The following is a 57,671-nucleotide window of genomic DNA, read 5'->3' as shown; positions in this document are numbered from 1 at the left end:
GACGCTAAATTACTTGATGCAACTGCAGAAAAATCTTTTAGCACAGAAACATATATCAATACACCGTCTCAAGCTTTTGGTGGTGATGAAGAAATTGTTTTGAAAGGTAAAGGTGGTCGTGCTAAAGCAACTACTAATAGAGAGGGTGAATCTTCTGAAGCAAAAAATGTTTATGCAACACGTTCTTCTGGTTTAATCCAGCCGGAATATAGACTACCAACGGAAGCTGAATGGGAATATGCTGCTGTTGCTAATGTTGGAAACAGAGAATACAACTTATACCAAGGTAAAAAGAAATACCCTTGGAATGGTAGCTACACACGTTCTGGAAAAAGAGTTGTAAAAGGCGACCAATTAGCCAACTTCAAACAAGGTAAAGGTGATTATGGTGGAATTGCAGGTTGGTCAGATGATGGTGCTGATATCACTCAAGTAGTTAAGTCATATCCGCCAAACGATTTTGGATTGTATGACATGGCAGGAAATGTGAACGAATGGGTTGCCGATGTTTACAGACCAAGAGTAGATGATGAAGCAAATGACTTTAACTACTATAGAGGGAATGTTTATATGAAAAACAAAATTGGTGAAGATGGTAAAGTTGAATTAATCACTTCAGAAAATATTGTTTATGATACATTAGCAAACGGAAAAATCATTGCCAGAAATCTTCCTGGTCAAATTGCACAAGTGCCTGTTGATGAGAAAGAAACGTACTTAAGACAAAATTTCGACAAAAGTGACAACAGAAATTACCGTGACGGTGATAAACAATCCATCCGTTTTTATAAATTCGGTTCAGAGGAAGAAGGAGACAATACAGTAAGTGAAAAAAACAGAATGTATGACTCGCCAAAGCATCAAGTAACTGTCGATAGTGCATCTTCTGAAATGGTAAGAAAATATGACAGATCTTCGAAAAGAACAACACTTATTGATGATAATGTAAGAGTTTACAAAGGAGGTTCTTGGAGAGACAGAGCTTATTGGTTGGATCCGGCTCAAAGAAGATTCTTCCCTCAAGATATTGCAACAGATGACATTGGTTTCCGTTGTGCAATGTCTAAGGTTGGACCAAAATCAAACAAAAAATCGGCAAGAGGAAAACCTAAATCAACTCGATAATTTTCTTTATGCAAACTATAAAAAAGCCCTTTCGTGGGGCTTTTTATTTTTAAACTATTTTTGTTTATGACTATTGCTCAAATTCATACTTGCTTTTTAGAATGTTCTTCTGTTTCCATTGATACCAGAAAAATAGAGAAAAACTCATTATTTGTTGCCCTAAAAGGAGCAAACTTTGATGCAAATGCTTTTGCTAATGAAGCATTAGCGAAAGGAGCCTCTTATGTATTAATTGATAATGATCAATACTATTTGAATGATCAAACAATTTTAGTTTCAGATTGTTTAGAAACATTGCAACAATTAGCTAGTTTTCATAGAAAATATTTAAATATACCTATTATTGCTCTCACAGGTAGTAACGGAAAAACAACAACCAAAGAGCTGTTTCAAGTTGTATTGTCACAAAAATATAGAACCAAATCAACCTTTGGTAATTTGAATAATCATATTGGTGTTCCGCTGACATTACTTTCCTTTACTAAAGAAACTGAAATTGGGATTGTGGAGATGGGTGCAAATCATCAACAGGAGATTGCATTTTTATGTAAAATTGCTCAACCTGATTATGGCTACATTACTAATTTTGGTAAAGCACATTTAGAAGGATTTGGTGGTGTAGAAGGGGTAATAAAAGGGAAGTCTGAAATGTATGATTATCTTTCTGAAAATAATAAAAAAGTAATTGTAAATCTTGATGATTCAATCCAATATTCGAAAACATTAGAGATGGATAAAATTACCTTTAGCTCATTGTACCCTAGTAGCTTTGTTTTTGTTAATGCAATTGAGGCAAATCCATTTGTGAAGATAAAGTATCATGATGTTGAAATTCAATCTAACCTAATCGGACTTTACAATGCTACCAACATCTTGGCAGCTATTACTGTTGGGATATATTTTAACGTTGATACTAATGCCATAAAACAAGGCTTGGAGAGCTACTATCCAAAAAATAATCGTTCACAAATAATTTTTAAAAACAAACACGAAATTATTCTCGATGCTTATAATGCCAATCCAAGTAGTATGGAGGTAGCAATACAAAATTTTATTCAATTGGATAGAAAGAATAAAATTGCTATTCTGGGGGATATGTTTGAATTGGGTGAAGATAGTTTTTCAGAGCATCAACAAATTGTCAATTTCCTTCAAAATAAAGTTGATTTTATTTGTTTTTTAATTGGAAAAGAATTTTATAAAGTAAAAAAAGAAAGCTCATTTTTACATTTTTTTGAAAATTTCACTGAATTTTCAGAATATGTTAAGCATTTTTCTTTTAACAATAACTTTATTTTAATCAAAGGTTCTCGGGGCATGGCCCTTGAAAGAACACTTGAATGTTTGTAAATTAAAAATGAAATAAAAAAGTGGGTCATATTGGATTCGAACCAATGACTTCCACGTTGTCGACGTGACACTCTGAACCAACTGAGTTAATGACCCCTTTAGAAATCAAAAACTCCCTAAGCTATTAGGGAGTTTTTTTGTGGGCGATGAGGGGTTCGAACCCCCGACCCCCTCGGTGTAAACGAGGTGCTCTGAACCAGCTGAGCTAATCGCCCGATTAGTGCTTGATTGCGAGTGCAAATATAGAACAGTTTTTGGTATCTGCAAATAAAAAAACAAAAAAAATTATAAAATTTCTGCCACTACAAAAGTACTACCCCCGATGTAAATTAAGTCTTTTGGCTTGGCCATTTCCTTTGCTTTTTGATAAGCCTCTGAAACAGAATTATATATTTTTCCATTTAATCCAAATTCTTTTGCTTTTTGTTTAAGAATTTCAGGATTTAAACCGCGTAAATTTTTAGGGCTACAGAAATAATACAATGCATTTTTCGGGAATAAAGATAAAATTTCAGCTAAATCTTTATCGTTTACAACTCCTAGAACAATATGAAGTTTTTCAAATTTTTGTTTTTTCAGTTGTTTGAGTACAATTGATAGTCCGTGTTTGTTATGAGCCGTATCACAAATTATTTTCGGCTTTTCTCCCATTTGATGCCATCTTCCTGTTAAGCCTGTGTTTTTTATTACGTTTAAAAATCCTTTTTTAGTGTTTTCTTCAGAAATAGTAAATTCTTTTTGTTGTTGAAGAACGCAAATAATTTGCATCACTGTTTTTCTATTCTGAATTTGATAATCACCTAATAATTCGGTGGGATATGTATCGTTAATTAATTCAGAGGCAAAATATATTTGTGAATTAGTTTCGGATGCTTTTTTTAGGAAAACGGGTTTAGTTTCAGTAGTAAATTCACCTATCACTACCGGAATATTGGGTTTGATAATGCCTGCTTTTTCAAAGGCGATAGCTTCCAATGTATTTCCCAGAAATTGAGTGTGGTCTAATCCAATGTTCGTAATGACAGAAATTAAGGGTGTGATGATGTTGGTGGAATCCAATCGTCCGCCCATGCCAACTTCAATGATTGCGATATCTACTTTTTCTTTCACAAAGTAATCAAACGCTAAACCAACGGTCATCTCAAAGAAACTTAATTGATGATTTTCAAAGAATGATTTGTGTTTTGAAACAAAATCGATAACAAAATCTTCTGAAATCTCTTTTCCATTAATTTTAATACGTTCTCGGTAATCTTTTAAATGGGGTGAAGTATATAAACCCACTTTATAACCTGCTTCTTGTAATACGGAAGCGAGTAGGGAAGAAGTTGAACCTTTTCCATTGGTTCCTGCAACATGAATGGTTTTTAATTTTTTCTCCGGATTGTTAAGGTAATTCGACAACAAAATTGTATTGTCAAGGTTCGGCTTGTAGGCCGATGTTCCTAAGTTTTGATACATTGGTAGCTGATTGAACAACCAGTTGACAGTTTCTTGATAATTCATGAGTAAAAATAAACCCCACAATTGTGAGGTTTTTAACAATAAAAATTATTTTTTATTCTCCATTACTAAAATTAAAAACTATAAATCCAATTTGAGTATCAGGGGCATTCTCATCATTATTCCATTTGTATTTGTAGGCCGATTTTATGGCAGCTTCTTTAAGGCAAGTACTAGTAGTATTTGATCCGCTTGGACTATATTTTGCGTTGGTCACCCCTCCGTTTTTGTTAACTTTTACTTCTACTACAATTGTTCCCTCGTCATTGCAATCCGCTTTGACGGCTCCCGGACTGGAAAGTCGTCTACCGTTTAATCCCCAAGATCCGTTGCCGGTTCCTGTTCCTTTACCGCTGCCGTAGTAACTGTTGGAATAAATGCTTCCATCAATTTTTCCTTGATTACCCGGCGAAGTGGAAGTGCCATCTCCTCCAGTAGTTTTTCCTTCTGATTTTTTTACGCCACCAATTAAGGCATCCAGTTTAGCTTTCTTCTCTGCTTCTTCTTGCTTTTTTTTCTGTTCAGCCGCCTTTGCCACTGCTTCAGCTTTTGCTTTAGCATCTGCAATCTCTTTTTGTTTTTTTAAGGCAATTGCCGCTTCATTATCAGCCGTGATTACGTTTTCTGATGCTTTGCTAGGTGATGTAGGTTCTGAGGTTGCTTCTTCAGTTGGTTGTTCGGGTGTTTCATTGGGTTCAGATTTCACAAGTTCTGTTGTATTGGTTTCTCCTGAACCGGCATCTGTGTTTCCAAAATTAATGGCTATTCCGTTTTCAGGTGGTGGATCCATGTAGGATAATCCGAGAAAAATAACTAATAAAAGCAACACTGCCATTATCGCTGTGGAAATAGCAAATGATTTTTTTTCGTATTCGGTTTCTAAATATTTCATGGTCTCTCTTTTTAGCCCTGATGGTAGTGGATAGCTTTTTTTGAAAGAAACGCTATTTTTTATTGCTGTTTCAAAGCGACTATAGAAGCTCTTGAAACGGCTTATAAAAAAAGGGTTTATTCAAAAAAACTAAGAACGGACAGCAGGATTTGCTTCTTATTATTTTGGACGGACCGCTAGTACCACTTTAATTTGGTTGCGGTTGGCGATGTCTAGCACATTGACTGCTTTTTCAATTGGAACACCTTCTTCTGCTCTTAGAATAATAGCTTTTTCATCTTTATTAGGAAACAAGGCTATTAATTTTGCTTCTAAATCAGTCTCTAGCACCTTTTCTTTGTCAATAAAAAATTCTAAATCTTTATTGATACTCACCGAAATATTTTTGTTACTGTCTGTTTTTCCTTTTGCTTTAGGTAGCACTAAATCCAATGCATTAGTGGTTACCATGGTGGAAGTTAACATGAAGAAAATCAACAACAAAAAAACAATATCTGTCATAGATGACATATTGAATTCTGGTGATACTTTATTTCTACCTCTGATATTCATATTATGACGGTTCGTTTAAAAGATCAAGGAAATCAGTTGCATTGGCTTCCATTTGGTGAACAACTTTGTCGGTTTTTACAACCAAGTGATTGTATCCGATGAAAGCTACAATACCCACTATTAACCCTGCAACTGTTGTTGTCATTGCTGTATAGATACCTTCTGCTAAAGCACCCACTTCAATTTGTCCGCCGCCACTTGCCATTTTGTGAAAGGCAAGAATCATACCAATTACAGTACCAAGAAAACCAATCATAGGGCCTGCACCAGAGATAGTTGCGAGCATACTAACATTTTTTTCCAATTTATAAATTTCTAATTTTCCGGCATTCTCAATAGCAGTATTAATATCTTCAAGAGGTTTACCAATTCTAGAAATACCTTTTTCAGTCAATCGGGCAACCGGAGAATTGGTTTGGGCACACAGCATTTTGGCAGCATCAATTTTACCGTTTAGGATATTCATTTTGATGTTGTTCATAAAATTAGTATCAATTTTAGAAGCTGAATTAATTGCCATTAGTCTTTCAAAATAGAGGTACAAAGCGAAAAATAATAATAACGCAAGGGTAATCATGATGAGTTGACCACCGATTCCGCCACTGGTAATTAAATCCCAAATGGATAATGTTTTTTCTACGGGTTGGTCTTCTAATAAAGCATTTTGTACTGTTGTTAAACTATCTGCTGGTTGCATATTAATTTTGTTTTTTGATTGGTTAAAAGATAACGCTAAAATACTATTTTAAATTGTTTATCGTGCAAAATGTTCAATAATCATAAATGTGAAAGCTCCGGCTAAGAATCCTACAAAGGCTAACCAAGTAATTCGTTTAAGATACCAAATGAAATCAATTTTTTCCATTCCCATTGCAGCAACACCTGCTGCTGAACCGATGATAAGCATACTTCCACCGGTACCTGCCGAATAAGCAATAAAATGCCAAATAGAATGATCAACTTCGTAGGTATACATACCCATTGAGGCAGCTACTAGAGGAACGTTGTCAATCACAGAGGATAGCATTCCTAAGAGAATAACTACAATATCCATATTAGGAACAGCGTTGGAAAGGGATTCTGCCGCATATCTGAGTGTTCCCGTGTCATTTCCATTGATTTGACCAAAAACCATACTTTCTAAAGCTGCTACACCCATTAATATCCCCAAGAAAAACAAGATACTTGAAAACTCAATTTTTGTCAACGCTTTGTGTCCGGAATATAAATGTTTATCGTTTTTATTAAAATTATCAAAGGGTGTAACGTATTCTGATGCTAACCACACAAAACCTAGACTAAACATCATTCCAACATATGGAGGAAGTCCGGTAATCATTTTAAAAACAGGTACAAAAACTATTGCACCTAGGCCAATGTAAAGCATTTTTTTACTACTCAACAATCGTTCCGATTCTTCATTAACTCCAAAAGCCTTTCTCTCGGTTGACCCTTTAAAAGGCTTTAATTTAGATGCTATGACAAAAGGAACAATAAAACATACGATAGATGGAATAATAACATATTCTGATAACCCCAAAGCAGTAACTTTGTTGGCAATCCACAACATCGTGGTTGTTACATCGCCAATAGGAGACCAAGCACCACCTGCATTTGCAGCAATGACAATGAGGGATGCATACCATATTCTGTATTCACGTTTAGGTATAAGTTTTCGCAATAACGTAATCAAAACAATAGTTGCTGTTAAGTTGTCTATAATTGCAGAAAGAATAAAAGCAACAATACCCATTGTCCATAATAAACGAACTTTGTTTGTTGTTTTTATTCTGTTTTTAATCACATCAAAACCTCTATGTAAATCGATTATTTCGACGATGGTCATCGCCCCAATCAAGAAAACTAAAATTTCGGCTGTTTTTCCAAAATGGTGCATCAAATTTTCTAAAAACCCTTCATGATTATGTTCTAAACTTCCTTCATTCATATTAAAAACATGTCCGTGAGCATCAATTACCGATAGCCAACCGTTGTTGAATCCAAACGATAAAAAAGCCCACATAACAGCAGCCATCAAAAGTGCGGGTACAGTTTTGTCTAATTTTAAGGGATGTTCTAATGTTATCGACATATATCCGATAACAAATAAGAGTATGATTAATAATGCCATTTTTAGTTAGATTTAAGTTAATTGTTTTAGGGCTATTTCAAATGCAGTTGCACTAATGTTAGATTTAGACGAATTTATAAGATGCGTTTTTTCTATTGCTTTTTTGATGGTTTCTGAAGTGTCAAAAAAAATGGCTTCATCTGTCATTTGTACTTTCTTTTCCATGAAATAAGCAAAAACGCGAGCCATTCCACAATTAGCAATAAAGTCAGGAATTAAACTTACTTTAGAGTCTGTTTCTTCCATAATAGGGCCAAAGAAAATTTCTTTATCTGCAAACGGCACGTTTGCTCCGCTTGAAATAACTTCTAAACCAGAAGCAATCATTTGATCAATTTGACTTTTTTGAACCAATCTGGAAGCCGCACAAGGGGCAAAAACCTCTGCCTGTATGGTCCATATTTGTTGATTTATTTTTTCAAACGGTATCATATTTTGAGCGACCAATTTATTACCGTCTTTGTTTAAAAATAACCGTTTGATTTCTTCAAATGAAAATCCTTCTTCATTAATAATTCCACCTTCCCGATCGATAATACCGACTATTTTAGCACCCATTTCGGACAAATAAAAAGCGGCAGAAGAACCTACATTTCCAAAACCTTGTACAACGGCTCTTTTGCCTATAACACTTCCACCATAAATATCATAGTAATGACGAACCGCTTCGGCAACACCAAACCCTGTAATCATATCAGCTACAGTGTATTTTCTATTTACATCAGGCGAAAATTTCGGGTTTTCAATTACCTTTATCACTCCTTGACGTAATTGACCAATACGATTGATTTTATCGGCCTCAGTGGGTTTAAAATGCCCATTAAAAACACCTTCTTGTGGATGCCAAACACCACACTCTTCCGTAATTGGAATCACCTCATGAATTTCATCTACATTTAAATCACCGCCGGTTCCATAATAACTCTTTAATAATGGAGAAACTGCTTTGTACCAACGTTGTAAAACTTCTTTTTTTCGAGGATCGTTAGGGTCAAAATTAATTCCTGATTTTGCTCCCCCAATAGCAGGTCCTGATACTGAAAATTTTACTTCCATGGTTTTAGCAAGTGAAAGTACTTCATTCATGTCAAGTCCTTTTCGCATTCTTGTTCCGCCACCGGCAGCTCCGCCTCTTAGTGAGTTTATGACTGTCCATCCCTCTGCGTCTGTTTCGGGGTCTTTCCAATTAAAAATTATTTCAGGTTCTTTTGTCTCAAATTTTTTGAGTAATTCTTTCATTTTAGTTTGTTTGTGATGCAAATTTAATCGAACAAATTCGATTAAATTTATTTTTTTTCTAAAGTTTTCAAGACATTTATCTACATTTTCAAGGTTCATAAATAAAACCGGAACTGTGATTTTTTTTGGCTCCGGTAACACTTTTCAAAACATTTATTTCATTTCTTAATTTTAGTACTCCCATCAACCCAAAAATCAGGGCTTCTTTGAATTCTAAAGTTTTAGAATCAGGAACAACGAGATAAATATCTGGTAAATAATTTTTCATTCGTTCAATAAGAAATAGATGATAAGCTCCTCCACCGGTAATCAGTAGTTTACCCTCTTTTACAGGTAATGCTAGTGCAATTTGGACGGCAACATGTTCAACAAATGTGTTTAATTTGTCTTCAATAGCGATAGAGTAGCTGTCGATTAGCGGAATTATTACACTTTTTACAAATTCAATCCCGAGTGATTTGGGATATTTTTTTTGATAAAAATCAAGGTTATTCAGTTCAGTCAATAGATATGGATTTACATTTCCAGAGCGAGCAATTTTGCCTTTATCATCAAAATTCATATCTAATTGATTGGCATAAAAATTTAAAACAGTATTCACGGGTGAAATATCAAATGCGATTCTTTCTCCATTTTCTTCAAAAGAAATGTTTGAGAATCCACCTAAATTCAAACAATAATCGAATTTCGAAAACAATAATTGATCGCCAATCGGAACGAGCGGAGCTCCTTGTCCTCCTAATTTCACATCTTGAACTCTAAAATCACAAACAACGGTTTGGTTTATGATTTCGGCAATTTCAGGTAAATTACCTATTTGCAACGTTAATCCGATATGAGGTTGATGCAAAATGGTGTGGCCATGACTGCAAACGGCATCTAGCTTTTCAAGTGAATTTTCGTGAATAAAATTGCGAATAGTTTTGCCTAGAAATTTTGTGTAATCTTTATTGAGATTTTGTAATTCTTCATTCGAATAATGTAGTGCGTTCTTCAATTTGTTTAACCAACCAGAAGAATAAGAAACAGTTTGACAATTTCCGATTTGGTAGCTCCAAAAGCCATTTTCAACCGAAAAATAAAGGTGAGCTAAATCTATACCGTCTAGGGAAGTCCCGCTCATGACACCCACAACCTGATAGGATTCTTTAAACATGGCTTAAAAATACGAAATCGTTTGAGAATTAGTGTTAATTGTACTATTTTTGCCTTCAAATTTATAAAAACAAACCTTCAATTTAACACATATGGATTTCAATCTTACCGAAGAACATTTGATGATTCAACAAGCAGCTCGTGATTTTGCTCAACAAGAATTACTACCCGGCGTAATTGAACGCGATGAACATTCTAAATTCCCAACTGAACAAGTAAAAATGATGGGTCAATTGGGATTCATGGGAATGATGGTTGATCCAAAATACGGTGGTGCCGGATTAGATAGCGTGTCATATGTTTTAGCAATGACTGAAATTGCTAAAGTAGACGCTTCGGCTGCTGTAATCATGTCGGTGAACAATTCGTTGGTTTGTGCCGGAATGGAAAAATATTGTTCTGAAGAACAAAAAATGAAATATTTGGTGCCTTTAGCCAAAGGTGAAGTAATAGGTGCTTTTTGTTTATCTGAACCGGAAGCCGGTAGTGATGCTACTTCGCAAAAGACTACAGCAGTTGATAAAGGTGATTACTATTTGCTAAACGGAACCAAAAACTGGATTACCAATGGAGGAACTGCATCTACTTATCTAGTTATCGCTCAAACGGATATAGAAAAAGGTCACAAAGGAATCAATGCGTTTATTGTAGAAAAAGGTTGGGCAGGTTTTGAAATTGGTCCCAAAGAAAAGAAAATGGGAATCCGCGGAAGTGATACCCATTCGTTGATGTTCACGGATGTGAAAGTACCTAAAGAAAACAGAATTGGAGCAGACGGATTTGGATTCAGTTTTGCCATGAATGTTTTGAACGGAGGAAGAATCGGAATAGCGTCTCAAGCATTAGGAATTGCTACCGGAGCTTATGAATTGGCTTTGAAATATTCGCAAGAGCGAAAAGCATTTGGAAAAGAAATTTTCAAACACCAAGCGATTGCTTTTAAATTAGCTGATATGTACGTGAAAATAACTGCTGCAAAATTATTGGTCATGAAAGCAGCTTGTGAAAAAGATGAGGGGAAAGATATTGCTCATTCCGGATCTATGGCAAAATTATATGCTTCTGAAACTGCTTTGGAAGTTGCTAATGAAGCTGTGCAAATTCACGGTGGTAATGGATACGTAGCCGAATACCATGTAGAACGAATGATGCGTGATTCAAAAATTACCCAAATTTATGAAGGAACTTCTGAGATTCAACGTATCGTGATTTCGAGAGGTCTGGTGTAGAAATTATTCACAAGTATAATATATTTTAAAACCCTTTGAGTGCTATCTTAAAGGGTTTTTGTATTTTTAGCACTTATAAAAAGTGTATGAAAAACATCATTATTACCGGAACATCTCGTGGCATTGGATTTGAACTGGCTTTGCAATTTGCGAATGAAGGCCATCAGGTTTTGGCTATTTCCCGAAAAACACCAAAAGAATTAATTGAACATTCGAATATAACTTGTCTTTCCGTTGATTTGTCAGAAGAATCCGGATTGAATGTAATTAAAGAATTCATTGCTCAAACTTGGAAAAATGTAGATGTATTAATTCACAACGCAGGAAGTTTGGTTTTAAAGCCATTCTTGCAATTATCACAAGCCGATTTTGAAAAAGTATATCAAGTCAATGTATTTGCTATGGCTAATTTAACCCAAGTTTGTTTGCCTTTTATGCAAAAAGGCAGTCATGTGGTTACGATTAGTTCGATGGGTGGTGTTCAAGGGAGTATGAAATTTTCCGGTTTGGCAGCCTATTCTTCCAGTAAAGGAGCGGTGATTACGTTATCGGAATTATTGGCAGAAGAATTCAAAGAACAAGGCATTTCCTTTAACGTTTTGGCATTGGGAGCCGTTCAAACTGAAATGTTACAAGAAGCTTTTCCAGGCTATCAAGCCCCACTTTCTGCTAAAGAAATGGCCGATTATATTTATGATTTTTCGTTAAACGGAAACAAATATTACAATGGGAAGGTGTTACAAGTAAGTTCTTCTACACCGTAATTTTTTACAATTGAATGAGCGAAGTCCTCTTAAAATATCTCCCCGAGCATGCGGTTGAACCCATTTTTGAGTTAATCAAAACCAATTCTGTTCACCTAAAAATTGTAAATGAAAGGGTGACGCGTCACGGCGATTATAGAAGGCATCCATCGGGAAAACATCAAATTACGGTGAATGCCAATTTGAATAAATACCGTTTTTTGATTACGCTGGTGCATGAAATTGCTCATTTGGCCGCTTTTGAAAAATACGGACGTATGATAAAACCGCACGGCAACGAATGGAAAATCACCTTTCAACGGTTGATGATTCCGTTTATTCGGCCGGAAATTTTTCCGAATTCGGTTTTGCCTTTGGTAGCCAATCATTTTAGAAATCCAACGGCCAGTAGCGATACCGATGCTCGATTAGCGTTTGCTTTAAAACAATTTGACGAACGAAAACCGGATATTCATTTTATGCACGAAGTGCCTTCCGGAAGTTTTTTCAGACTCAAAAACGGAAGAGTTTTTCAAAAAAAAGGACTTCGGGTTAAACGGTATGAATGTTTGGAGGTGCAAACCGGAAAGTTATATTTATTTAATGCCAACGCTGAGGTAGAGATTATTCCGGGTTGATTAACGATTTAAGAATAACGATTGATGATTTTAGAACTGTTTAAAAAAAAATCTTATTTTTTGTTGCTTTTGGCAGCAGTTATTTTTTTGATTTTGTCTTTTATAGTAGATAAAAACGAAACATTGGATATTAATGTTCACGATACTTATTATGTAATTACTTTTCAGCATGCATATATTTTATTGTGTTTGATATTTTTCATTACAGGATTGATATACTTTATTTTTAATTTTTTTGGAATTCAATTCATTTCAATTCTCTCCTTAATTCATGTTTATGGTTCGTTGATTTTCATAGGATTATTTTTCTACTATTAACATATGGTTAATTTGGTAGATAATTTTCCACTTTTTGATTCAGTTGATTATAATTTTAAGACTATAATCTCATTATTAATTTTTGTAGGATTGCAATTATTGTTTGTTTTCAATTTTTTTATTTCAATCTTAAAAAAAACTCAGCATCTTAGTCACTCAGTAACTCAGCAACTTTACTATATTTGTAAAAAACTTAGTAACTCAGCGTCTCAGTAACTCAAAAAGATGAACAAAAATTATTACGCAATAGTAATGGCCGGTGGGGTGGGTTCACGGTTTTGGCCGGTAAGCACGACTGATTTTCCTAAGCAATTTCACGATATGTTAGGTTCGGGAGAGACGTTGATTCAAAAAACGTTTGGTCGATTGTCAAAATTAATTCCGTCTGAAAATATTTTCATTTTAACAAATGAACGATACAATGATTTGGTTCTTAGTCAATTACCTATGGTGAAACAAGAACAAGTATTATTGGAGCCCGCGATGCGAAACACTGCACCTTGTATTTTGTATGCTTCGTTAAAAATTCAAAAAAGTAATCCTGATGCGGTGATGGTTGTTGCTCCCAGTGATCATTGGATTGAAGATGAAACCGCTTTTGTCTCAAATTTGCAACAATGTTTTGAGTATTGTCAGCATAATAACGCTTTAATGACATTAGGTATTCAACCAACTTTTCCCAATACCGGATTTGGATATATCGAGTATGATAAAACGGATGCAAATCCCATCAAAAAAGTTAATCAATTTCGTGAAAAACCAAATTACGAAACTGCAAAATCTTTTCTCGAAAGTGGTAATTTCCTTTGGAATGGAGGTATTTTTATTTGGTCTGTCAAATCAATTATTGAAGCTTTTTCTTGCTTTCAACCTATAATGAGCGAATTATTTTTGCAAGGATTTGATAAATATAATACCATTTTAGAAAAAGATTTTATCCAACATAATTATGCTTATGCTGAAAATATTTCGATTGATTATGCCATTTTGGAGAAAGCAAAAAATGTATATGTTTTACCCGCTTCGTTTGACTGGAATGATTTAGGAACTTGGGGTTCGTTACATGAAAAATTAGAAAAAGATCAACATAATAATGCCGTTGTAAATGCAATCACTTGGTTTAACAATTCTTCCAATAATATTGTTCGTACGGAAGGGAAAAAGAATGTTATACTAGATGGCTTGCATGATTATATTGTGGTTGATCAAGGAAATGTATTGCTGATTTATCCTAAAGAAAAAGAGCAGGAAATTAAAAAAATGGCCAGTTTATTAAAAGATATATAAAATGGAAACAAATCACCCTAACTCCCCACTAAAAAGTATATGGCAGAATTTTAAACTGTTGTTAAAGTCTACCTTAGATATTCGGGAAGACACAAACCATGATGCTACGATTGAAGAGGTTAAGGCCGGAATTTCAATTAAAGGGCAAGGAGCTTGGGTCTTGATTTTTTCTATTTTGATAGCTTCGGCCGGGTTAAATACAAGTTCTACTGCAGTTGTTATTGGAGCGATGTTAATTTCTCCATTAATGGGACCGATTGTTGGTATTGGTTTGTCACTTGGTGTTAATGATGTGGACTTAATGCGAAAAGCCATCAATAATTTTGGAATTATGGTTGTATTAGCAATTTTTACATCCTTTTTATTTTTTAGTATCCCTATTTTCCAAAAAGAGACACCCGAGCTTATAGCTCGAACTTATCCTGATGTAAGGGACGTAATTATAGCTTTTGCCGGAGGTTTTGCATTGATAGTAGCACTAAGCAGAAGAAATAAACAGTTTAATACGATAGCCGGAGTAGCAATTGCGACGGCGTTAATGCCCCCTCTTTGTACTGCGGGATATGGTTTGGCAACAAGAAAATGGGATTTTTTTGGAGGTGCCATGTTCTTGTTTACCATCAATACTATCTTTATTGCCTTAGCTACTTTTATTATTGTTAAATCTTTGAAGTTTCCTATGCAGGAGTATTTGAACTCCTCTAAAAGTAAACGAATTTCTCGCCTACTTTATTTGGTTGCTTTTCTCATTTTAACACCTAGTATTTATATGTTTTATGGTTTATACAAAAAAACAGATTTTGAACAAAAGGTGAATACCATTATTACAAATTTCAACCTTGATAAGGATGTCGTGGTACTTAACCAAAAAGTAAATTTTCAAAACAAAACAGTCTCATTTGCTACAGTAGGAAAATCGGTTACCAACGAAGACGTTAAAGAATGGAGTGATAAATTAGAAAAACAAGGCTATTCGGGTGTAAAGTTTGAAATTACACAAAGTGTAGAGAATTTGGAGACACAGAATATGTTAGAAAAATTAGAATCTACTTATTTCACAACACAACAAATATTAAATAAAAAAGAAGAAATTATTGTCAAACAAGAAAAAGAATTGCTAGTGTTGCAAAAGCAATTGTATTTATCTGAAAAATCCAAGATTCCTTTCGATCAGATAGCGAATGAAATTAAAATCAATTATAAAAATGTTGATGAAATTGCATTTTCAAGACTGATTAAAACTAATTTTAATACAATTGATACTATTCCAATATTTTATTTAAAATGGAATAATACAATAAGTAATAATAGAATAGTAAGTGATGAGGAAAAAATTGAGAAATGGTTGAGACTAAAACTCCATAATGACAAATTAGTTGTCAGAAAATTGAATTGATTTTTATTCTTCTTTGTTCTGAGCTTTTCTGATTTTTTTAAATAAGTTAGACGAATAAACGAAATCAACAATGGCTTCATTATCTGTTTTAAATATGTCTTTTTTAGTTCCTTCCCACGCCAAAACACCCTCTTTTAAAAAGATAATTTTTTCACCGATTTCCATCACTGAATTCATGTCATGTGTATTGATAACGGTTGTAATATTGTATTCTACCGTAATTTCATGAATAAGATTGTCAATAACAATGGCAGTTTTTGGGTCTAAACCAGAGTTGGGTTCATCACAAAACAAATACTTGGGGTTGTTTACAATTGCACGTGCTATAGCCACTCTTTTTTGCATTCCACCGGAAATTTCAGAAGGTTTTTTGGTGTGAGCATTTACTAGATTTACACGGTTCAGCACAAAATCTACACGTTCTTGTATTTCTTTTGCGGTTTGATTGGTAAACATTTTCAAAGGAAAGCCAACATTCTCTTCAACAGTCATACTGTCAAATAAAGCACTTCCTTGAAAGACCATGCCAATTTCTGTACGTAAATCTCTTTTCTCATCGGCTGTTAGTTCAGAATAAATTCTGCCATCAAAAGAAATAGTTCCAACTTCCGGAGTATGAATTCCTAAAAGTGATTTTAATAAAACCGTTTTCCCGGAGCCGCTTTGTCCAATAATTAAATTAGTTTTACCGGTTTCAAAACTTGTCGAAATACCTTTTAATACTTTGGTTTCTCCGAATGATTTCTCTATATTTTTAATTTCAATCATTTACTTAACAATAATTGAGTTAGAATATAATTAGAAAGAATAATTGCCACTGAACACCACACAAATGAAACAGTACTTGCTTTTCCAACTTCTAATGCACCGCCTTTCATATAATAACCATGATAAGAGGGAATTGTTGCTAAAATAATGGCAAAAACAACTGTCTTAATAAACGCATATGTAATATGGAAAGGAATAAATTCTGTTTGTAAGCCCATAATAAACTCATCACTAGAAGTAAAGCTGCCATAAACACCGGCCATCCATCCGCCTAAAACACCAAGAAACATACTTATTCCAATTACAAAAGGATAGAGTAGAAGAGCAATTATTTTTGGAAAAACTAAATAATTTAAAGAGTTAACACCCATTACTTCCAAGGCATCAACTTGTTCTGTAACTCGCATGGTCCCTATACTTGACGTAATGAAAGAACCCATCTTTCCAGCCATAATAATAGAAATAAAAGTAGGAGCAAATTCTAATATGACAGATTGTCTTGTGGCAAATCCAATCAAGTATTTGGGAATAAGTGGATTAGTAAGATTCAATGCTGTTTGAATGGAAACTACTCCTCCCACAAAAAAGGAAATAAATGCCACAATACCAAGAGAACCTATTATTAAATCGTCGATTTCTTTAAAGATTAAATTCTTCATAGCACTCCATTTTAGAGGTTTGTTGAAGACTTCTTTGAGCATTAGGAAATATTTTCCGATGTGGGTAAGCATTTTTAGCATGAGACAAAAATAGAAAAAAGTTTCTGTTTTTGAAGGATTTTACAGCATAGCTTTTTTAGAAGAAAAAAATTTGTACATCATTTTTTTCCAACGGTATTTGCGAATAAATTTTGCTTGTTCAGAAGTCACTAGCAAAGGTTTTCCTGATGATTTTGCATGCCAAAAACCTCTCAGGTAATCAAAAATAAGTAGTGGTTTTTTCTTGAGAAAAGCCAATTTTATAGAAGCAATACAGGTAATCCAAAAACCATAACCTAAACTGTAAAAGGCCTCTCCTTGTTTGAATTGGGCAGCTTTATTATAACTTGCTCCCGTGGGTTTGAGATGTTTTACCTGTAATGTTTTGTCGGTAACTACTTTCCAGTTGTAAAACTTGCAAAGCAATTCATCTAACGTGTCCCAACCCATTGCGGGTTTTAATCCTCCAATTTGTTCAAACGTTTTTTTTCGATAGGCTTTAAAGGCTCCTCGAATATGGTCTTTGTCTGTAAGGTTTTCTAAAACCCACTGATTGTTTTTTTTGATATAGGCAAAACCACCTACCATTCCGATTCGGCTGTCGGATTTAAAATGTCGTATGATGGTTTTAAAATAGTCCGGAGGGAAAATTAAATCTGCATCTGCTTTTACTATAAAATCATAGTTTTCATTCAGCGTTTCTAAACCTTTATTGAAAGCTTGAATCACTTTACTCCCCGGAAGATGAATCGCCTCCGAGGGGTTGTTCACTAAAGAAATAAAAGAATATTTTTCTGTAAACGATTGAACAATTTCTACTGTTTTATCTGTCGATCCATCATTTACAACAATCACTTTAGTAGGTAGAACCGTTTGCCCCATAATAGATTGAAGTGTAAGCGAAATAAATTTTTCCTCGTTGAAGGTGGGAATTATAATGTAGTAATTCATTCTAAAATTTCTATTTTCTTACAGCATAGACCAAATAATACCGATTTGTAAAAAATCGCAGCAAGGGACGAAGTCCTATTTTTTTTACAGGATGGGTAAATTTGATGCAATCCACAATGGTAAATCCTGTTTTTTCTAATAACCAATCCAATTGCCAATCTTCAAATTCGTGGTAATGCCTGTCCCATAAATCTGTTTTACTTTTATAAGCTGAAGAAAACCATAGGCGTAAAGGAATTGAAATAAAAATTTTGTCTGATTTTATGTTTTGTAAAACAGTAAATGGATTGAGTAAATGCTCAAAAATTTCAAACGCGGTAACTACGGTGTAATCTTCATTTTTTAAACGAGATTGATCGATGTCTAAGTCTTCACCAAAAGTATTCTTTACTTGGAACCCTTTTTCTGTCATGATTTTAGAAAATGGATTGGCTATACCTAAGTCTAGAATGGACTCAGATTTAGAGAGATGTTTTTCCAAAAATTGCAGGGTTAATTTGAACCGCTTATTGGGAAATGTTTTTTCGTACATGGTTTGTAATTCGTAGCACAAATGTACTAAAATATTTGAAGCTTATTGTGTTACTAAGATTGTAGAGGCACCTGTATTTTACAATCAAGTTTTTATTTAGGTAGATTTAAATAATAATAATATCACATCCTATACACAATAGCATTGATATTCATTCCGGCTCCAACCGATGCGAAAATAATAACATCACCTTTTGCAATGGAATGATTTTCCAATTGGTTATTAACCAATAAATCATATAAAGTAGGAACAGTCGCAACACTTGAATTTCCAAGCTTGTGGATGCTCATGGGCATAATTCCCTTTGGTGGGCTTTGTTTATAATGTTTATAAAACCGTTGAATAATTGCTTCATCCATTTTTTCATTGGCTTGGTGGATAAGTACTTTTTTGACATCTTGAATAGGAATACCGCTTTTTTCTAAACAAGAAACCATAGCTTTGGGTACTTCGTTCAATGCGAATTCATAAATTTTTCTACCCTGCATTTTGATGTACCGCACATCAGGATCATGTGTTTTGTTAAAAGAGTCACCAAAGTATAAAAAGTATGCCTCTTCATAAGTAAATGTGGCCGATTCATGAGCCAATATGCCACCTTCTTCCTCAGTTGCCTCGATAATTGTTGCACCCGCTCCATCCGAATAAATCATTGAATCCCGGTCGTGCATATCAACTACTCTAGAGAGTGTTTCGGCACCAATAACCAAACATTTTTTTGCCATTCCCGATTTGATAAATGCTTGAGCTTGAATTACACCTTCAACCCATCCCGGGCAACCAAAAAGCATATCGTAAGCTACACATTTTGGGTTTTTTATGCGTAAATCAAATTTGACACGGGTAGCTAAACTAGGTAAAATATCCGTTTGAATTGCTCCTTTTTTAACATTGCCAAAATTGTGTGCAAAGATGATATAGTCTAATGTTTCGGGATCAATATTAGCATTCTTAATGGCTATTTTGGCTGCAATGGTAGCAATGTCAGACGTGTTTAAATTATCTGTAACATAACGTCTTTCTTCAATTCCGGTGATATCTCTAAATTTTTCAGCAATTACTTGATTTGGTTGCGGAAAAGGTGTTCCGTCGTCATTAAGAAAAACATGTTTAGCAAAGTCAATATTGGTTACTATTTCGGTGGGGATATAGCTCCCGGAACCGGTTATTTTGATATTCATAATTATTTTTAGATATTATAAACAAAATTATCACTAATTAACGTAAACAATGTTGATTTTTTTAATATGAATACAGAATTGCGAATAAATCAGTATTTGAGGGTTGAAATTTTGTAACTAATAATTATTAGCTCTTTTTTTGATTAATCTTTATTTGTATTACCGTTGCAATGCTTAAGGCTTGGGTTTTAATTTGTTCTGCTTTTTGACCACTAAAATTTTCGTCGACACTATTATTAAAATGTGTAAGCCAAATATCAAAAAGTTCAGGAGATAAATATACTTTTTCATTTATATCCAAATGAATTTGGGTTAAGTTATTGGTGTAACCACCGGTTCCCAAAATTCCTTGGGACCAAAAAGTAACTAAAATGGGAAGGTGTTCTTTCAGTTTTATTTTAACAATATCCGTAAAAATGTAACTGATTCTATCATCAGACAAGAGTTTTTTGTAGAATTCATCTACAATGATATATAAATCTTCTTGGTTTTTTATGTCTTTCATTTCTAACTATAATTAGAATACAAATTTACTTCAATGTGGCATTAATAATATGATTTATATCATTTAGTAGAAAAGAATAAGGTTTCAAAATTAATTTGAAACCTTAAACTAATCAATTCTGACTATTTACTAATCACTATTTTACATATACGCTTCAATCGGAGCACAACTGCATACTAAATTCCTGTCGCCATAAGTTTCATCAACTCTGCGAACACTAGGCCAAAATTTATTATCAGCAACATATTCTAGAGGATAAGCTGCTTTTTCTCTTGTATAAGGCTGCACCCAAGAATCAGCAGTTAGCATATTTAATGTGTGAGGAGCATTTTTTAAAACATTATTAGGTTCTTCCGCGATGACTTCTTCAATTTCTTGACGAATAGCAATCATAGCATCACAAAATCTGTCTAACTCTGCAACATCTTCAGACTCCGTAGGTTCTACCATTAGCGTTCCCGCAACCGGAAAGGAAACAGTAGGGGCATGAAAGCCATAATCCATTAAACGTTTTGCTATATCAGTTACCTCAATTCCTTTGGCTTTAAAAGCTCTGCAATCTAATATCATTTCATGAGCGGCTCTGCCTTTCTCTCCTGAATATAAAATGGGATAATGTTTTTCTAAACGAGCCTTCATGTAATTGGCATTTAAGATGGCGTATTTAGTAGCATTTGTAATTCCTTCTGCACCTAACATACAAATATATCCATAGGAAATAAGACAAACCAAAGCAGAACCGTAAGGTGCTCCAGAAATAGCAGATATCGCTTTCTCTCCACCTACTTTAACAAATGGATTACTTGGTAAGAAAGGGACTAATTTTTCATTTACGCAAATTGGTCCAACACCCGGACCACCACCTCCATGAGGAATGGCAAACGTTTTGTGTAAATTTAAGTGGCAAACATCCGCACCAATAGTTGCAGGATTTGTTAGACCAACTTGTGCATTCATATTTGCTCCATCCATATATACTAAACCACCATTGTCATGAATGATTTGTGTAATTTCTCTAATGGCACTTTCAAAAACACCATGAGTAGAAGGGTAAGTTACCATTAAGCAAGATAATTCATCTTTATACAGTATGGCTTTTTCACGTACATCTTCCACGTCAATATTGCCGTTTTCCATGGTTTTGGTTACGATAATTTTCATACCAGCCATTGCGGCAGATGCCGGATTTGTTCCGTGTGCAGATGCAGGAATCAAGCAAACAGTGCGTTGATGATCTCCTCTAGATTGGTGATAAGCACGAATAGTCATTAAACCGGCGTATTCTCCCTGGGCTCCGGAATTTGGTTGTAATGTAGTTCCTGCAAAACCTGTGATAACATTCAGCTGATGCTCTAATTTTTTTAACATTTTGGTGTAACCTTGCACTTGTTCAAGCGGGGCAAAAGGATGAATAGTAGTCCAATAAGGCATGCTTAAGGGTAACATTTCTGCAGCGGCATTCAACTTCATGGTACATGAACCCAAAGCAATCATAGAGTGGTTTAACGATAAATCTTTCCGTTCTAGCTTTTTAATATAACGCATCAAACTTGTTTCCGAATGATACTTATTGAATACTTCGTGAGTTAAGAATTCAGATTTTCTGTTTAAGTGCATTGGGAAATTGTTTTCTAAAACATATTCAGAAACTTCAAAAGCTTTTTTTCCTAATGCTTCTGCGAAAATGGCTATTACTTGATTTACATCGGTAAATAAAATAGTTTCATTCAAGGAAATGGATATCGTTTCATCATCGATATAAAAAAAGTTGACTTCATTTTTTTCGGCAATAACTCTAACTTTTTTAGCATCAGCTTTTACAACAATTGTGTCAAAAAAGGCCGTATTTGTTTGATACACACCTAGTTTATTGAGAGCCTCTGCCAAAGCGGAAGTCATTCCATGTACTTTGTCTGCTATATATTTTAATCCTTTCGGACCGTGATAAACAGCAAACATTCCTGCCATAACCGACAGTAGCACTTGTGCAGTACAAATATTTGATGTTGCTTTTTCACGTTTGATGTGTTGCTCACGGGTTTGTAATGCCATTCGTAATGCTCTGTTTCCATCAGCGTCTTGCGATACGCCAATAATTCTTCCGGGCATTGAGCGTTTATATTCTTCTTTTGTGGCAAAATAAGCAGCATGAGGACCTCCATAGCCCATGGGGATTCCAAATCGTTGTGTCGTTCCGATTACAACTGCTGCACCCATTTCACCTGGTGGAGTTAATTTTACCAACGATAAAATATCAGCAGCAACGGCTACCTTAATTTCTTTTTCACTTGCTTTTTTTATAAAATCAGTATAGTCGTAAACTTGACCAAATTTACCTGGGTATTGAAGAATTGCCCCAAAAAAGTCTTCTGAAAAATTAAACTCTTGGTGATTTCCAATAACTAATTCAACCCCGATAGGTGTGGAACGTGTTTGTAGAACAGACAAAGTTTGAGGTAAAATTTCCTCTGAAACAAAGAATTTGCAAACGTTATTTTTCTTTTGGTCGCGAGTTCGCACATCAAATAAAAGCGTCATGGCTTCTGCTGCTGCTGTACTTTCGTCTAATAAAGAGGCATTGGCAATTTCCATACCGGTTAATTCAATAACCATTGTTTGAAAATTTAAAATAGCTTCTAACCGACCTTGGGCTATTTCGGCTTGATAAGGAGTGTAAGCGGTGTACCAACCTGGATTTTCAAAAATATTTCTTTGAATCGCAGGAGGAACAATGGTTGGGTGATAGCCTAAACCAATGTAGGATTTAAAGACTTTGTTAGTTCTTCCTAAAATTCTTATGTGGTTTGCATACTCATACTCTGTCATGATATGTTCTAATTCCAGAGGCTTTTTTAAACGGATATCAGAAGGAATGGTTTCGTAAATTAATTGGTCTAATGTTTCAACACCAATAGTTTCCAACATTTTAGGTAAATCGTTTTCTCTCGGGCCTAAATGTCTTAAAGCAAATGAATCTGTTTTCATGTATTTATGGTCGTAAAATTTGTGTTGGTAAAGAAATCGAAATAGATTCGATTCGTGCGTACAAAAATAATTATTAGTCTTCTAAATATTCGTTAAACATGGACTAATATTTTTAGAATTTTTCAACCAAAAATATAGTTTATCAACAAAAGTTTATTTTTTTAAATCTTTAGGAAATAATTTTCTGTCGTTCAACGTCATTAAATTGTAATATAACGAGAATGTTACCATTGTGTTATTTCTTTCTTTAATTTCGCCCAAATTTAATTGTCTCAAATTATGAAAAAAATTACTTGTATCATATTTTTATGTTTAACGTTTTTTCAGTTAAGTGCTCAAAATGTGGTGATTAATGAAATAATAACGTCAAATACAACTGTTATTACAGATGAAGATGACAGTTATGAAGATTGGATAGAGCTTTACAATACTGGAGCTGTAGCTATTAATCTAGAGGGATACGGTTTAACAGATTTGTCAACCGAACCATATCAATGGGTATTTCCTGAATATTGGATTGAACCTGGTGAGTATTTACTAGTTTGGTGTTCAGATAAAGATAGAACCGATATTAATTTTCCTTTGCATTCGAATTTTAAAATAAGTTCAGGCGGAGAAACAATTACGTTAACTAAACCCAATGGCCAGGTAGAAGACAGCTATCCTGCAGTGTTGGTTCCTCAAAATTTTACATACGGAAGACAAACAGATGGTTCTGCAGTTTTTGTTTTTTTTCCTGAACCAACTCCGGGTGCTTCTAATAACTCATCTGTTGGTTATTCTGATATTCTTGACCCACCAACTTTTTCTGCAAATAGCGGTTTCTATACAAATAGTTTCAATTTAACGATTAGTCATCCGGATCCGTCAGTAACGATTATTTATACAACGGATGGTTCAGACCCAAACATTAACAATTTAGGTGGTACTACATACCAATATAAAAATGAATATCCGTTTGAAGAAGGTCAATTGCCGTCGGAAACATTTTTAACTAAAAGTTTTCAATCTTTACAATATACAGCACCATTAACGATTGTAGATAGAACGAATGAACCAAATGATATTTCAACCATTTCATCAACCTACGACTCTGATCCTTCCTATTACATTCCTAACTTCAACATTTTTAAAGGTACTGTTGTACGAGCAAGGGCTTATAAGACAGGAGCTTTAACTAGTGATATTCTTACGCAAAGTTATTTTGTGTCTCCGCAAGGAACTGATCGTTTTTCGATTCCGGTTATTTCACTTAGTTTAGACGAAAACAAGTTCTTTGATTATAATGATGGAATTTATGTTGCGGGTGTAGATTTCGATAATTGGCGTTTGGAAAATCCCAACGAATCAGCTTTGTTTACCGAGTTTTCAAATTACGATCGTTCGGGCGACGCAACTGAAAAAATTGGGAATTTTAATTATTTTGTAGATGGTAATGAAGTACTGAATCAACAAGTTGGGATTCGAATAAATGGTGGCGGAACCAGAGCTTATCAACACAAATCTCTACGTTTGTATGCTCGTTCTGAGCTAGGTGCTGCAAAATTCGATTATCCTATTTTCCCAAATGAAAATTATAATAGTTATAAAAGATTGGTTTTGCGAAATTCTGGGAATGATTTTTTTAATACTTATTATAAAGATGCTTTCACCCATGAATTGATTGAAAAAACAGGTTTAGATAATCAAGCTTATCAACCTTCTGTTGTGTTTTTGAACGGAGAATATTGGGGAATTTTAAATATACGCGAACGCTTGGACAGACATTATTTTGAACGAAAATATGGAATTGTAGAAGAAGATATTGAAATCATTGGCGATGCCTACTATGTGAGTGAAGGCAGTGATGAACACTTTTTGGCAATGTATTCCTTTTTAGAAAATAATTCCTTAGCCAATAATGCAAATTATGACTACATCAACACCCAGATGGATGTGGAGAATTTCAGAGATTATTTTATAACGAATATTTTTATTCAAAATACAGATTGGCCCGGTTGGAACACATTGTTTTGGAGAAAGAAAACTGCTACCTATGAGCCGGATGCACCTTATGGAAATGATGGTAGGTGGAGAACAGCCATCAAAGATACTGATGCCGGGTTTGGTTTAATGTTGGATATAAATGATCACAATACATTAGATTTTGCAACTGCAGTTGGAGGAACTGAATGGCCAAATCCGGAGTGGTCTACTTTGATTTTAAGACGTTTATTGGAAAACGAAGCATTTGAATTAAGCTTTACCAACCGTTTTGCCGACATGATGAATACATTCTTTTTACCCGAACGAGTGGTTGGATTATCTAATCAATTTGCAGCTGTTATTGAACCTGAAATTGCACAACAATACAACCGATGGGCAGCACCTTACAGCTTTGCATGGTGGTTAGAAAGTCAAAATCTTGTGGAAACATTTGCGATGGATAGACCCATATTTCAACGAGAACACATCCGTACTAAATTTGGCATAAGTAATGATATTGAAGCAACGTTGGACGTGAATGACGATACTAACGGATATGTAAAAATAAACACAATCAATATTACTTCTGATACTCCCGGTGTTGCCGCAAATCCATATCCTTGGACCGGTATTTATTTCCATAATATTCCTGTAACATTAACGGCTATACCGTTTGAAGGCTATGTGTTTAGCCACTGGAGTGGTGATATATCAAGTACAGAGGCTCAAATTACCTATACTCCAACAGGGAATTTCTCCGTTACTGCCAATTTTATTTTATCTGATGAACCGGCATCTGAGGAGCCAATTTATTTTTGGATGATAGATAACAACATTACCAATGACACACCTTTAACATCAATAAATTCTACATTTGAAATCTTAAATGATGGGATATTGAGTTATCAATCATGTTTAGCAGGTTATCCTTTTGATAATACTCATCCAAGTTGGAGAAAAGCTTCTATGGAAAGAAGAAATAGTCCAACGGACATCAATTATATTCCCGAAGCAAATAATGATTTGCCTTTTGCTTCAGCTAATATGAGAGGGTTACAGATTAAACAGCCTTTTCAAAATGGGGGCTTAGAAAACACGATGATTTTTAGTTTTTCAACAGTAGGGTATAGAGATATTGTTTTTGGTTTTGCCGCTAAAAATGAAAATGCAGCAGATGGATTACTTATTGATTATTCAATTGATGGGGTGTCTTGGACAACAAGTGGATTAATAAATTCAAATTTACCATTAACTGCTGATTACCAATTATTCGAAACAAATTTTTCTGAAATAATAGGAGCTAACAACAATGCAAATTTTAAAGTTAGAATTCGTTTTTATGGAAGCAACATGACAGTTGATAACGGAAATCGTGTAACATTTAATAATTTTAGTGCAAAAGGAGTGGAATTAACCTTAAGCGTACCTGTAAACACAGCTTTAAACCTTAAAGTATATCCTAATCCGGTTTCTGAAACACTAAATATTAAACATACTTACACTGTAGTTACCTTTAATTTGTTTACCATTGACGGAAAAATAATTAAATCAGGAAATTTAGAAAACCAACAAATTAATGTTAGTGATTTGCCAAGCGGAATGTACTTATTACAATTAAATGTGGAGGGAAAATCAGAGACCAAAAAAATTATAAAAAGATAGCATATTAGATTTATCGATTAAAAATGAAAAAGGAGGGGTTTATCTCTCCTTTTTCATTTTGTCGATTAAATGAGTTGATAGTCGATAAAAAATTGATAAGCATTAAGTTTAAGTTAAATTTGAACATATTTCCACCCTAAAATTTAGTACAAATGAAAAAAAGATTGCGACTTTTTGTTGCAGTAGTACTTATTGCCTTTTGTCAACCTTTATATAGTCAGAATTTGGTTGTCAATGAAGTACTCGCAAGTAACACATCAGTAAACACAGATGAGGATGACAGTTACGAAGATTGGATAGAACTATTTAATAACAGCTCAGAAATTGTTAATTTAACCGGTTACGGATTGAGTGATGACCCAAATGTGTTGTTCAAGTGGGTTTTCCCTAATGTTTCAATTCTTCCTGGAGAGTACCTTTTGGTTTGGTGCTCAGATAAAAACAGGGTGATTCCGGGTAATCCGTTGCATACAAATTTTAAAATTAGTGCAGATGGTGAAGCAATTTTACTAACCAATCCGGGTGGGATTGTGGTTGATTCAGCACCATCAGTTCCAATGTTAGCCAACGTTTCTTTTGGTAGATCTCCAAATGGAACAGGTAATTTTGTGTTTTATCAAACACCAACACCGGAATCAGAAAATGTTGGAACAGGATATTCAGAGACATTAAGTCCACCACAGTTTTCACAAAATTCAGGGTTTTTTACTACGGGTTTCGATTTAACAATTTCGTCAGTTGATGAAGAGGCTACAATTTTGTACACATTAGATGGGTCTGTCCCCGATGAAAACAATTTGTTAGGTACAACATACAGCTATAAAAACCAGTATCCTAAATTACCTGGACAAGAGTTTGGCCCTTTTTTAACTAATAGTTTTGAAACACTAAATTATTCAGAACCAATTAGCATTATAGATCGTTCCCCTTTGCCGAATAAAATCTCGATGATTTCTTCAACGTATGATTTTGTTCCGCCCTATTTTCCGGATGTACCTATTATTAAAAGCACAGTAGTTCGTGCTAAGGTAATTAAAGCGGGTGCAATGGCAAGTCCCGTGGTAACTAAAAATTATTTCATTTCATCTGAAGGCAGCAATCAGTTTTCATTACCCGTTGTTTCATTAAGTATTGATGAAGATAAATTGTTCGAGTACAATAATGGCATTTATGTAGCGGGAGTCGATTTTGACACTTGGCGAACTAATAATCCTTCAGAGGTTCCTGATTATGAAATCGGAAATTTTGCACGAAAAGGAGCCACTTCAGAACGAGTTGCTAATTTCAGTTACTTTGTGAATGGAAATGAAGTAATTAATCAAAATATTGGTATTCGTATTCGTGGAAATTATTCAAGAGTCTATCCCAGTAAGTCCTTTAATTTCTATGCCAAAACAGAATATGGTGATAATGATATGGATTATGCCTTTTTCTCGGATTTAACAGACGACAGTTTTACCAGACTTTCATTGAAAAACTCAAGTGGCGATTTTTATCATACCAACTTTCGGGATCCATTAAATCACGAATTAATTAAAGGATTGAGAGTTCAAACAGAGGCGTATCAGCCAACAATTACCTTTATTAATGGTGAGTTTTACGGAATTTTGAGTTTTAGAGAAAAATATGATGACAAGTTTTTTAAACGGGTATATGATATTGATGAAGATGAAATTGATGTTCTGGAAAATGATGCCGTTGAAGAAGAAGGTGATAATCTTCACTATTTACAAATGATTGATTATGTAGAGAATAATTCTTTGGTGACAGAAGAAAATTATAACTACATCAAAACGCAAATGGATACTGATAATTTTCAAGATTATTTCATAGCCAATATATTTTTTCAAAATGTTGATTGGCCCGGAAATAACATCATTTATTGGCGAAAAAAGACAACGCAATATGAGCCAAATGCACCTTATGGGTTAGACGGTAGATGGCGTTGGGCAATACACGACATGGACTCCACATTTGGATTGAGTGGTGGTAGTATTTCCATCAATTCACTCGAAAATGCAACCGCTTTAGGTGGACCGGATTGGCCTAATCCGGAATGGTCAACATTACTACTCAGAAAATTATTGGAAAATAATGAGTTCAAACATGAATTCATTAGTCGATTTGCCGATTTGATGAATACCTATTTTCATACAGATAGAATTCTGACCCGAATTGATGAAATGAAGACAGTTATTGCTCCCGAAATGCCTCGTCAATATATTCGTTGGAAAGTGCCAAGTGAGTTCAGTTGGAATTACTTTATCAATGAATTAAAAATATTTGCTAATCAACGACCCGAAATTCAGCGAGGTCACATACGTGGAAAGTTTGAAATTACAAACGATATCAATGTAACAGTTGATGTTTCTGATGACGAGCATGGTTTTGTTAAGGTGAATACAATAGAAATTGTCCCCACAATTCCCGGAATTGCTGCAAATCCTTATCCTTGGACAGGAATTTATTATGCTAATATTCCGGTCAAATTAAAAGCGATTGCCAAACCCGGTTATGTTTTTAGCCATTGGGAAGGAGCATCTACCAGCAACGAAGAAGAAGTTGTTATTGATTCTGCAGAAAGCTTCGCTGTGACTGCTGTTTTTATTCCGGAAGGATTTTCAATTGACACCAGTGAGCCAATTTATTTTTGGATGATGAATTCTACTTTACCTAATGATACTCCTATTGTATCAATTAACTCCTCATTTGAGATTGCAAATAATGGAGTACTCACATATCAATCTTGTTTGGAAGGTTATCCGTTTACTAATGCTCATCCAAATTGGAGAAAAGCATCAATGGAACGCAGAAATAGCCCAACAGTACTAAATTATATTCCTGAAGCCAACAATAATATTCCTTTTGCCTCAGCAAACATGAGAGGAATACAAATCAAACAACCATTCCAATATCAAGGAATGGAAAACACGTTGCTTTTTAATTTTTCTACAGAGGGCTATAAAAATTTAATTTTTGGTTTTGCCGCCAAAGATGAAGATGCCGCTGATGCCATTGTAATTGATTATTCGATAGAGGCTGGTAATCCGGTTTGGATAACAACCGGTTTGACACAGACTTCTTTACCGCTTTCATCCGATTTTGAATTGTTTGAGGTTGATTTTTCAGCTATTTCAGGTTCGGAAAACAATCCCAATTTTAAAGTTAGGTTGCGTTTTACAGGTTCAAATATGACAATTGATAATGGTGACCGGGTTACGTTTAATAATTTTTCTGTCAAAGGGGTTCCCTTACCGTTGCAGTATCCTACACCGAACGTATTTACATTTGGTACAGAAATTTCTCCCTTAATTCCAATGGTTACTGCAGTTGCAGATAGTTATTCCATTGAACCGAGTTTGCCAAACGGATTGACTTTCGATACAACAACCGGAATCATTTCAGGAACACCAACGGAGCTTTCAGTAGCAACGAATTACACTGTTACGGCAACCAATTCAGGCGGAAGTACAAGTTTTGTGTTGTCAATAGAAGTGATTGATGTGGTTCCTTCTTCATTATCGTATTCCACACCGAATGTTTTCACGATTGATGAAATGATTTCAAATTTAGTTCCGACAATCTCGGGCGGAACGGTTGAAAGCTATTCCATTGAACCGAGTTTACCAAACGGATTGACTTTCGACACAACAACCGGAATCATTTCAGGAACACCAACGGAGCTTTCAGCAGCAACGAATTACACCGTCACGGCAACCAATTCAGGTGGAAGTACAAGTTTTGTGTTGTCGATTGAAATAGTAAAATTATTATCAATTGAGGATCCAACAAAATCAAGTTTTGTAATTTATCCAAATCCGTTTGAGAATAGAATTAATGTGATTCATTCTTTTGGAAGAGTAAATTATACTTTGTATTCTTTGGATGGAAAATCAATTCGAAAAGGAATACTTGATTCGTTTGAATTAGTGATGCCGGAATTACCGAACGGGACTTATTTATTACAACTAGAAACAGAAGGTAAATTTCAAAATTTCAAGATAATAAAAAAATAAATTTTTAGAAGTAGAAGTTAAAAAGGAGTTTGTTTAGGCAAGCTCCTTTTTTATGGTATTTTTCATTAAAAAGCTGTTTCTTGCAGAAAAATTAGCATTTCATTTTTGAAACTATTTAAAAACATATTCGACTTTTATATTCAATCCTCCTTGCATGTTTCCTTTGCTATTTTTGCATTGGTTCGAATTACTGAAATTTCGCTTGAACTTACAGTGCATAAATATCTTGAATGGACCATTTTTTTTGGAACCATCGTGGCGTATAATTTTTTAAAATATTTTGAAGCGTTTCAAAATGGCAACTTCGATTTCAACAAGAATCGCTTTATAATTGGACTGACTTTTTTATCCATTATTGCTGTGATTTTTTATTTTCTGCAATTAAATTCTGTAACTCAAATCTATTTTATCAAAATAGGATTATGGGTTGCTCTTTATCCTTTTTTGCGAAAATTTGGTTTTTGGAAATTGTTTTTAGTTAGTTTTTGTGTGACAGCAATTACAGTTTATGCACCGATTATTCAGCAAGATTTTTTTTCAACTAAAGAAAAAATTGTTTTGTTTCAACGGTTTCTAATTGTCATTGCTTTGATGATTCCGTTTGAAATTTTAGACAGTGAAACCGATGATAAAACTCTGAAAACTCTTCCGCAACGATTTGGAATTTTTAAAACGAAAATGTTCGGAATTGTTCTTTTGTTGCCGTTTGTTTTATTGGAGTTTTTTAAAGAAAAGTTTGAAATATTAACAGTTATAATTGCTGTTATAACAGCAATTTTCATAGTATTTACTTCTTTCAAAAGAGATAAATATTACACTTCTTTTTGGGTGGAAAGCGTGCCGATTTTGTGGTGGTTGGTGTTGGTTTATACCTGAAAATTTTCAGAAGTAAAAACCAATCAAATTTTGAATAAACAAAGCCGAATTTACAACTGCAAAAAGTACAAATAAAGTATTCATTCCATAGCTTCCGAATTTGAATAATTTACGTTTTGGAATGTCATACATTGGATAATAAGCAATTTGAGTCGCTACTTTTCCCACCCAATAAGCAGCAATTAATCCGGTTAAGGCAACTGCCAAAGCAGATTGTTCTTTTAATTCATTTGTAAATAAAATAGCAATCAATCCAAAAGAAAAGTTTAAACCTTGAATATATCGTCCATACGTTTTAGCAATTTCTTGATTCAATGGTTTGAGTTGTTTCACATCATTATACCAATCAAAAACTTGATGACGGATGTATGGATAAATTAAAGCGGTAAAAACTTGACCTATTCCGCTAAGAATAATTAGCCAGTTTGGGATTATAATAGTCATGATTTAATTTTTTTGAGTGTAAACGAGTAATGATAAATAAATACACAAAATGGGTGGCATTATCCAAAAACTATCTGAATTAGTCAATGAAATTCCCATAAAAAATAATATCACACCAACTAAATAAAGGATGATGAAAAAATTTTCCCATTCTTTAATCCAAAATAATATACCAACAATCACTTGAATAAACCCTGTTGCCATTGTTGAAACTAAAGCCATCATAAGAAAGGATTCATCAAATACACCAATTAGTGCAAGTATAATTGGTATCCCAATCGCTACTGTATTCAAAATTTTTAAATAGTTCATCTTATCTATTATTTTAAACTTTCAGAAAAAAATGAAAGTTATTATTAAAAAAATTATTTCATTATTTTCACTACCAATTTAGCCAACCAATTGTCTTTGTATTCGGTGATTTTGTCCAACACATTATCGGCTTTCAACACAAAATCATACAACTTAGTCGTTTGATCTACAAAATGTTTTTCGGCGGCGGTTCCGTCTGATTCGATGGCAGAAACTTCTTTCAAGACTTTCAAAGCAGGTTTAATTTCGCGTTTGCTGCGTTCTCTCGAAATTTTCACGGCCAATTCGTCTAAATCTTTTTCGGCGGTAAAAAATTCTTTGCGTTCGCCGACTTTGTATTCTTTGTACACAATGCCCCAATCCATTAACGCTCTTAAATTCATCGAAGCATTTCCGCGAGAAATTTGCAATTCCTCCATAATGTCTTCCATCGAAATCGGTTCGTGCGAAACCATCAACAACGCATGAATCTGAGCCATGGTTTTGTTAATTCCCCATTGCGAACCTAATGCTCCCCAGGTTTGAACGAATTTATTTTTTGCTTCTTTGAATTCCATGAAACAAAGGTATGTAAAAGTTTTTAAACTTTCAAAAAAAAATGAAAGTTTATTTTAAAAAGAAACCGAATTTGTTTCTTCGGTTATCTTTTTTAAAGAATTTTAGAGTATTCTTCGAAAATTAATTCTAAATATTTAGAAATAGTTTTATTTCTTTTTGATAAAATAGTGTTTTTAAATGATGAAATTACTCTGTTTTCTGCTAATCTAATTTCATTTTTGACATTTAAATCATTCCATAATTTTTGCCAATTCTTTTGAGTATCCATATCAATGTCGTCGCTTTTTGAAGCTAGGAAAACAGTAAAAATTAATTCTTCATTTTCAATTAATCTTTCTCGAGCATTGTTTTCATTAATAAACAATTTTTCGATGAGTTTGTTTAACTTCTGTCTATAATATAGATTATTCATTTGTTATTTTTTAAACCAACCCCGCTCTTTTCAACAACGCCTCCACTTTCGGTTCCTGACCTCTGAATTTTTTATACAATTCCATCGGCAATTCCGTTCCTCCTTTTGAAAGAACGTTGTCTTTGAATTTTGTCGCTACCTCAGGATTAAAAATTCCTTTTTCCTGAAAATAAGCAAACGCATCGGCATCCAAAACTTCCGCCCATTTATAACTGTAATACCCCGATGAATAACCACCCTGAAAAATATGCGAAAACGACGTACTCATACAATTTTCTTCCACATCAGGATACAATGAAGTTCCTTCAAAAGCAGCTTTTTCAAATACTTTTACATCAGCAATGGTTTGCACTTTGGCGTGATAAGCAATATCCAAAAGTCCAAAACTCAACTGACGCATCGTTGCCATTCCTTCCAAGAAACTTGCACTCTCCTTGATTTTTTCTACATATTGTTGCGGAATCACTTCGCCGGTTAGATAATGCTTCGCAAACAAAGCCAAGGCTTCCGATTCGTAACACCAGTTTTCCATCACTTGACTCGGCAATTCTACAAAATCCCAATACACCGATGTGCCGGACAAACTCGGATAGGTCGTATTCGCCAACATACCATGCAACGCGTGACCAAATTCGTGAAACAAAGTCGTCACTTCACTAAAGGTGAGGAGCGAAGGTTTCGTTTCCGTCGGCGGCGTAAAATTGCATACAATTGAAACGTGTGGTCTTTCGTTCACACCATTTTTGATATATTGTGGTTTAAAAGAGGTCATCCAAGCACCGTTACGTTTACCTTTTCTTGGGAAAAAATCAGCGTAGAAAACGGCAACCAATTCATCTTGAAAATCCAACACTTCAAAAGTTTGCACATCATTATGGTATGTATCAATATCAAAAACTTCTTTGAATCTGATTCCGAATAATTTTTCGGCAATCGTAAAAGCTCCGTTCAACACATTTTCCAATTTGAAATACGGTTTTAGCAATTCATCATCCAAACTGAATAACCTTTGTTTCAATTTTTCAGAATAATAGGCTCCGTCCCATTTTTCTAATTGTTCAATGCCGTCCAACTCTTTTGCAAAAGCAGTTAGTTCAGCAAATTCTTTTTGAGCGGCTGGTTTGGCTTTTTCCAATAAATCATTCAAAAAAGCTTTCACTTTGTTAGGATGTTGAGCCATTCGTTCTTCCAACACAAAATGCGAATGCGATTCATAACCCAACAAATTCGCTCGTTTATGACGCAATTCCACTATGCGTTTCACATTTTCTTTGTTGTCAAATTCATTGTTTTGAAACGCTTTTTTTCCGGCTGCAATGGCGATTTCTTTTCGCAATTCACGGTTGTCCACATACGTCACAAACGGCAAATAACTTGGGAAATCCAACGTAAAAACCCAACCATTCAAACCTTTTGATTTGGCTAAACTCGCCGCCATTTCTTTCGCACCATCAGGTAAACCTTTTAAATCGGCTTCGTTGGTAATGTGTAATTGATAGTTATTCGTTTCCGCCAACACATTTTCGCCATACGTCAATTTTAACTTGGCTAATTCGGTATCAATTTCTCGTAATTTCAATTTATCTTCTTCCGAAAGTAACGCTCCATTTCTAGAAAAACCTTTGAATTTTTTATCTAATAAAGTCGCTTGTTCAGTCGTTAACGTCAGTTTGTCTTTTTGGTCATAAACCGCTTTCACACGTTTGAATAAGTCTTCGTTCAACGAAATATCATTGCTAAAAGCGGTCAGCAAAGGCGAAACTTCTTGAGCGATTTGCTGCATTTCATCACAGGTTTCAGCCGAATTCAAATTAAAGAAAATAGAAGATAATCGGTCTAACGTTTCACCGGAAAAATCGAGTGCTTCAATTGTATTTTCAAAAGTAGGAGCTTCAGGATTGTTTACGATTTCGTCAATCTCAACTCTTGCCTGAGCAATCGTTTCTTCAAAAGCCGGTTTGTAATCGGCTAATTGTATTTGCGAAAAAGGTGCGGTGTTGTGTTTGGTTTCGAAATTTTGGGTAAGTGTTTTCATAGTAATTGCTCGGAACGAAGTAATCTCATTCCGTATTTTTATAATTTAAAATTTTCTAAATCTTGGTACGTATTCCAAAAACGAAGTAATTCTAACTGATTGGAATTGATTTTGTAATAAAGTGTAATGTATTTTGTAATGACAACTTTGTTTACATTTTTGTAATTAGTTGAAATAAAATCTACATTATTTTTTGTCAGTAAATGAATAGTTTTCTCTACTTTTTCAATAAAATTAAGCGTTACTTGAAATGACCATTCTGCTTCTAAATAATCAATATTTTGCCAATAGTCTTTTTTGGCTTGCGGAGACCAAATGACATTCATTTATTTAAAATATTTTGAATACCGATTTTTGGTTTCTTCCATCACCATATTATGAGGAATTCCTTCATTATTTTTTAGCGAGACAAGAGCTTCATCAATTGCCTTTTTTTGTTTTTCAGTCAATAAAGATTTTGATTGAATTAAATGAATAATTTCTTCAATCAATGCAGGATTTTCAAGGTCTAAAATAACCTTTGCCAGTTCTATTTTTGAAGTTTTAATATCCATATTCATTTTTTATCAAAGATAATTATTTTTTCAATCCTTCCGAAGCTTTCAAAACCGCTTCTTTCAAACTTTCTTTATAAAAAACAATTTTATCCAATACACATTTATCTTGACTTCCGATAATTTGTGCCGCTAAAATTCCGGCATTTTTGGCTCCGTTCAAAGCAACTGTAGCTACCGGAACTCCCCCCGGCATTTGTAAAATTGACAAAACCGAATCCCAACCATCAATCGAATTACTTGATTTCACCGGAACGCCAATCACAGGCAACGGCGACATCGAAGCGACCATTCCCGGCAAGTGTGCCGCACCACCAGCTCCGGCAATAATCACCGAAATGCCGCGAGTGTGAGCATTTTTACTGAACTCAAACAATTTTTCAGGTGTGCGATGTGCCGAAACAATATCCACTTCGGTTTCAATATCAAATCCTTTTAAAATGTCGATGGCTTCCTGCATGACCGGCATGTCGGATATACTTCCCATTATGATGGCTACTTTGCTCATTGTTTTTTTGTTTCAGGTTTAAGGTTTCAAGTTAATTCGGTTTAACTGCCAACTACGATTGTCAACTGCGACTAACCACTCTAATACTATTCTTCACTTCTTCCGCCACTTTTCTCGCTTCCTTCATATCTTCATTCACAATCGTGACATGTCCCATTTTGCGAAAAGGCCGGGTTTCTGTTTTGCCATAAATATGCGGCGTTACACCATCAATCGCCATGATTTTCTCAATATTTTCATATTTCACGGGTCCGGAAAAACCTTCTTCACCCACCAAATTTACCATAATTCCGGCAACTTTGCTAGCGGTATTTCCCAAAGGTAAGTCTAAAATGGCTCGCAGATGATTTTCAAATTGTGAAGTATAACTGGCTTCAATACTGTAATGTCCTGAATTGTGTGGGCGAGGAGCGACTTCATTCACTAAAATGTCATCATTTTCGGTTTGAAACATTTCCACCGCTAACAATCCCACATGATTGAAAACTTCTGAAACTTTTAGTGCAATTTCTTGAGCTTTTTGAGCTACTTTTTCGTCAATTCGAGCCGGACAAATCACATATTCTACTTGATTGGCTTCGGGATGAAATTCCATTTCCACTACCGGATAGGTTTTGACTTCTCCGGAAACGGAGCGAACAACAATAACGGCCAATTCATTTTTAAACGGAATCATCTCCTCAATAAGGCAAGGTGTTTCGGGTAAACCTTCTAAATCGTTTCCCGATTTTAAGATTTTTACCCCAAAGCCATCGTAGCCAAATCGGTCTTGTTTCCAAACACAAGGAAATGTCAATTTTTCTTTTTGTGCTTCTAAATCTCCTTTCGATTCAAAAAGTAACGCGTTTGCTGTCGGAATTTGATTTTCTAGGTATAATTTTTTCTGCGTAATTTTGCTCTGAATATTTCGTAAAGTCTTTGGCGAGGGAAATACTTTTTTGCCTTCGGCTTCCAATTGATCTAAGGCATCTAAATTGACATTTTCAATCTCAATGGTGAGCACATCTACTTTTTTTCCAAATTGATAAACAGTGTCAAAATCGAGCAAATTTCCAACTTCAAAAGAATGAGCTCCAAACTGACAAGGAGCAGCTGCACTTGGATCTAACGCATAGGTTTGAATGTCAAATTTTCGGGTTTCAGCCAGTAGCATTTTGCCCAATTGACCACCTCCTAAAATGCCTAATTTAAAATCGGATGAAAAATAGTTCATGGTATTGTGTTGTTGTTGGGCAAAGATAAGTAACAAATTATGGATTGAAAACTTATTTCATTCTTTTCAAAATATTCTTCGCTGCCGCTTTATAACCGGCAGAATGATTTGCATAATCCTGACTCAATATCGGTTTCAATTCTTCATAAATCCAATCGTGTTTTTTTCCAAAAACAAATAAAGCTTTCATGGCATACGCTTTAGAAGCTACTTTTTCATCTTGAATTAATCGGTCGATTAAGGCTTCAATCAAATTATGTTCTTGTTCTTGCGATAATGTAATTCCGTTTTTTCGATGGTTACTTTTAGCCAAAAACATTGCTATGCGAGTGGCAGGTCGCAATGAGGAATCGTTCTTAATTTTAGGCAAAACTTCACAAAATGCATCCAAATAAGGCACCAATAATTTCAGTTTTTTTTCACCAACCAAATCCAAACTCCAAAAGGCTTTGATATGCAATTCGTGGTGAATATCAAAAGCAATTGAAATCAATTCCTTCAAATTTTCTTCACTTTTCATAGCAAAATTGCTTGCCATCACTCTGCTTTTCACATGAGCAGTGCCTCCTTCTATTTTTTGGTACATTATTGAATTCATGTTGTAAATATACCAATTTTGCAAAAAAGTAAGGATTCTTACTTCTTAATACTCAAGACTTCCTTAAATTTGCACTTTATTAAAAATCAGAACATGATACACCTTCACGACAAAACATTTGTGCCGTTTATTTCTTCAGAAGAATTGAATTTTGCCATTAAAAATTTAGCCAAACAAATGGATGACGATTTTTTTGATGAAGTGCCTGTTTTTGTTGGTGTTTTGAACGGAGCTTTTATGGTTTTGTCTGATTTAATGAAAGAATATCGTGGTATGTGTGAAGTAAGTTTTGTAAAAATGGCTTCCTATGAAGGCACACAAACCACCAACCAAGTGAAACAATTAATTGGTTTAAATCAAGATTTAGAGGGTAGAACGGTAGTAATTGTTGAAGACATTATTGATACCGGAAATACCATCGAAGAACTAAAAGCCATTTTTAAAGATAAAAAGGTCAAACATCTCAGAATTGCCACTTTATTTTTAAAACCTGACGCATATAAAAAAGAAATTAAAATTGATTATGTCGGGATACGAATTCCAAACAAGTTCATCGTGGGCTATGGTCTTGACTATGATGGTTTGGGAAGAAATCTACCGGACGTTTATCAACTTGCTGAATAAAATCCAAAAATCTAACAATCCAACAATCTAATAATCTATATTAAAAAATGATTAACATCGTTCTTTTCGGAAAACCAGGTGCAGGAAAAGGCACACAAGCTGAATTTTTAAAAGAAAAATACAATTTAACGCATTTATCAACGGGTGATATTTTTCGTTTTAATATTAAAAATGACACTGATTTAGGTAAATTAGCCAAAACGTTCATAGACAAAGGTGATTTAGTTCCGGATGAGGTAACCATTCAAATGCTGCAAAGTGAAGTGGATAAAAATCCAAATTCTGCCGGTTTTTTGTTTGATGGTTTTCCAAGAACAATTGCTCAAGCTGAAGCGTTGGATGCTTTTTTAGCTTCAAAAAATCAAGAAATTACTGCTACAGTTGCTTTGGAAGCCGATGATGAAATTTTAGTAAAACGCTTACTGGAAAGAGGAAAAACCTCAGGACGTCCCGACGATCAAGACGAAGAAAAAATCAGAAACCGTTATCAAGAATATAACGAAAAAACAGCTCCTTTAATGGAATACTACAAAAACCAAGGTAAGTTTCACGGTGTAAACGGAATTGGAACCATTGCTGAGGTAACCGAACGGTTAAATTTGGTATTCGATAATTTGAAATAAATCTTATTTATCTAAAAAAGGGCAAATTAGTGCTGTTTTTTTTAGATATTTGCAAAATTAAAAGGAGCTTCATCCGGTTTAACGGAATTGTTGCTCTTTTTTTGCTAAAATATAGCGATGGAAATTGTAATCATTTTATTTTTAATTGTATTGAATGGCGTTTTTTCGATGTCAGAAATCGCTTTGATTTCTGCACGCAAAAATAGGTTGGAAACCGCTGCAAAAAAAGGAAATCCTGCAGCAAAAGCAGCTTTAGAATTAGCCAATTCACCCAATAAGTTTCTTTCGACTGTTCAAATCGGAATTACGTTAATCGGAATTTTAACCGGTATTTATTCCGGTGATAAAATTACTACCGATGTTCAAAATTTTGTAGCCGGTTTTGAAATGTTAAAACCCTATGCCGATTCGATTGCAGTGGGAATTGTAGTGGTAATTTTGACTTTTTTTTCTCTAGTTTTAGGGGAATTAGTTCCGAAACGAATAGGGTTAAACTACCCGGAAGCTATTGCCAAAGCTGTAGCCGTTCCCATGAAAATCATTTCAAGAATAACCGCTCCATTTATTTGGTTGTTAACGATTTCTACAGAGTTTATTTTAGATGTATTCAGAATTAAGCCAACTGCAGACGGAAAAGTAACAGAAGAAGAAATCAAAGCCATTATCAAAGAAGGAACAGAAGTTGGTGAAGTGCAGGAAATTGAACAAGATATTGTGGAAAGGGTTTTTCACATAGGAGATAGGAAAGTAAATTCACTGATGACCCACCGAAAATCAGTTGATTATTTATCGTTAGAGGATTCACCTGAAGAGTTAAAAGATAAAGTGTTGAACGATTTACATTCGTTTTACCCGGTTTGTTATGAAAATTTAGATGAAATCATTGGAATTGTCTCCTTAAAAGAATTGTTTTTAAATTTTGAAAAAGGATTCTTTGATTTAAAAACCATGATTAAAGAACCGGTTTATTTTATTGAACACACTTCTGCCTACAAAGCATTAGAAGTATTTAAAAAATCAAGAGTACATTACGCTTTGGTGGTTGATGAGCATGGTGTTTTTCAGGGAATTATTACGTTAAATGACATTTTAGAAGCCTTAGTTGGAAATGCCTCCGATTTTTATGAAGAAGAATTTCAATTAGTGGCAAGAGAAGACGGTTCATGGCTGGTTGATGGGCATTATTCATTACATGATTTCTTGACCTACTTTGATATGGATGAACATATTGGTGATTATGAAGTAACAACAGTGAGTGGATTCATGATTACCGAATTAGGCGATATTCCTAAACAAGGACAAAAATTGATTTGGAATAAATTAGAGTTTGAAGTAATTGATATGGATGGAGTGAAGATTGACAAAATTCTAATCAAAAACTTAAAAGAATAAAAAATAGTTATCAGTTGGCAGTTATTAGTAAGCAGTTGATTTTACTTATTTAGATAACTGACAACCGACAACAGAAAACAGAATTATGACAGAAGGAAATTTCGTTGACTACGTAAAAATATATGTTTCTTCCGGAAAAGGAGGAAAAGGTTCTTCACATCTTCACCGTGAAAAATTCATTGAAAAAGGTGGGCCAGATGGAGGCGATGGTGGTCGTGGTGGTCACGTTTATTTAAAAGGAAATAAAAATTTGTGGACACTTTTTCACTTAAAGTTTGTGAAACATATTCGTGCCGGCCATGGTGGTGATGGAGGAAGTTCAAGAAGTACGGGTCATGATGGCGAAGATAAATTTGTAGAAGTTCCTTTGGGGACAGTAGTTCGCGATCAAGAGACAGGAGAAATTCTTTTTGAAATCACCGAGCACGATGAGGTAAAAATCGTAGCAGAAGGAGGAAAAGGGGGATTGGGTAACTGGCATTTTCGTTCGGCAACCAACCAAACCCCACGCTATGCTCAACCCGGGATGCCAGTAAAAGAAGTGGACATTATTTTAGAACTGAAAGTGTTGGCCGATGTCGGTTTAGTTGGTTTTCCAAATGCTGGAAAATCTACATTACTTTCGGTGATGACATCTGCAAAACCCAAAATTGCGGATTATCCTTTCACTACTTTAAAACCTAATTTAGGAATTGTGTCTTATCGAGATTTTCAATCGTTTGTAATGGCCGATATTCCCGGTATTATTGAGGGTGCTGCAGAAGGTAAAGGACTCGGACATTATTTTTTGCGTCATATTGAACGTAATTCTATTTTGTTATTTTTAGTACCTGCCGATGCAACCGATATCAAAAAAGAGTACGAAATTTTGTTGGATGAACTCCGTCGTTACAATCCGGAAATGTTGGACAAAGATCGCATCTTAGTAGTCTCTAAATGCGATATGCTGGATGATGAACTAAAATCAGAACTCGAAAAACAAATGAAAAAAGAGTTCAAAGGAACTAAATACCACTTCATATCTTCTGTAGCACAACAAGGTTTACAAGAGTTGAAAGATATGTTGTGGAAAATGTTAAACGAAGAATAAGTAAAAATTACATATTTCTTTCAGAAGCATCCCTAATCGGATGCTTTTTTTATGGAATTCTAAAAAATAAGTTAAAAAAAACGATAACGTTGTAGTTTTTAACTCAAAAATCGAGTCTGAAAACCCAAAAAAAAGTATATTCGCAAACAGTAAAAATGAATCAAAAAATGAAAAAAATTATTTTAAGTTTTGTAGCATTAATTGCATTGGCTCCGGCAACAGTTTTTGCTAACGAAGGAATGTGGTTTTTAATGCATATTCAGCGTCTAAACCAACGCGATATGCAAAAAATGGGATTACAATTAACTGCTGAAGAAATTTACAGCATTAACAATTCCAGTTTAAAAGATGCAATTGTTCAGTTTAATGGCGGTTGTACGGCAGAAATGATTTCTAAAGATGGTTTAGTTTTAACCAACCACCATTGTGGATATGATGCGATTGCCGAATTATCTTCACCGGAAAGCAACTATTTACGCGATGGATTTTGGGCACAAAACCGTAAAGCAGAGTTGAAACCGAAAAGTTTATACGTACGATTCTTCGTTCGTATGGACGATGTGTCCAAAAGAATTTTAAGTTTGGTAAACGATAAAATGACAGAAGCGGAACGTGAAGCAACTATCAACAAAGAAATTGCTAAAATTCAAAAAGAAAATGATGGTGGTGGAAAATATACGGTTTCAGTACGTTCATTCTTTCAAGGAAATGAGTATTACTATTTTGTTTACGAAGATTACAAAGATGTTCGATTAGTAGGAACACCAACTGAAAGCATCGGTAAATTTGGAGGTGATACTGATAACTGGGAATGGCCTCGTCATACCGGAGATTTTTCATTATTCAGAGTATATGCAGATGCCAATGGTAATCCTGCGGAATATTCAGAAAGCAATGTGCCTTTAAAACCTAAACACCATTTACCTATTAGTTTAAAAGGTGTTCAAGAAAATGATTTTGCTATGATTTTAGGTTATCCCGGTCGTACAAACCGTTGGATGCCGGCAGAGGGAATTGAGCAAAACGTAAAATATGCTTATCCGGCTTGGGTAGAAGGTTCAAAAATGTCGATGGATAAATTAAAAACACACATGGACAAAGACGATGCTGTTCGATTAAAATATGCTTCAAAATATGCTCAAATTGCAAATTATTGGAAAAATAGACAAGGTATGATTGATGCGTTGTCAAAATTCAAAACAGCTGATTCCAAGAGAAAAATAGAGAAAAAATTTGATTCGTGGGCGAATAAAAAAGCAAACAAAGCTCAATATGGCGATGTGATGAAAGACATCAATGCCTATTATGCCTTAACCAATGAAAAAGCAAAGCATGATAATTATTTAATGACGCTTTTGAGAGGTTCAGCATTTGGAGTTATGCCTTCTCGTTTGGGGAATCAATTAGCAAATTATGCTAAAGCAGATGCTAATCAAAGATCAAATATGAAACCTCGTTTAATAGAGATGATTGAAGGTTCATTTGAAAGTTTGTATATTCCAGCAGAAAAAGACGTTTTAGCCGGACAATTGAATTTGTATACAGAAAAAGCTAAGGGTTATATGCTGGCACCTAGTGTGGATGCTCTAGTAAAGGAGAACGCGAATTTTGATAATTATGCGGCAAATGCAATCGATTTGAGTGTTTTTTCTTCAAAAGAAAGATTGTTAGCCTTTTTAGAATTGCCTAATGAAGAATTAATTAAAAATGATCCACTATACAAATTGTCTTCTGATTTGTTAGACCATTACAGTAAAAAGTCTGATGAATTAAAAGCAGCAGAGGAAAAGTATCAAATTGGTTTCAGAAAATTAGTAGCTGGTTTGAGAGAATCTAAGTTGAGCCCGATTTTATATCCGGATGCCAACTCTACTTTGCGTTTAACCTATGGAAAAGTTCGTGCTTTACCGGCTGACAAAAGAAACGATGCTAAAATCAATAATTATACAACCCTAGAAGGAATGGTAAAGAAACACAAAGCTGGTGACCCGGAATTTGATTTATCACAACCTTTGATTGATTTGTATAACAAAAAAGATTTTGGTCAATATGCAGACAAAGCAGGTTACATGCCGGTAAACTTCCTAACAGATAATGACATTACGGGAGGAAATTCAGGTTCTCCCGTGTTGAATGGAAAAGGCGAATTAATCGGATTAGCGTTTGACGGAAACATCGAAGCGATGGCCGGAGACGTTATTTTTGATGACAAATTACAAAGAACAATTAATGTAGATATACGCTTTGTGTTATTCATTATTGAAAAATATGCCGGAGCAAAACATATTATTGACGAGTTAACCATCGTTAAATAAGGCTTATTATTAATTCAAAATAAAAATCTGCTTCAGTGATGGAGCAGATTTTTTTATTATTTGATTTTCAAGTTAATCAACTTTTACTTTCGTGTTGATGGAATGAGCAGAAAATTCGGGGGCATACATACTTTGTAAGGTTGAAATTCCGTCAATAAAGCTACCGGAATGATTGATGCGTACGTCATATTCTAAAACATAAGTTCCTTTCTTAATTGTGTCGAAGAAAAAGTGTGTTGCGACATCTTTTGTACTTTTGTAAAAACTTAAACCATCTTTCCACTCATGTTTAGAAATCACATCAACAGGTTCAAAACTTGATGCTCTTAAATCTTTTAAATGAACAAATTCTAAATCGTTATCAGTTTTTATAATTAAACGAATGGTAATTAAATCACCGGGTTTTACTATTTCTTTGTTCAATTCTATTAATTTATCTACATCAGAAGATTTTATTTTTTTATATAAATTTTTTGTAATGGATAAAACCGCTGTACTGTCAGATTTAATGTTTTCCAAATTCTCAAAATATTGCCAATACAAACCACCAAAACCTGCTACAGACGATTTGTTTTCAACGGAAATAGAACCCATTTCTTTAGTAATTTCCTCTTCATTCCAATTCATTTTGATATAACCTGTTTCCGCTTCTTTATCTTTTTCGGATAATTTTTTGGTCAATATTTTTTCGTTGCCAATTTTGAATTTGGTGTTGTCTTTAATGTTTGTCCAATCGCTTCCTAGTAACAATAAAGCATAAACCGCTTCTGTTGTGGCTTTTGTAGTTGGCCAATTTTGTAATTGTTTTTGTTTGAGTAGCCAAACTTTCATTTCATCAACGTATTTTTTATCTTTTTCAATTTCAGCAAAAGCTTCAATAAGTAAAGCTTGTGTTTCTATTGCAGATTGATACCAATGATATCCGTTTTTATTTTCAATCCAATACATACCAAAATAATCATTTCTTGAAACTGTTTCTTTTAAATTAGTGATGATTTTTTCAGCAAAATTTTTATCTCCAAAACGATGCATCGTTAAAGCCAAAAGTACTTTTTTATATAAGGAATACTGCAACCAATTCGCTTTAAATTCAATTTTTTGAATAGCAATAATGGAGTCAATTTTCTTTGAAACAGGCATTTTTTCCAAATAAAAACTTCGAGCATACAAATAATGTAAATCCGAATAAGCATAATGGTTTATATGTTTATTTTTTAAAGTACTGTTTTTAATGAAATGATCATCAAGATGTGGAATTGCTTTGGAAGTTATCTTTTCAAATTTCGAATTACTTTCAGGAAACAATTTACCTAAATGACCCAACCCAGCAACGATGTGTTGTGTGATAAACATATTTTCATCACCACCATCAAACCAAGGAAAAGCCCCACTAGACAATTGTTTTTCTTCTAATTTTTTGAATGTGCTTTCTTGCGATTCTCTCATCGTATTCAAATCCATCAACAAAGCCAATCGTTTGTTTTTCAATTCCTCATTTTCTGCATCCAAAAGCCAAGGTGTTTCGTTTAACACAATGGATTTCAATTCTTCATTTTGATTTAATTTTGAAATTGATTTTGGATAGTTTTTCCATGATTCAAATAAAGTAGCAATTTTTGGGTTGCTGTTGATGATTTCAGTAGCAATGAAATTCCCATAATATCTTGAAAAAGTCTGCTCGGCACATTCATGTTGAAATTCCATCAAATAAGGCAATGACTGCAACGCCAACCAAGTTGGATTGGAAGTATATTCCAACGTAAATTGATGATTTGTTAAGGTTTCAGAAGTATTGTTTTTTAAGTTTTCAAAAACATATTCTTTCTTCGAATTTTCTTTCACCCAAATCGGAATACTTTCTGTAATGAGAATTTTGTTGCTTAGAACAGGAAGAATATTTTCTTCACCATCTGAAAAATTACCTGATTTTGCTACAATTTTATACTGTAAACCTTGTAAACCTTCCGGAATTGAAATTCTCCAAGTTAGCTGAACACTTTCTTTTGGTTTGCAATCGAAATTTCGTGTATTATCGGTGTTTAATGTGATGCTGTCGATAGCTTTCATAGTCGTGGCATCAAATAGCATTAGCATCGCAATTCCTGATTTAGTTTCATTTGTCATATTGACCACTTTAGCAGAAATTGAAATGGTATCTTTTTCTCTAACAAAACGAGGCATATTGGTTTGAACCATCAGATCTTTTTGAGAAATTATCGAGGATTCAAAATAACCGGATTCAGCTTTTTTATTGTGACCATACAAACGCAATTTCCAACTCGTTAATGATTCAGGATTGGTAAAATTGAAACTAAATTTTCCATCGTTATCTGTTTTTAAATGTGGATAAAAAAATGCCGTTTCGTTGAAATTGGTTCTGGTTTTTACTTGTGCTAATTCTTTTAAGGTGTTTTTAGTTGTAATTATTACAACACCACTGGCAGCTCTAGAACCGTATAGTGCTGACGTCGCTGCATCTTTCAAAACACTAATATTGGCAATATCTGAGACATAAAGTTCATGGTCATAATTTTCAACAATTACTCCGTCAATCACATAAAGCGGTGCATTACTAGTATTCATGGAACCAACTCCTCTTATTCTGACAAAGGAAGAACCGCCTGTTTTACCATTAGCGGGAGAAACAGTTATGCCATTAGCTTGGCCTGATAAAACTCGCAAAATTTCTTCGTTTTCATCTGAAATTGTTTCAAATGATGCTTTTAAATAAGAGGCACTTCCGGTTAATGATTCTTTTTTTGTTGAACCATATCCAATCACAACTACTTCATCCAATATTGCATCTGTTTCCAAAATAATTTCATAACTTTTGTTTTTTTCGATAAGGACGAACTCCGATTTCATTCCTACATAATAAACTGCTAAAATTTCACCTTTAACTGCCTCAATACTAAAATTCCCATCAAAATCACTTGTAGTTTCACGGTTCGTACCTTTAATTATAATAGAAGCCCCAGGAAGCGGTAACCCAAAATCATCTAAGACAACTCCTGATACATACTTTGCATTTTTAGGTGTATCTGCAATTGGTTTAATTTTATTGAGGTAGGTTTTTAAAACATAACTATTTTTTGGCTCATTGAAGTTAAAACCAAACCAATTAATTTGAGGGTTTTTGTTATATTGAGATTGAAATTTAAAATCCCGTTTAAAATTTTCAAATGTTTTGTAACTGTTATTTGTAATTTGAAATTTCGGATAATAGGGTTGATTTGCATATTCACTAAAATAAACGGAAGACCAATTTTGAATTGCAAACTGATCTAAAGAGCTATCGTACATACTAGCCAAAACCTCAGATTCTAATTTTTGATCAATAATTTTAAAAGACCAATTTTCAAGACTACCTGGCTCAATTTTATTACGTAAACTAATGATTTCAAAATTTAAGCTGTTTTTAATGGTTTCTTTTTTAATAGTATGTGTCTTTTCATTTGAAGTATTCTCCCAAATGGCGGAAAAATGAAAATGAACATCGGATTTGTAATCCGGTTTTTTACTAAATTTAAATCTTGTTTTTCCGTTTTTTAATTGGGTAACTTGCTCATTTTCTGAGATATTATCATCATCATAATATCGAGTTGTTATCCATAAATCAGGAATCACAGATTGAATTTCTATTTCAAAAAAATTCTCATTTGATTTAGAAATATCTTTGAAAGTAAACAATTCATCATGCGAGTAAGGTTTTTCTTTTGAGTCTAGGTTAAAATAAGTTTCGGATTTAATAAGATTATTTTTTTGATCATATGCTTCTGCAATTACTTTGTAATTTCCGTTTTTAAATGACTTTAAAAAAGCCAAGGAAACATCTTTACTTTTTTTGGTATCAAAAGAAATTGACTTAACAAGAACTTCTTTTGTTTCAGTATCCGATTGGTCAAAAGGTTCATGTGGAAAAAGTTCTTCAAATTCACTTCTTTTGAGCATTTGAATCTCAGGAAAACCAAAAAGACGATTTTTTAAAAAGCTCTTTTTTTGTATTTCATATAGTTTAATTTCACCTTTAGCCACAATAGGATGATCATTAAGAGTAGTACTTTGAATGATTAATTTATTTTCATCTTCTTTAAATAGTTTGTCTTTTAAAATTATTTTTAATTCTAACATTTCTTTTCCAACTCGGAGATATTTAGAAACACTTCTCGTTTCTCCTTGAATGTCAGTAACATCTGCTTTTATAGTGTATCTAATCAATAGGATGCTGTCATTAGAAACATCTTCCTCTACAGCAGGAAAGTGAATGCTAAAATTTCCATTTTCATCTGTATTCGTTTCTGCAATTATAAAATCATCGTCACTAGAATAATAACTATCTTTTGCACTTGTGTTTTTTGAAACAGTATAAGCAACTTTCGCATTAGTCAAATTGTTTCCTGCCAATGCTTTTGCATTTCCACTAATTTTTATCAAATTACCAATTGTGTAGTTTTCTTTTATTTCATCAAACTTTACTTCAAAAGTTGGTCGTTTATATTCTTCAACTTTAAAACTGAAACGTTCATCATTAAAATCTACATAATCCCAAAATTTGTGTTCATCTTCTTTTGTGTCAACTTTATCGTTATCAGGCTTATCTACAGTCAAATAAAAATCTCCGGTCAACGTGTTTTTTGGAATGTCAAATTCGCCGGAAAAAGAGCCGAATTCATTGGTTTGAACTTCAAATTCTTTTAAAATATTTTCATTGACATCACTAATTTCAACCCGAACACTTACAAAAGGGACAACACTTTTTATATTTTCTTTGTTTTGAATTAAAACCCCCTTGTAATGCATTTTTTGTCCGGGGCGATAAATGGCACGGTCAAAGTAAACCATGACTTTGGCATCAAAGTTTTCGTATTCTTCATCTTCATCAACTTTATCATAAATAAATCTCCTATTGTATTTTTTTAGTAATGTATCATTTTCTTTAATGACTAAAATATCATTATTATAAACTTTATTTTTAATATGTTTTTTTAGTTTAAATTGAGCTTTGCCCTCTTTATTAGTGTAAATAGTTTCATCCTCATTTTTTATACTTACATTTTTTATTGGTTGTCCGGTTTTCCGATTTAAAATATAAACTGAATTATTCTTTTCATCATAATCTTCAACAATTGAAAAGTTTGTTACTTGTAGGTTTTCATAAGCATAGGCAATTTTATTTTCAATGGTATCATTTAATGTTTCCATAAAGATTAAATAATTACCAACATCCATTTTTTCTAATAGAATTTCTGTTGAATAATTTAAAAAATCACCTTTGGAAGGTAATTTCACCGTGTAGCTTTTTTCAGGTTTGTTTTTTAGTTTAAAATCAAAAATTATGGAATCTCTGTTTTTTCTCTGGTTACTTTCACGATTATAATAAAGAGAATTATCCATTAAATAATTAAATTTCACCGGAAAGCGGTAGTAACTGATTTTAATTGAATCTACATTTTTAAAATCAACTAATGCTCGATTATTTTGGTTAGGATATGTAATCTTTTGTAAATTTATTGATAGGGATTTCCTTAGTATTTTATTTTGAATGGACTCAGCTTCTGCCAAAGCATTAAGATTTATTTTTGTATTTAATACCGTATCAATTAATACAAGTGCTTCTTTGTATTTATTGGTACTATTGTATTTAGAGGTTTGACTAAAATAGTTTTTTATGCGTTCTATTCTTAACGATTGTTTTAAAAAGGAGTTAGTTGTTTTGGTTTCTAAAAGTTTAATCTTACTAACATAAATAGAATTATCACCATATATAGAGTGAACGTATTTTAATCGTTCAAAATATGTAAAATCCGCTTTTTCTTTGTTATTAGACAAGTAGTAACGTTCATTTTCTTGTAAAATACCAAGTAACCTTTTTAGATTTTCATCAACTAGTGTTGATAATTTATATTCAATAAAAGTGGTTGATGGAGCGTAAAGGTTTTCAAATAAATCAGATTCGTTTTTTTTATTTCTAATATCCCAGCTTTTAATTTTTGGTTTATAATGTTCAATACTTTTTTCAACTAAAAAGTCATATAAATTATAATTTTTAACATCGGTGCTGGGTGAGATTTCAAAAATTTCTTTGATAGATTCGAGCGATGTATCCCGTAGAAGTTTTTCATCTTGCAAAGAAGCATTCATTTTTTTATCAATTTCAGTGGTAAAATCAATCGATGTCCATGATAAAAAATCATTACTTTTTTGATTGGCTAATGCAGTTCTTTCATCAATAGTATAGGAATAGCGTTTATAATAATCTTGTAAAATATTAGCATAAATATAGTTTAGCAGTGCTTTTGAAACCGGTTTAGCATCCTTAATTTCCTTTTTTAAGTTTGAAATAATCGTAGATTGAGCCTTTTCATCAAAAACTTGTTCAAATTTTGACAAATAGAAAAAGCATTTAACGATTTGTATTTCGTTATTTTTCTTTTTGGCTTTTTTATAAATTTCCTGCACTTCTTTGTGTGCAGATTGGATTTTTCCTTCTAATTCATGTTTGTAAACTTCCTTCCATTGTTCATCAAAATTTTGACCAAATGAAAAAGATAAAATAAAGAGGAAGTAAAGAGTTGCTAATTTACGCATAAGTTTTTTTATTTAATAGAGAATAAAATAGCTTAGAAGGTTGGATTTGATAAAAAAATATTCACTAAAATACTTAAAATTTGTGTAACTAAATGGAAACGCAAAAACATTTCCTTATTTTTGAATTCAAATAAAAAGCATGACAACTTTTAGACTATTTTTTTTATTCCTATCCTTTCAGCTGATGGCTAATTCAGATTTTGAAAAAGCAGAGCAATTGTTCCAAAGAGAAAAATTTTCGGAAGCTAAAGTTTTGTTTGAAAATTTTTTAAAATCGAATCCAAACCATACTAAAACGTTAGAATATTTAGGCGATATTGCAGGAAAAGAGAAAAAATGGGATGAAGCAATTTCTTATTATAAAAAAATATTAGTACAATTTCCCAAAAATGCAGATTATCACTATAAATATGGTGCGGTAATGGGAATGAAAGCTAAAGAGTCTAATAAATTTTCAGCATTAGGCCTATTAGGTGAAATTGAAAATTCTTTCTTGACTGCGGCTAAGTTAGATTCAAAGCATATCAGTGCACGTTGGGCTTTAGTGATTTTATATGTTGAATTACCGAGTATTGTAGGTGGCAGTGAAACAAAAGCTCAACAATATGCAAATGAGTTAATGAATTTATCTAAAGTAGATGGTTTTTTAGCAAAGGGTTATATTGATGAATATTTCCAAAGATATGATTTGGCTGAGGTCAATCTAAAAAAAGCTCATGCAATTGGAAACTCCATTACAACCTATCAAAAGTTATACAATCTGTATCAGAACAAATTGAAGCAACCCCAAAAAGCATTGGAATTAAAAAAGAAATTTGAAAAATAAATAGCCGTTGTCAGTTATTCGTTATCTGTTAACCGACAACCTACAACCGACGACCAAAAATGAGAACCCACTTTATCGCCATTGGCGGTGCCGCCATGCACAATTTAGCACTTGCTCTTCACCACAAAGGATATCACGTTACCGGAAGTGATGATGCCATTTTTGAACCTTCCAAATCACGTTTAGCAAAATTCGGACTTTTACCGGAGGAAATGGGATGGTTTCCTGAAAAAATCACAACAGATATCGAAGCCGTTATTCTCGGAATGCATGCCAAAGCTGATAATCCTGAATTGTTGAAAGCAAAAGAATTGGGGTTGAAAATTTATTCGTATCCAGAGTTTTTATACGAACAATCCAAAAATAAAACCCGTGTTGTGATTGGTGGTTCACATGGAAAAACGACTATTACTTCTATGATTTTGCACGTCATGCACTATCATAACATTGAAGTCGACTATATGGTTGGAGCACAATTGGAAGGTTTTGATACTATGGTTCATCTCACAGAAAAAAATGATTTTATCGTTTTGGAAGGCGATGAATATTTATCCTCTCCAATCGATAGAAGACCGAAATTTCATTTGTATCAACCTAATATTGCTCTACTTTCGGGTATTGCTTGGGATCATATTAATGTGTTTCCAACGTTTGAAAATTATGTTGAACAGTTTGAGATTTTTGTCAACCAAATTACCAAAGGTGGTATTTTAGTCTATAATGAAGAAGACGAAACGGTAAAAAAAGTAGCGGAAGAGACCACCAACACCATACGAAGATTGCCCTATCAAACACCCAATTATTCTGTTGAGAATGGAACTACGTATCTCGACACACCCGAAGGACCAATGCCCATAGAAGTATTTGGAGCTCACAATTTGAACAATCTTGCCGGAGCGAAATGGATTTGCCAAAACATGGGTATTGATGAAGCCGATTTTTATGAAGCTATTGCCAGTTTTAAAGGAGCATCCAAACGATTAGAGAAAATTGCAGAAGGAAAAGGAAAAGTAGCCTACAAAGATTTTGCTCATTCACCCAGTAAAGTTTCTGCGACTACCAAAGCAGTTAAAAATCAATATCCCGATAGAAAATTAGTAGCTTGTTTAGAATTGCACACGTATAGTAGTTTGAATGCTGAATTTCTAAAAGAATACGAAGGTGCTTTAGATGCTGCTGATGTTGCTGTTGTGTTTTATTCGCCAGATGCTGTTAAAATAAAACAATTGGAAGAAGTTACATATGACCAAATTGCTCAATCGTTCAAACGAAATGATTTGATTATTTACACGAATCCAACCATATTTAAAGACTTTTTATTTTCAACTAATTTGGATAATTCTGCTTTGTTATTGATGAGTTCCGGGAATTATGGAGGGTTGGATTTTGAGGAGGTGAAGGAATTGGTTAATTAGGAAATTTGTTCATAAGGCAATAGGTCAGTAGTTTAGTAAAAAAAATGCCTCTTTTTGTAAAGAAGCATTTTTTAGAAAAATAAATTATAAATTTAGTCTTTTAAGTATTCTTCAAATGATTTCAATGAAAAAGGAATTTGAAGTTTAGTAGCTTGTTCCACTAATTTGTTTTTGTATTTTGATTTTAAATCGTTAAAACCACTTTTTGCCGTATTGAATTTATCCATTATATTTTCGATATTGGCAATTTGCGATGGAGATGGAGCATCAAACTGAGAGGCAACGGTTGCATAAATAGCACTTAGTTTTTCTCTTAATTGTGGTTCAGCAGCACCTACATACATGTCTCCTGTCGTTACAACCATTGTATTTTTCAAAGAATTAAATTCTGAATCAATTTTGCCATTGGATTTAGCTAATTTGGCATCTTTCTCCATGATTTTTTTGTTTAAAGCAATTATCTCGTCTAATTCATAAACGATATATGCTAACTCTTCATTTTTGTCAAACAGCATTTTAGTGGTTTCGGCTTGTTTTTTTCTTTCAGATATTGAAATCACACTTTTTGGGTCATTAATCACATCAAACTCATACTCAAATTTTTCATTTCCTTTAGTTAGAATTGCTTTATATTTTCCTGCTTCAACCCTTGGGGAAGTAAAACCACCGTAACTTAACGTTTTTGCTGTCGCAATTTTAGGATTTTTTGTATTGAAATTCCAAGTAACAATATTGATGCCTTTTTGTTTTCCAGGTATTAAAGTAGCAATTTTATGACCATTTAAGTCTTGGATTTCCATTTCCATCTTACCAAAAGTGTGTCGTTTTTTCAAATAATAAATAAGTTGAGCCGACGTATTGGGATTCGGACCAACAAACTCTAATTCAGAAGCTGTTCCGCCAAAACTGGATTGTTCTTCAATCACAAATGGTTTCGTTTCAAAGAAATGAACGTCTTTTTTCAAAATGTCCGGAGTAATTTGACGTAGTGGACTCACATCATCTAAAATGATAATTCCTCTTCCGTGTGTAGCCATTACTAAATCATTCGTTTTAGGGTGTAAATCAAGGTAATGAACAGCTACGGCCGGCATATTGTTTTCGAATTTCGACCAGTTTTTTCCACCATCAACAGTAATGTAAAGTCCTTTTTCTGTTCCTAAAAACAATAAGTTAGGATTTTTATAATCTTCTTGAATATTTCTAGCAAAACCATCGATATCGGCTGTTACGATAGATGTCCACGTTTTTCCAAAATCAGAAGTTTTATAGACGTAAGTTGCATAATCATTCTTCGAATGACCATCAAAAACAGCGTAAGCAGTTCCTTCGTTAAAAACACTTGTTTCAATATGATAACACCAAGTGTTTTTTGGTAAACCTTTTACATTCGGAGTAACATTTGACCATGTTTTTCCACCATCTTTAGTAATTTGAACATTTCCGTCATCGGTTCCGGCCCAAAGAACATCTTTATTTAGAGGAGACTCTGCAATGGCAAAAATGGTACAATGGTTTTCAGCACCCGAATTATCTACAGACAAACCTCCTGATTTTTCGGTATTGGTTTTTGTTGGATCATTGGTTGTTAAATCGCCTGAAATTTTTCGCCAAGTCTGTCCCATATCATCTGAAACATGCACAAATTGGCTTCCTGCATAAATTCTGTCCGGATTATGAATACCGGTTAAAATCGGCGTATTCCAATTAAAACGCAATTTGGGATCACCTTTTTCAGGAAGCGGTTGAATCGTTTTTAGTTCTTTTGTTTCTAAATTATATCGCCAAATATTTTCGGCACCTTGCATCTCACTATAAATAATTTTTTTGGTTGGATGTTTCAAAACGCGGAAACCATCGCCGTAGCCCACACTATGCCAGTCGCGAGCTTCAATGCCGCCATCGCTTTTACTTGGACCATACCATGAACCGTTATCTTGTAAACCACCATAAATATTATACGGTTCTTCATTATCCAAACTCAAATGATAATATTGTGAAAGCGGCAAATTCTTAACAATATCCAAGGTGTTTCCTGAATCCCAACTTCTGTATAAACCACCATCGGTCGCTACATAAATTCTATTGCTATCATGTAAATCAACGGTAATGTCATGAATATCAGCGTGCATATTTCCAAGCGGTTTAAATGTTTTTCCACCATCACGACTAATAGAGCCTCTTAACCCACCTTTGTATAGAGTATCTGGATTTCTTGGGTCAATCGTAATTCTTGAAAAATAAAACGGACGAACAACCAATTCAAAATCACTGTTCAAATGTTTCCATGTAGCACCTGAATCATCCGAACGATATAACCCTTTGTCTTTGTCTTGTTCAGTTTCTAAAACTGCATATAAAATTTGCGAATTAGAAGGAGCAACACCAATCGCAATTCTACCTAACTGACCTTTTGGAAAACCATTGTGAATTTTATTCCAAGTTTTTCCTCCATCGATAGTTTTGTATAAGGCAGAATTGTTACCTCCCGAATTAAATGACCAAGCCGTTCTTCTAAATTCCCAAAAACTGGCGTACATGACGTCAGGATTTGATGGGTCAATAACCAAATCGGCACAACCGGTTGTTTGATCAACATAAAAAACTTTGTTCCATGTTTTTCCGCCATCGGTTGTTTTATAAATTCCTCTATCTTCGCTGTCACCCCAAAGAGCACCTAAAACTCCTGCCCAAACAACATCACTATTTCTTGGGTCAACAATGATAGAGGTGATACGGTCGGATTTTGGTAAACCCATGTTGTTCCAGTTCAAACCGCCATCGGTAGATTTGTAAATTCCATCGCCAACGGAAACACTGTTTCTGGTCCAAGGTTCTCCGGTCCCCACCCAAATTGTATTGTCGGGATTGTTTGGATCAATGGCTACACAACCAATCGATTGAATATGTTTATCAAAAACAGGTGAGAAGGAGGCTCCACCATCAGCACTTTTCCAAACGCCTCCACCGGCTGCTCCAATGTATATGATTTTGTTGTTAGTGGGGTGGTTGGCAATATCCGAAATTCTCCCACTCATAATTGCCGGACCAATTTGCCGTGCTCTAATATCACCAAAAAGTTCTTTTCCTTTTAAAATCACATCCTCTTGGGCCTTTGTTTCAAGGCTGAAAATCAAACCTACCGTTAAAAATAATTTGAAAATGTTTTTCATAAGTTCGTTCAGTTAAAAAAAATCCCCGTACTAAAATTAATAAGGGGAATTTTTATGTTTATTGATTGATTTATTCTTTGAAAGTAAAAGCACTTGGATCAACCGTTGGATTCAAGGTTACTTTTTTAATTTTCATAGGTTGTCCACCTTGATTCATAGAGAAAGGAAAATACATTCCTTCTACTTCTTGATAATCACTCATGGTTGTAACCGATAATTGACCTTTCATTGGTCCGGATTTAATTTCGGCTTCAGTAACAATCGGAACATTGTTTTCAGTATCAAAATAGTAAAAAACTACATTGTCTACTTTTTGACCGTCAACCATTTGAGGTTTTTTAGTTAGTTTTACTTTATAACATTCTGTCCCTTCCTTAGTTTCTTTTCCCAGGTATTCAGCAGTATAACCTTTTGCTTTGTAATCAATCAATGCATCCGGATAATCACCGGCTTCTTGTTTAATATTTTCCACCATTTCAGATTCCATTTTTTCTGCTTTCATAGTCATGAAATTAGTTGACCAAGCCGTCGTTCCATCAAAAGCCATTTGTGTAATCTCTTGTCCTTGAAAATTAATTTTCAAATACATTTTTCCTCCTTTTAATTGAACAAGTTCAACAGGAATCTCCATTCCTTGGTAATTAACATTCATCTCCATTTTTGTACCGGTCAAACTTCTGAATTTTTCAGCACCTCCTATATTTTCTATGTAAGTATTGATTATTCCGTCTGCAGTTTGAGCCAAAGCAGAAAAGTTAAAAAGTACAAAAAGTGTTACTCCAAATAAGATTCTTAATTTTTTCATGAATAAAATTTTTAATTTTAAAATAAGTCTTAAATTTAGTAATTATGTTACAAAAAAAACTTTATTTGCACTATTAATTTTTAAAAGCCATACAGAATGGAACAAAACAACCCTTTTTCAATCAAAAATTGGGCAGAAGATGATAAGCCCAGAGAAAAGCTAATGCTGAAAGGAAAATCGGCATTGAGCGATGCAGAACTTTTAGCAATACTAATTGGTTCCGGAAACAGAAATGAGAGTGCTGTTGATTTAAGCAAACGCATTTTGTCACATGTTGATAACAACTTAAATGCATTAGGGAAATTGTCTTTAAAGCAACTGATCGAATTTAAGGGGATTGGAGAAGCAAAAGCAATAGCAATCATTGCCGCCACTGAAATAGGTAGACGAAGAAGAGAGGAGAACGTAAAAGAAGCAATAAAAATAAATTCCAGCCAAATCGTCTTTAATGTTATGCAGCCTCTTATCGGTGAATTGCCCCATGAAGAA

Annotated in this window: 45 protein-coding genes and 2 tRNA genes (2 of these 47 running past the window's edge); 18 read left to right on the top strand and 29 right to left on the bottom strand. The window is 33.9% G+C overall.

Going from position 1 to position 57,671, the window contains the following annotated elements; genetic code table 11:
* On the top strand, positions 1-1,125 hold the 3' portion of the coding sequence (gldJ, locus tag R2782_RS08460) for a gliding motility lipoprotein GldJ (protein WP_371267799.1). Its footprint begins 591 nt before the window's first position; only the last 1,125 of its 1,716 coding nucleotides appear in the window; the start codon falls outside the window, past its left edge; it ends in the stop codon at positions 1,123-1,125.
* A gap of 66 nt (positions 1,126-1,191) precedes the next feature.
* Positions 1,192-2,475, top strand: a complete 1,284-nt coding sequence (murF, locus tag R2782_RS08455; RefSeq protein WP_371267798.1) for a UDP-N-acetylmuramoyl-tripeptide--D-alanyl-D-alanine ligase — start codon at positions 1,192-1,194, stop codon at positions 2,473-2,475.
* A gap of 21 nt (positions 2,476-2,496) precedes the next feature.
* Here murF and R2782_RS08450 read toward each other — a convergent pair.
* From R2782_RS08450 to R2782_RS08410, 9 genes are all read right to left on the bottom strand, one after another.
* Positions 2,497-2,571 (bottom strand) — tRNA-Val (locus tag R2782_RS08450).
* A gap of 44 nt (positions 2,572-2,615) precedes the next feature.
* Positions 2,616-2,690, bottom strand: a tRNA-Val gene (locus R2782_RS08445).
* Between the two features lie 70 nt (positions 2,691-2,760).
* Positions 2,761-3,981 (bottom strand): folylpolyglutamate synthase/dihydrofolate synthase family protein, encoded by a 1,221-nt coding sequence (locus R2782_RS08440; protein ID WP_371267797.1) that lies wholly within the window; start codon positions 3,979-3,981, stop codon positions 2,761-2,763.
* A 52-nt stretch (positions 3,982-4,033) separates the two neighbouring features.
* Entirely contained in the window at positions 4,034-4,870 is an 837-nt protein-coding gene (locus R2782_RS08435; protein ID WP_371267796.1) for an energy transducer TonB, read from the bottom strand.
* A gap of 159 nt (positions 4,871-5,029) precedes the next feature.
* Entirely contained in the window at positions 5,030-5,422 is a 393-nt protein-coding gene (locus R2782_RS08430) for an ExbD/TolR family protein (protein ID WP_371267795.1), read from the bottom strand.
* A 1-nt stretch (position 5,423) separates the two neighbouring features.
* Entirely contained in the window at positions 5,424-6,119 is a 696-nt protein-coding gene (locus R2782_RS08425; protein ID WP_371267794.1) for a MotA/TolQ/ExbB proton channel family protein, read from the bottom strand.
* Positions 6,120-6,176: 57 nt separating this feature from the next.
* Positions 6,177-7,553 (bottom strand): sodium:proton antiporter NhaD, encoded by a 1,377-nt coding sequence (nhaD, locus tag R2782_RS08420; protein WP_371267793.1) that lies wholly within the window; start codon positions 7,551-7,553, stop codon positions 6,177-6,179.
* A gap of 12 nt (positions 7,554-7,565) precedes the next feature.
* A complete protein-coding gene (locus R2782_RS08415; protein ID WP_371267792.1) occupies positions 7,566-8,792 on the bottom strand; it encodes a Glu/Leu/Phe/Val dehydrogenase dimerization domain-containing protein in 1,227 nt (408 codons plus the stop codon).
* 88 nt (positions 8,793-8,880) lie between these two features.
* The gene (locus tag R2782_RS08410) at positions 8,881-9,948 is read right to left on the bottom strand and encodes an anhydro-N-acetylmuramic acid kinase (protein ID WP_371267791.1); all 1,068 of its coding nucleotides are present in this window, start codon (positions 9,946-9,948) and stop codon (positions 8,881-8,883) included.
* Positions 9,949-10,039: 91 nt separating this feature from the next.
* Here R2782_RS08410 and R2782_RS08405 point away from each other — a divergent pair, with 91 nt between their 5' ends.
* From R2782_RS08405 to R2782_RS08385, 5 genes are all read left to right on the top strand, one after another.
* Positions 10,040-11,176, top strand: a complete 1,137-nt coding sequence (locus R2782_RS08405; protein WP_371267790.1) for an acyl-CoA dehydrogenase family protein — start codon at positions 10,040-10,042, stop codon at positions 11,174-11,176.
* 86 nt (positions 11,177-11,262) lie between these two features.
* Positions 11,263-11,940: an SDR family NAD(P)-dependent oxidoreductase gene (locus R2782_RS08400; protein WP_371267789.1), complete on the top strand. Its 678-nt coding sequence runs from the start codon at positions 11,263-11,265 to the stop codon at positions 11,938-11,940.
* Positions 11,941-11,954: 14 nt separating this feature from the next.
* A complete protein-coding gene (locus R2782_RS08395; RefSeq protein WP_371267788.1) occupies positions 11,955-12,557 on the top strand; it encodes a SprT-like domain-containing protein in 603 nt (200 codons plus the stop codon).
* A gap of 543 nt (positions 12,558-13,100) precedes the next feature.
* On the top strand, positions 13,101-14,162 hold the full coding sequence (locus R2782_RS08390; protein WP_371267787.1) for a mannose-1-phosphate guanylyltransferase: 1,062 nt from the start codon (positions 13,101-13,103) through the stop codon (positions 14,160-14,162).
* 1 nt (position 14,163) lies between these two features.
* Positions 14,164-15,558, top strand: a complete 1,395-nt coding sequence (locus R2782_RS08385; protein WP_371267786.1) for a DUF389 domain-containing protein — start codon at positions 14,164-14,166, stop codon at positions 15,556-15,558.
* A gap of 3 nt (positions 15,559-15,561) precedes the next feature.
* Here R2782_RS08385 and R2782_RS08380 read toward each other — a convergent pair whose 3' ends face one another.
* The 7 genes from R2782_RS08380 to gcvP all read right to left on the bottom strand — a co-directional run bounded on the left by R2782_RS08380 (position 15,562) and on the right by gcvP (position 23,178).
* On the bottom strand, positions 15,562-16,326 hold the full coding sequence (locus tag R2782_RS08380) for an ABC transporter ATP-binding protein (protein ID WP_371267785.1): 765 nt from the start codon (positions 16,324-16,326) through the stop codon (positions 15,562-15,564).
* Positions 16,323-17,066, bottom strand: coding sequence for an MlaE family ABC transporter permease (locus tag R2782_RS08375; RefSeq protein ID WP_371267784.1), 744 nt, complete (start codon positions 17,064-17,066; stop codon positions 16,323-16,325). The genes R2782_RS08380 and R2782_RS08375 overlap by 4 nt, the downstream gene beginning before the upstream one ends.
* A 39-nt stretch (positions 17,067-17,105) precedes the next feature.
* Positions 17,106-17,975: a glycosyltransferase family 2 protein gene (locus R2782_RS08370; RefSeq protein WP_371267783.1), complete on the bottom strand. Its 870-nt coding sequence runs from the start codon at positions 17,973-17,975 to the stop codon at positions 17,106-17,108.
* A 10-nt stretch (positions 17,976-17,985) separates the two neighbouring features.
* On the bottom strand, positions 17,986-18,507 hold the full coding sequence (locus R2782_RS08365; protein WP_371267782.1) for a methyltransferase domain-containing protein: 522 nt from the start codon (positions 18,505-18,507) through the stop codon (positions 17,986-17,988).
* 122 nt (positions 18,508-18,629) lie between these two features.
* Positions 18,630-19,688: a 3-oxoacyl-ACP synthase III family protein gene (locus R2782_RS08360; protein ID WP_371267781.1), complete on the bottom strand. Its 1,059-nt coding sequence runs from the start codon at positions 19,686-19,688 to the stop codon at positions 18,630-18,632.
* Positions 19,689-19,815: 127 nt separating this feature from the next.
* A complete protein-coding gene (locus R2782_RS08355; protein WP_371267780.1) occupies positions 19,816-20,193 on the bottom strand; it encodes a group III truncated hemoglobin in 378 nt (125 codons plus the stop codon).
* 141 nt (positions 20,194-20,334) lie between these two features.
* Positions 20,335-23,178 (bottom strand): aminomethyl-transferring glycine dehydrogenase, encoded by a 2,844-nt coding sequence (gcvP, locus tag R2782_RS08350; protein ID WP_371267779.1) that lies wholly within the window; start codon positions 23,176-23,178, stop codon positions 20,335-20,337.
* 279 nt (positions 23,179-23,457) lie between these two features.
* Between gcvP and R2782_RS08345 the strand changes: the two genes are divergently transcribed.
* The 3 genes from R2782_RS08345 to R2782_RS08335 all read left to right on the top strand — a co-directional run bounded on the left by R2782_RS08345 (position 23,458) and on the right by R2782_RS08335 (position 31,697).
* The gene (locus R2782_RS08345; protein WP_371267778.1) at positions 23,458-26,805 is read left to right on the top strand and encodes a CotH kinase family protein; all 3,348 of its coding nucleotides are present in this window, start codon (positions 23,458-23,460) and stop codon (positions 26,803-26,805) included.
* Positions 26,806-26,957: 152 nt separating this feature from the next.
* A complete protein-coding gene (locus R2782_RS08340; protein ID WP_371267777.1) occupies positions 26,958-30,821 on the top strand; it encodes a CotH kinase family protein in 3,864 nt (1,287 codons plus the stop codon).
* Between the two features lie 105 nt (positions 30,822-30,926).
* Entirely contained in the window at positions 30,927-31,697 is a 771-nt protein-coding gene (locus R2782_RS08335; protein WP_371267776.1) for a hypothetical protein, read from the top strand.
* A 6-nt stretch (positions 31,698-31,703) separates the two neighbouring features.
* On the opposite strand, the gene R2782_RS08330 is transcribed toward R2782_RS08335, so the two are convergent.
* The 10 genes from R2782_RS08330 to R2782_RS08285 form a co-directional block, all read right to left on the bottom strand.
* Positions 31,704-32,141, bottom strand: a complete 438-nt coding sequence (locus R2782_RS08330) for a hypothetical protein (RefSeq protein ID WP_371267775.1) — start codon at positions 32,139-32,141, stop codon at positions 31,704-31,706.
* A gap of 3 nt (positions 32,142-32,144) precedes the next feature.
* Entirely contained in the window at positions 32,145-32,453 is a 309-nt protein-coding gene (locus R2782_RS08325; RefSeq protein WP_371267774.1) for a hypothetical protein, read from the bottom strand.
* A 53-nt stretch (positions 32,454-32,506) separates the two neighbouring features.
* Positions 32,507-33,010 (bottom strand): GbsR/MarR family transcriptional regulator, encoded by a 504-nt coding sequence (locus tag R2782_RS08320; protein WP_371267773.1) that lies wholly within the window; start codon positions 33,008-33,010, stop codon positions 32,507-32,509.
* Between the two features lie 92 nt (positions 33,011-33,102).
* Entirely contained in the window at positions 33,103-33,423 is a 321-nt protein-coding gene (locus R2782_RS08315) for a hypothetical protein (RefSeq protein ID WP_371267772.1), read from the bottom strand.
* A 10-nt stretch (positions 33,424-33,433) separates the two neighbouring features.
* Positions 33,434-35,458: a M3 family metallopeptidase gene (locus tag R2782_RS08310; RefSeq protein ID WP_371267771.1), complete on the bottom strand. Its 2,025-nt coding sequence runs from the start codon at positions 35,456-35,458 to the stop codon at positions 33,434-33,436.
* Between the two features lie 38 nt (positions 35,459-35,496).
* A complete protein-coding gene (locus tag R2782_RS08305; RefSeq protein WP_371267770.1) occupies positions 35,497-35,784 on the bottom strand; it encodes a type II toxin-antitoxin system RelE/ParE family toxin in 288 nt (95 codons plus the stop codon).
* On the bottom strand, positions 35,785-36,018 hold the full coding sequence (locus R2782_RS08300) for a hypothetical protein (protein WP_371267769.1): 234 nt from the start codon (positions 36,016-36,018) through the stop codon (positions 35,785-35,787). It abuts the gene before it with no gap.
* A 16-nt stretch (positions 36,019-36,034) separates the two neighbouring features.
* Positions 36,035-36,520 (bottom strand): 5-(carboxyamino)imidazole ribonucleotide mutase, encoded by a 486-nt coding sequence (gene purE / locus R2782_RS08295; RefSeq protein ID WP_371267768.1) that lies wholly within the window; start codon positions 36,518-36,520, stop codon positions 36,035-36,037.
* A gap of 61 nt (positions 36,521-36,581) precedes the next feature.
* Positions 36,582-37,733 (bottom strand): 5-(carboxyamino)imidazole ribonucleotide synthase, encoded by a 1,152-nt coding sequence (locus R2782_RS08290; RefSeq protein ID WP_371267767.1) that lies wholly within the window; start codon positions 37,731-37,733, stop codon positions 36,582-36,584.
* Positions 37,734-37,785: 52 nt separating this feature from the next.
* On the bottom strand, positions 37,786-38,331 hold the full coding sequence (locus tag R2782_RS08285) for a hypothetical protein (RefSeq protein ID WP_371267766.1): 546 nt from the start codon (positions 38,329-38,331) through the stop codon (positions 37,786-37,788).
* A gap of 93 nt (positions 38,332-38,424) precedes the next feature.
* On the opposite strand from R2782_RS08285, the gene hpt reads away from it, so the two are divergent.
* From hpt to R2782_RS08260, 5 genes are all read left to right on the top strand, one after another.
* Positions 38,425-38,955 carry a hypoxanthine phosphoribosyltransferase gene (gene hpt / locus R2782_RS08280; RefSeq protein WP_371267765.1) on the top strand — a complete coding sequence of 177 codons (531 nt, stop codon included), beginning with the start codon at positions 38,425-38,427 and terminating at the stop codon, positions 38,953-38,955.
* Positions 38,956-39,002: 47 nt separating this feature from the next.
* Positions 39,003-39,578 (top strand): adenylate kinase, encoded by a 576-nt coding sequence (locus R2782_RS08275; RefSeq protein ID WP_371267764.1) that lies wholly within the window; start codon positions 39,003-39,005, stop codon positions 39,576-39,578.
* 168 nt (positions 39,579-39,746) lie between these two features.
* Positions 39,747-40,970 (top strand): hemolysin family protein, encoded by a 1,224-nt coding sequence (locus tag R2782_RS08270; protein WP_371267849.1) that lies wholly within the window; start codon positions 39,747-39,749, stop codon positions 40,968-40,970.
* Positions 40,971-41,055: 85 nt separating this feature from the next.
* The gene (obgE, locus tag R2782_RS08265) at positions 41,056-42,060 is read left to right on the top strand and encodes a GTPase ObgE (RefSeq protein ID WP_371267763.1); all 1,005 of its coding nucleotides are present in this window, start codon (positions 41,056-41,058) and stop codon (positions 42,058-42,060) included.
* Between the two features lie 167 nt (positions 42,061-42,227).
* Positions 42,228-44,375 (top strand): S46 family peptidase, encoded by a 2,148-nt coding sequence (locus tag R2782_RS08260; RefSeq protein WP_371267762.1) that lies wholly within the window; start codon positions 42,228-42,230, stop codon positions 44,373-44,375.
* 72 nt (positions 44,376-44,447) lie between these two features.
* Here R2782_RS08260 and R2782_RS08255 read toward each other — a convergent pair whose 3' ends face one another.
* The gene (locus R2782_RS08255) at positions 44,448-50,963 is read right to left on the bottom strand and encodes an MG2 domain-containing protein (protein ID WP_371267761.1); all 6,516 of its coding nucleotides are present in this window, start codon (positions 50,961-50,963) and stop codon (positions 44,448-44,450) included.
* Between the two features lie 139 nt (positions 50,964-51,102).
* Here R2782_RS08255 and R2782_RS08250 point away from each other — a divergent pair, with 139 nt between their 5' ends.
* Both R2782_RS08250 and murC read left to right on the top strand, forming a co-directional pair.
* Entirely contained in the window at positions 51,103-51,789 is a 687-nt protein-coding gene (locus tag R2782_RS08250) for a tetratricopeptide repeat protein (protein WP_371267760.1), read from the top strand.
* Positions 51,790-51,848: 59 nt separating this feature from the next.
* Complete coding sequence (murC, locus tag R2782_RS08245; RefSeq protein ID WP_371267759.1) at positions 51,849-53,204, top strand: UDP-N-acetylmuramate--L-alanine ligase; 1,356 nt, start codon at positions 51,849-51,851, stop codon at positions 53,202-53,204.
* A gap of 92 nt (positions 53,205-53,296) precedes the next feature.
* On the opposite strand, the gene R2782_RS08240 is transcribed toward murC, so the two are convergent.
* Complete coding sequence (locus tag R2782_RS08240) at positions 53,297-56,377, bottom strand: hypothetical protein (protein ID WP_371267758.1); 3,081 nt, start codon at positions 56,375-56,377, stop codon at positions 53,297-53,299.
* 70 nt (positions 56,378-56,447) lie between these two features.
* The gene (locus R2782_RS08235) at positions 56,448-57,182 is read right to left on the bottom strand and encodes an outer membrane lipoprotein-sorting protein (protein WP_371267757.1); all 735 of its coding nucleotides are present in this window, start codon (positions 57,180-57,182) and stop codon (positions 56,448-56,450) included.
* A 96-nt stretch (positions 57,183-57,278) separates the two neighbouring features.
* Here R2782_RS08235 and radC point away from each other — a divergent pair, with 96 nt between their 5' ends.
* Positions 57,279-57,671 carry the 5' portion of a DNA repair protein RadC gene (gene radC, locus R2782_RS08230; RefSeq protein ID WP_371267756.1) on the top strand. 303 nt of this gene lie beyond the right edge of the window, so 393 of the gene's 696 nt are visible here — the first part of the coding sequence; the start codon lies at positions 57,279-57,281; its stop codon lies beyond the right edge, outside the window.

The organism is Flavobacterium sp. (assembly GCF_041392085.1).
GTDB lineage: Bacteria > Bacteroidota > Bacteroidia > Flavobacteriales > Flavobacteriaceae > Flavobacterium.
Note: the sequence above shows the minus strand (reverse complement) of the source record. Positions and strands in the feature narration are given on the sequence as shown.

Bases quoted from the DNA above. Each gene is read 5' to 3' on its own strand.
- murF (WP_371267798.1), top strand. From the start codon at position 1,192: ATGACTATTGCTCAAATTCATACTTGCTTTTTAGAATGTTCTTCTGTT.
- R2782_RS08440 (WP_371267797.1), bottom strand. From the start codon at position 3,981: ATGAATTATCAAGAAACTGTCAACTGGTTGTTCAATCAGCTACCAATG.
- R2782_RS08435 (WP_371267796.1), bottom strand. From the start codon at position 4,870: ATGAAATATTTAGAAACCGAATACGAAAAAAAATCATTTGCTATTTCC.
- R2782_RS08430 (WP_371267795.1), bottom strand. From the start codon at position 5,422: ATGAATATCAGAGGTAGAAATAAAGTATCACCAGAATTCAATATGTCA.
- R2782_RS08425 (WP_371267794.1), bottom strand. From the start codon at position 6,119: ATGCAACCAGCAGATAGTTTAACAACAGTACAAAATGCTTTATTAGAA.
- nhaD (WP_371267793.1), bottom strand. From the start codon at position 7,553: ATGGCATTATTAATCATACTCTTATTTGTTATCGGATATATGTCGATA.
- R2782_RS08415 (WP_371267792.1), bottom strand. From the start codon at position 8,792: ATGAAAGAATTACTCAAAAAATTTGAGACAAAAGAACCTGAAATAATT.
- R2782_RS08410 (WP_371267791.1), bottom strand. From the start codon at position 9,948: ATGTTTAAAGAATCCTATCAGGTTGTGGGTGTCATGAGCGGGACTTCC.
- R2782_RS08405 (WP_371267790.1), top strand. From the start codon at position 10,040: ATGGATTTCAATCTTACCGAAGAACATTTGATGATTCAACAAGCAGCT.
- R2782_RS08400 (WP_371267789.1), top strand. From the start codon at position 11,263: ATGAAAAACATCATTATTACCGGAACATCTCGTGGCATTGGATTTGAA.
- R2782_RS08395 (WP_371267788.1), top strand. From the start codon at position 11,955: ATGAGCGAAGTCCTCTTAAAATATCTCCCCGAGCATGCGGTTGAACCC.
- R2782_RS08390 (WP_371267787.1), top strand. From the start codon at position 13,101: ATGAACAAAAATTATTACGCAATAGTAATGGCCGGTGGGGTGGGTTCA.
- R2782_RS08385 (WP_371267786.1), top strand. From the start codon at position 14,164: ATGGAAACAAATCACCCTAACTCCCCACTAAAAAGTATATGGCAGAAT.
- R2782_RS08380 (WP_371267785.1), bottom strand. From the start codon at position 16,326: ATGATTGAAATTAAAAATATAGAGAAATCATTCGGAGAAACCAAAGTA.
- R2782_RS08375 (WP_371267784.1), bottom strand. From the start codon at position 17,066: ATGCTAAAAATGCTTACCCACATCGGAAAATATTTCCTAATGCTCAAA.
- R2782_RS08370 (WP_371267783.1), bottom strand. From the start codon at position 17,975: ATGAATTACTACATTATAATTCCCACCTTCAACGAGGAAAAATTTATT.
- R2782_RS08365 (WP_371267782.1), bottom strand. From the start codon at position 18,507: ATGTACGAAAAAACATTTCCCAATAAGCGGTTCAAATTAACCCTGCAA.
- R2782_RS08360 (WP_371267781.1), bottom strand. From the start codon at position 19,688: ATGAATATCAAAATAACCGGTTCCGGGAGCTATATCCCCACCGAAATA.
- R2782_RS08355 (WP_371267780.1), bottom strand. From the start codon at position 20,193: ATGAAAGACATAAAAAACCAAGAAGATTTATATATCATTGTAGATGAA.
- gcvP (WP_371267779.1), bottom strand. From the start codon at position 23,178: ATGAAAACAGATTCATTTGCTTTAAGACATTTAGGCCCGAGAGAAAAC.
- R2782_RS08345 (WP_371267778.1), top strand. From the start codon at position 23,458: ATGAAAAAAATTACTTGTATCATATTTTTATGTTTAACGTTTTTTCAG.
- R2782_RS08340 (WP_371267777.1), top strand. From the start codon at position 26,958: ATGAAAAAAAGATTGCGACTTTTTGTTGCAGTAGTACTTATTGCCTTT.
- R2782_RS08330 (WP_371267775.1), bottom strand. From the start codon at position 32,141: ATGACTATTATAATCCCAAACTGGCTAATTATTCTTAGCGGAATAGGT.
- R2782_RS08325 (WP_371267774.1), bottom strand. From the start codon at position 32,453: ATGAACTATTTAAAAATTTTGAATACAGTAGCGATTGGGATACCAATT.
- R2782_RS08320 (WP_371267773.1), bottom strand. From the start codon at position 33,010: ATGGAATTCAAAGAAGCAAAAAATAAATTCGTTCAAACCTGGGGAGCA.
- R2782_RS08315 (WP_371267772.1), bottom strand. From the start codon at position 33,423: ATGAATAATCTATATTATAGACAGAAGTTAAACAAACTCATCGAAAAA.
- R2782_RS08310 (WP_371267771.1), bottom strand. From the start codon at position 35,458: ATGAAAACACTTACCCAAAATTTCGAAACCAAACACAACACCGCACCT.
- R2782_RS08305 (WP_371267770.1), bottom strand. From the start codon at position 35,784: ATGAATGTCATTTGGTCTCCGCAAGCCAAAAAAGACTATTGGCAAAAT.
- R2782_RS08300 (WP_371267769.1), bottom strand. From the start codon at position 36,018: ATGAATATGGATATTAAAACTTCAAAAATAGAACTGGCAAAGGTTATT.
- purE (WP_371267768.1), bottom strand. From the start codon at position 36,520: ATGAGCAAAGTAGCCATCATAATGGGAAGTATATCCGACATGCCGGTC.
- R2782_RS08290 (WP_371267767.1), bottom strand. From the start codon at position 37,733: ATGAACTATTTTTCATCCGATTTTAAATTAGGCATTTTAGGAGGTGGT.
- R2782_RS08285 (WP_371267766.1), bottom strand. From the start codon at position 38,331: ATGAATTCAATAATGTACCAAAAAATAGAAGGAGGCACTGCTCATGTG.
- hpt (WP_371267765.1), top strand. From the start codon at position 38,425: ATGATACACCTTCACGACAAAACATTTGTGCCGTTTATTTCTTCAGAA.
- R2782_RS08275 (WP_371267764.1), top strand. From the start codon at position 39,003: ATGATTAACATCGTTCTTTTCGGAAAACCAGGTGCAGGAAAAGGCACA.
- R2782_RS08270 (WP_371267849.1), top strand. From the start codon at position 39,747: ATGTCAGAAATCGCTTTGATTTCTGCACGCAAAAATAGGTTGGAAACC.
- obgE (WP_371267763.1), top strand. From the start codon at position 41,056: ATGACAGAAGGAAATTTCGTTGACTACGTAAAAATATATGTTTCTTCC.
- R2782_RS08260 (WP_371267762.1), top strand. From the start codon at position 42,228: ATGAAAAAAATTATTTTAAGTTTTGTAGCATTAATTGCATTGGCTCCG.
- R2782_RS08255 (WP_371267761.1), bottom strand. From the start codon at position 50,963: ATGCGTAAATTAGCAACTCTTTACTTCCTCTTTATTTTATCTTTTTCA.
- R2782_RS08250 (WP_371267760.1), top strand. From the start codon at position 51,103: ATGACAACTTTTAGACTATTTTTTTTATTCCTATCCTTTCAGCTGATG.
- murC (WP_371267759.1), top strand. From the start codon at position 51,849: ATGAGAACCCACTTTATCGCCATTGGCGGTGCCGCCATGCACAATTTA.
- R2782_RS08240 (WP_371267758.1), bottom strand. From the start codon at position 56,377: ATGAAAAACATTTTCAAATTATTTTTAACGGTAGGTTTGATTTTCAGC.
- R2782_RS08235 (WP_371267757.1), bottom strand. From the start codon at position 57,182: ATGAAAAAATTAAGAATCTTATTTGGAGTAACACTTTTTGTACTTTTT.